General features: G+C 73.5%; 53 protein-coding genes, 1 pseudogene and 1 riboswitch (2 of these 55 running past the window's edge). Of the genes and pseudogenes, 35 read left to right on the top strand and 19 right to left on the bottom strand.

The features are described from left to right. Window positions 1–508 carry the 5' end (the start) of a sensor histidine kinase gene (locus PV796_RS33990; RefSeq protein ID WP_274917566.1) on the bottom strand. 833 nt of this gene lie to the left of the window's left edge, so the window shows 508 of its 1,341 coding nt (coding positions 1–508); it begins with the start codon at window positions 506–508; its stop codon lies off the left edge, out of view. A 486-nt stretch (window positions 509–994) separates the two neighbouring features. On the opposite strand from PV796_RS33990, the gene PV796_RS33985 reads away from it, so the two are divergent. After that, window positions 995–1,540 carry a nucleotide triphosphate diphosphatase NUDT15 gene (locus PV796_RS33985; protein WP_274917565.1) on the top strand — a complete coding sequence of 182 codons (546 nt, stop codon included), beginning with the start codon at window positions 995–997 and terminating at the stop codon, window positions 1,538–1,540. A gap of 31 nt (window positions 1,541–1,571) precedes the next feature. Here PV796_RS33985 and pdxR read toward each other — a convergent pair whose 3' ends face one another. Next, window positions 1,572–2,903 carry a MocR-like pyridoxine biosynthesis transcription factor PdxR gene (pdxR, locus tag PV796_RS33980; protein ID WP_446750706.1) on the bottom strand — a complete coding sequence of 444 codons (1,332 nt, stop codon included), beginning with the start codon at window positions 2,901–2,903 and terminating at the stop codon, window positions 1,572–1,574. A gap of 339 nt (window positions 2,904–3,242) precedes the next feature. Here pdxR and PV796_RS33975 point away from each other — a divergent pair, with 339 nt between their 5' ends. From PV796_RS33975 to rodA, 9 genes are all read left to right on the top strand, one after another. Beyond that, window positions 3,243–3,668 (top strand): carboxymuconolactone decarboxylase family protein, encoded by a 426-nt coding sequence (locus PV796_RS33975; RefSeq protein WP_274919347.1) that lies wholly within the window; start codon window positions 3,243–3,245, stop codon window positions 3,666–3,668. Window positions 3,669–3,775: 107 nt separating this feature from the next. Continuing rightward, window positions 3,776–4,492, top strand: a complete 717-nt coding sequence (locus tag PV796_RS33970) for an N-acyl homoserine lactonase family protein (protein WP_274917564.1) — start codon at window positions 3,776–3,778, stop codon at window positions 4,490–4,492. 88 nt (window positions 4,493–4,580) lie between these two features. Next, entirely contained in the window at window positions 4,581–5,255 is a 675-nt protein-coding gene (locus PV796_RS33965) for a C39 family peptidase (RefSeq protein ID WP_274917562.1), read from the top strand. A 224-nt stretch (window positions 5,256–5,479) separates the two neighbouring features. Beyond that, entirely contained in the window at window positions 5,480–5,938 is a 459-nt protein-coding gene (locus PV796_RS33960; RefSeq protein ID WP_274917561.1) for a MarR family winged helix-turn-helix transcriptional regulator, read from the top strand. After that, window positions 5,935–6,705: a class I SAM-dependent methyltransferase gene (locus PV796_RS33955; RefSeq protein WP_274917560.1), complete on the top strand. Its 771-nt coding sequence runs from the start codon at window positions 5,935–5,937 to the stop codon at window positions 6,703–6,705. Before PV796_RS33960 ends, PV796_RS33955 begins: the two co-directional genes overlap by 4 nt. A gap of 198 nt (window positions 6,706–6,903) precedes the next feature. Beyond that, window positions 6,904–7,137: a hypothetical protein gene (locus tag PV796_RS33950; protein WP_274917558.1), complete on the top strand. Its 234-nt coding sequence runs from the start codon at window positions 6,904–6,906 to the stop codon at window positions 7,135–7,137. A 231-nt stretch (window positions 7,138–7,368) separates the two neighbouring features. Next, the gene (locus PV796_RS33945; RefSeq protein ID WP_274917556.1) at window positions 7,369–9,018 is read left to right on the top strand and encodes an APC family permease; all 1,650 of its coding nucleotides are present in this window, start codon (window positions 7,369–7,371) and stop codon (window positions 9,016–9,018) included. 379 nt (window positions 9,019–9,397) lie between these two features. After that, window positions 9,398–10,156, top strand: coding sequence for a class I SAM-dependent methyltransferase (locus tag PV796_RS33940; RefSeq protein ID WP_274919346.1), 759 nt, complete (start codon window positions 9,398–9,400; stop codon window positions 10,154–10,156). Between the two features lie 224 nt (window positions 10,157–10,380). Further along, window positions 10,381–11,577, top strand: coding sequence for a rod shape-determining protein RodA (gene rodA, locus PV796_RS33935; RefSeq protein ID WP_274917554.1), 1,197 nt, complete (start codon window positions 10,381–10,383; stop codon window positions 11,575–11,577). Between the two features lie 86 nt (window positions 11,578–11,663). Here rodA and PV796_RS33930 read toward each other — a convergent pair whose 3' ends face one another. Then, on the bottom strand, window positions 11,664–12,107 hold the full coding sequence (locus PV796_RS33930; RefSeq protein WP_274917552.1) for a hypothetical protein: 444 nt from the start codon (window positions 12,105–12,107) through the stop codon (window positions 11,664–11,666). A gap of 597 nt (window positions 12,108–12,704) precedes the next feature. Here PV796_RS33930 and PV796_RS33925 point away from each other — a divergent pair. After that, window positions 12,705–13,466, top strand: a complete 762-nt coding sequence (locus PV796_RS33925; protein ID WP_274917551.1) for a GNAT family N-acetyltransferase — start codon at window positions 12,705–12,707, stop codon at window positions 13,464–13,466. Window positions 13,467–13,497: 31 nt separating this feature from the next. Here the strand turns inward: PV796_RS33925 and PV796_RS33920 are convergent, their stop codons facing one another. Both PV796_RS33920 and PV796_RS33915 read right to left on the bottom strand, forming a co-directional pair. Next, a complete protein-coding gene (locus PV796_RS33920; protein ID WP_274917550.1) occupies window positions 13,498–14,235 on the bottom strand; it encodes a DUF4389 domain-containing protein in 738 nt (245 codons plus the stop codon). A gap of 179 nt (window positions 14,236–14,414) precedes the next feature. After that, entirely contained in the window at window positions 14,415–15,863 is a 1,449-nt protein-coding gene (locus PV796_RS33915; RefSeq protein WP_274917549.1) for a glutamate decarboxylase, read from the bottom strand. Window positions 15,864–16,376: 513 nt separating this feature from the next. Here PV796_RS33915 and PV796_RS33910 point away from each other — a divergent pair. The 4 genes from PV796_RS33910 to PV796_RS33895 all read left to right on the top strand — a co-directional run bounded on the left by PV796_RS33910 (window position 16,377) and on the right by PV796_RS33895 (window position 21,242). Next, window positions 16,377–17,417 carry an alcohol dehydrogenase catalytic domain-containing protein gene (locus tag PV796_RS33910; protein ID WP_274917548.1) on the top strand — a complete coding sequence of 347 codons (1,041 nt, stop codon included), beginning with the start codon at window positions 16,377–16,379 and terminating at the stop codon, window positions 17,415–17,417. Between the two features lie 595 nt (window positions 17,418–18,012). After that, window positions 18,013–19,065 carry an ATP-binding cassette domain-containing protein gene (locus tag PV796_RS33905; protein ID WP_274917547.1) on the top strand — a complete coding sequence of 351 codons (1,053 nt, stop codon included), beginning with the start codon at window positions 18,013–18,015 and terminating at the stop codon, window positions 19,063–19,065. Continuing rightward, complete coding sequence (locus tag PV796_RS33900; protein WP_274917546.1) at window positions 19,062–19,862, top strand: ABC transporter permease; 801 nt, start codon at window positions 19,062–19,064, stop codon at window positions 19,860–19,862. Before PV796_RS33905 ends, PV796_RS33900 begins: the two co-directional genes overlap by 4 nt. Before the next feature lie 90 nt (window positions 19,863–19,952). Further along, window positions 19,953–21,242, top strand: a complete 1,290-nt coding sequence (locus tag PV796_RS33895) for a cytochrome P450 (RefSeq protein ID WP_274917545.1) — start codon at window positions 19,953–19,955, stop codon at window positions 21,240–21,242. Window positions 21,243–21,380: 138 nt separating this feature from the next. Here the strand turns inward: PV796_RS33895 and PV796_RS33890 are convergent, their stop codons facing one another. Continuing rightward, entirely contained in the window at window positions 21,381–21,893 is a 513-nt protein-coding gene (locus PV796_RS33890) for a GNAT family N-acetyltransferase (RefSeq protein WP_274917544.1), read from the bottom strand. Window positions 21,894–22,042: 149 nt separating this feature from the next. Next, window positions 22,043–23,431 (bottom strand): DUF5685 family protein, encoded by a 1,389-nt coding sequence (locus PV796_RS33885; protein WP_274917543.1) that lies wholly within the window; start codon window positions 23,429–23,431, stop codon window positions 22,043–22,045. 258 nt (window positions 23,432–23,689) lie between these two features. On the opposite strand from PV796_RS33885, the gene PV796_RS33880 reads away from it, so the two are divergent. After that, the gene (locus PV796_RS33880; RefSeq protein WP_274917542.1) at window positions 23,690–24,112 is read left to right on the top strand and encodes a hypothetical protein; all 423 of its coding nucleotides are present in this window, start codon (window positions 23,690–23,692) and stop codon (window positions 24,110–24,112) included. Between the two features lie 7 nt (window positions 24,113–24,119). Here PV796_RS33880 and PV796_RS33875 read toward each other — a convergent pair whose 3' ends face one another. Then, on the bottom strand, window positions 24,120–24,986 hold the full coding sequence (locus PV796_RS33875) for a bifunctional 5,10-methylenetetrahydrofolate dehydrogenase/5,10-methenyltetrahydrofolate cyclohydrolase (RefSeq protein ID WP_274917541.1): 867 nt from the start codon (window positions 24,984–24,986) through the stop codon (window positions 24,120–24,122). A gap of 27 nt (window positions 24,987–25,013) precedes the next feature. Next, a riboswitch (ZMP/ZTP riboswitch) is annotated at window positions 25,014–25,101 on the bottom strand. A gap of 53 nt (window positions 25,102–25,154) precedes the next feature. After that, a complete protein-coding gene (locus PV796_RS33870; RefSeq protein ID WP_274917540.1) occupies window positions 25,155–26,153 on the bottom strand; it encodes a hypothetical protein in 999 nt (332 codons plus the stop codon). Between the two features lie 174 nt (window positions 26,154–26,327). On the opposite strand from PV796_RS33870, the gene PV796_RS33865 reads away from it, so the two are divergent. Continuing rightward, entirely contained in the window at window positions 26,328–26,726 is a 399-nt protein-coding gene (locus PV796_RS33865; RefSeq protein ID WP_274917538.1) for a hypothetical protein, read from the top strand. Window positions 26,727–26,805: 79 nt separating this feature from the next. Here the strand turns inward: PV796_RS33865 and PV796_RS33860 are convergent, their stop codons facing one another. Beyond that, window positions 26,806–27,219 carry a hypothetical protein gene (locus PV796_RS33860; protein WP_274917537.1) on the bottom strand — a complete coding sequence of 138 codons (414 nt, stop codon included), beginning with the start codon at window positions 27,217–27,219 and terminating at the stop codon, window positions 26,806–26,808. A 151-nt stretch (window positions 27,220–27,370) separates the two neighbouring features. Then, the gene (locus PV796_RS33855; RefSeq protein WP_274917535.1) at window positions 27,371–28,003 is read right to left on the bottom strand and encodes a TetR/AcrR family transcriptional regulator; all 633 of its coding nucleotides are present in this window, start codon (window positions 28,001–28,003) and stop codon (window positions 27,371–27,373) included. A gap of 143 nt (window positions 28,004–28,146) precedes the next feature. Between PV796_RS33855 and PV796_RS33850 the strand changes: the two genes are divergently transcribed. The 13 genes from PV796_RS33850 to PV796_RS33790 all read left to right on the top strand — a co-directional run bounded on the left by PV796_RS33850 (window position 28,147) and on the right by PV796_RS33790 (window position 41,054). Next, complete coding sequence (locus tag PV796_RS33850; RefSeq protein WP_274917534.1) at window positions 28,147–29,337, top strand: cytochrome P450; 1,191 nt, start codon at window positions 28,147–28,149, stop codon at window positions 29,335–29,337. Between the two features lie 4 nt (window positions 29,338–29,341). After that, window positions 29,342–29,560, top strand: coding sequence for a ferredoxin (locus PV796_RS33845; RefSeq protein ID WP_274917533.1), 219 nt, complete (start codon window positions 29,342–29,344; stop codon window positions 29,558–29,560). A 310-nt stretch (window positions 29,561–29,870) separates the two neighbouring features. After that, window positions 29,871–30,920 carry a hypothetical protein gene (locus tag PV796_RS33840; RefSeq protein WP_274917532.1) on the top strand — a complete coding sequence of 350 codons (1,050 nt, stop codon included), beginning with the start codon at window positions 29,871–29,873 and terminating at the stop codon, window positions 30,918–30,920. A 54-nt stretch (window positions 30,921–30,974) separates the two neighbouring features. Continuing rightward, entirely contained in the window at window positions 30,975–32,243 is a 1,269-nt protein-coding gene (locus PV796_RS33835; RefSeq protein ID WP_274917531.1) for an FAD-dependent oxidoreductase, read from the top strand. Window positions 32,244–32,300: 57 nt separating this feature from the next. Beyond that, entirely contained in the window at window positions 32,301–33,185 is an 885-nt protein-coding gene (locus PV796_RS33830; protein ID WP_274917530.1) for an FAD binding domain-containing protein, read from the top strand. After that, the gene (locus tag PV796_RS33825) at window positions 33,182–35,596 is read left to right on the top strand and encodes a xanthine dehydrogenase family protein molybdopterin-binding subunit (protein WP_274917528.1); all 2,415 of its coding nucleotides are present in this window, start codon (window positions 33,182–33,184) and stop codon (window positions 35,594–35,596) included. Before PV796_RS33830 ends, PV796_RS33825 begins: the two co-directional genes overlap by 4 nt. Next, complete coding sequence (locus tag PV796_RS33820; RefSeq protein WP_376564227.1) at window positions 35,593–36,273, top strand: (2Fe-2S)-binding protein; 681 nt, start codon at window positions 35,593–35,595, stop codon at window positions 36,271–36,273. The genes PV796_RS33825 and PV796_RS33820 overlap by 4 nt, the downstream gene beginning before the upstream one ends. Continuing rightward, window positions 36,273–37,019, top strand: coding sequence for an SRPBCC domain-containing protein (locus PV796_RS33815; RefSeq protein ID WP_274917527.1), 747 nt, complete (start codon window positions 36,273–36,275; stop codon window positions 37,017–37,019). Before PV796_RS33820 ends, PV796_RS33815 begins: the two co-directional genes overlap by 1 nt. Then, window positions 37,016–37,696: an isochorismatase family protein gene (locus PV796_RS33810; protein WP_274917526.1), complete on the top strand. Its 681-nt coding sequence runs from the start codon at window positions 37,016–37,018 to the stop codon at window positions 37,694–37,696. The genes PV796_RS33815 and PV796_RS33810 overlap by 4 nt, the downstream gene beginning before the upstream one ends. 111 nt (window positions 37,697–37,807) lie before the next feature. Next, window positions 37,808–38,746 carry an alpha/beta fold hydrolase gene (locus PV796_RS33805; protein ID WP_274917525.1) on the top strand — a complete coding sequence of 313 codons (939 nt, stop codon included), beginning with the start codon at window positions 37,808–37,810 and terminating at the stop codon, window positions 38,744–38,746. 62 nt (window positions 38,747–38,808) lie between these two features. After that, window positions 38,809–39,321: a MarR family winged helix-turn-helix transcriptional regulator gene (locus PV796_RS33800; RefSeq protein WP_274917524.1), complete on the top strand. Its 513-nt coding sequence runs from the start codon at window positions 38,809–38,811 to the stop codon at window positions 39,319–39,321. Window positions 39,322–39,423: 102 nt separating this feature from the next. Beyond that, a complete protein-coding gene (locus tag PV796_RS33795; RefSeq protein WP_274917523.1) occupies window positions 39,424–40,182 on the top strand; it encodes a maleate cis-trans isomerase family protein in 759 nt (252 codons plus the stop codon). A gap of 119 nt (window positions 40,183–40,301) precedes the next feature. After that, complete coding sequence (locus PV796_RS33790; protein ID WP_274917521.1) at window positions 40,302–41,054, top strand: PE-PGRS family protein; 753 nt, start codon at window positions 40,302–40,304, stop codon at window positions 41,052–41,054. Window positions 41,055–41,423: 369 nt separating this feature from the next. Here the strand turns inward: PV796_RS33790 and PV796_RS33785 are convergent, their stop codons facing one another. Beyond that, window positions 41,424–41,762 (bottom strand): zf-HC2 domain-containing protein, encoded by a 339-nt coding sequence (locus PV796_RS33785; protein WP_274917520.1) that lies wholly within the window; start codon window positions 41,760–41,762, stop codon window positions 41,424–41,426. Window positions 41,763–41,811: 49 nt separating this feature from the next. On the opposite strand from PV796_RS33785, the pseudogene PV796_RS33780 reads away from it, so the two are divergent. After that, window positions 41,812–42,354, top strand: a pseudogene (locus PV796_RS33780) (sigma-70 family RNA polymerase sigma factor); the annotation flags it as partial. 631 nt (window positions 42,355–42,985) lie between these two features. On the opposite strand, the gene PV796_RS33775 reads toward PV796_RS33780, so the two are convergent. The 4 genes from PV796_RS33775 to PV796_RS33760 are packed head-to-tail and all read right to left on the bottom strand — an operon-like array spanning window position 42,986 to window position 47,020. Continuing rightward, window positions 42,986–43,480 (bottom strand): copper chaperone PCu(A)C, encoded by a 495-nt coding sequence (locus PV796_RS33775; protein WP_274917519.1) that lies wholly within the window; start codon window positions 43,478–43,480, stop codon window positions 42,986–42,988. Beyond that, window positions 43,477–45,516, bottom strand: a complete 2,040-nt coding sequence (locus tag PV796_RS33770; protein WP_446750705.1) for a heavy metal translocating P-type ATPase — start codon at window positions 45,514–45,516, stop codon at window positions 43,477–43,479. Before PV796_RS33770 ends, PV796_RS33775 begins: the two co-directional genes overlap by 4 nt. Before the next feature lie 35 nt (window positions 45,517–45,551). Next, window positions 45,552–46,412 carry a heavy-metal-associated domain-containing protein gene (locus PV796_RS42465; RefSeq protein ID WP_446750649.1) on the bottom strand — a complete coding sequence of 287 codons (861 nt, stop codon included), beginning with the start codon at window positions 46,410–46,412 and terminating at the stop codon, window positions 45,552–45,554. Next, complete coding sequence (locus tag PV796_RS33760; protein WP_274919412.1) at window positions 46,409–47,020, bottom strand: hypothetical protein; 612 nt, start codon at window positions 47,018–47,020, stop codon at window positions 46,409–46,411. Before PV796_RS33760 ends, PV796_RS42465 begins: the two co-directional genes overlap by 4 nt. 250 nt (window positions 47,021–47,270) lie before the next feature. Here PV796_RS33760 and PV796_RS33755 point away from each other — a divergent pair, with 250 nt between their 5' ends. The 4 genes from PV796_RS33755 (at window position 47,271) to PV796_RS33740 (ending at window position 53,456) form a co-directional block, all read left to right on the top strand. Beyond that, window positions 47,271–48,632, top strand: a complete 1,362-nt coding sequence (locus tag PV796_RS33755) for an MFS transporter (protein ID WP_274917518.1) — start codon at window positions 47,271–47,273, stop codon at window positions 48,630–48,632. A gap of 254 nt (window positions 48,633–48,886) precedes the next feature. After that, complete coding sequence (gene asnB / locus PV796_RS33750; RefSeq protein WP_274917517.1) at window positions 48,887–50,761, top strand: asparagine synthase (glutamine-hydrolyzing); 1,875 nt, start codon at window positions 48,887–48,889, stop codon at window positions 50,759–50,761. 80 nt (window positions 50,762–50,841) lie between these two features. Continuing rightward, entirely contained in the window at window positions 50,842–52,425 is a 1,584-nt protein-coding gene (locus PV796_RS33745; RefSeq protein WP_274917514.1) for a cytochrome P450 family protein, read from the top strand. After that, a complete protein-coding gene (locus tag PV796_RS33740; RefSeq protein WP_274917513.1) occupies window positions 52,419–53,456 on the top strand; it encodes an isocyanide synthase family protein in 1,038 nt (345 codons plus the stop codon). Before PV796_RS33745 ends, PV796_RS33740 begins: the two co-directional genes overlap by 7 nt. A gap of 60 nt (window positions 53,457–53,516) precedes the next feature. Here the strand turns inward: PV796_RS33740 and PV796_RS33735 are convergent, their stop codons facing one another. The 3 genes in view from PV796_RS33735 to PV796_RS33725 are tightly spaced (each overlapping or abutting the next) and all read right to left on the bottom strand, a layout consistent with a single transcriptional unit that may run on beyond the window. Then, a complete protein-coding gene (locus PV796_RS33735; RefSeq protein ID WP_274917512.1) occupies window positions 53,517–54,287 on the bottom strand; it encodes an ABC transporter ATP-binding protein in 771 nt (256 codons plus the stop codon). Then, window positions 54,284–55,348 carry a FecCD family ABC transporter permease gene (locus PV796_RS33730; RefSeq protein WP_274917511.1) on the bottom strand — a complete coding sequence of 355 codons (1,065 nt, stop codon included), beginning with the start codon at window positions 55,346–55,348 and terminating at the stop codon, window positions 54,284–54,286. The genes PV796_RS33735 and PV796_RS33730 overlap by 4 nt, the downstream gene beginning before the upstream one ends. Then, window positions 55,348–55,742, bottom strand: partial view of an ABC transporter substrate-binding protein gene (locus PV796_RS33725; protein WP_274917510.1) — the 3' end only. The gene runs 694 nt beyond the window's last position; only the last 395 of its 1,089 coding nucleotides appear in the window; its start codon lies beyond the right edge, outside the window — the gene reads right to left on this strand; its stop codon occupies window positions 55,348–55,350. The genes PV796_RS33730 and PV796_RS33725 overlap by 1 nt, the downstream gene beginning before the upstream one ends.

Genomic DNA, 55,742 nt, shown 5'->3' with positions numbered 1-55,742 from the left:
GCAGGTAGACGCCCAGGCCGAGCACGGCGCCGACGGCGAGGGTGAGGACGAAGGCGTAGTTGACGAGGTCCCCGTAGTGCCGCATCCGCAGCGGGCCCCCGACGACGGCGGTGCCGAGCGCGACGCACAGGACGACGGCCGCGCGCGGCGGTTCGGCCCGCCGGGCGGTGGCCAGGAGGATGCCCAACAGCGCCGCAGTCTCCGGCAGGCCCCACGTCCCGGCCGCGCTCCGGGTGGGCAGGGCGACGAGCGCGAGGGTCACCGCCCACGAGCCGGCCGCCGCGAGCGCGGCGCGGCGCGACACCGTCAACCACCGGTCGGGCACCAACAACAGCGCCGCGAAGAACGGCGCGGTGGCGAGCGGGACGAAGTCCGCGACGGTGTGCGGGTATCCGGTCAGCGGTTGGACGCTCGCCCAGTCGGCGAGCCAGAACAGGACCAGCAGCAGGGACAGCGCGCCGGTGGCCGTCCACCGGGCGCGGCGCGGAAGGGGTGCATGAGGTTCCACTCCGGCAGGTTACGGAAGCGGCGGCCCGCGACGGCTCAGCCGAACGGCCGACCCGCGGCCGACCGGCGGACATCGCGTCCGGCCCTCCCCCGCAGGCGATTTCCGGACATGATCGCCGGATCTGGGGGTGGTCGCCGGACGGCCGGCCGCGCTCACCGGACGTGCTGACCAGGCCCACGCAGTGTCCGGAGGAACCGGCCGGACGAGACGCTCCGCACCCGCACCCCTCCCCGGCACAAGCCGGCCACGGACCGGGCACAACCCCACACAACTCCCCGCACAGCTCCGAACACGGCCGGGGCCGCACCCCCACCCCGCCCCCAATGAGCCGCGGAGGGCGGCCCGTTCCGCGCCGCCCCGGCGCCGGCCGTCGACCGAGTTCGGCCGGATCGGTGGAGGTGACCAGCAGTTATGGGCGAAGGTGGGGAGGATGGTTCCCGGCCCGGTCCGGGGTGGGCCGCTTCACGGAGTCGAAAGAGGGACGGGATGGACAGCGGGACGGGCAGGGGCACGGGCGCGGTGACCAGCCGGCAGCGCGGTGACCGACCGCCGCAGGCGCAGGCCGTGTTCGGGGTCGGCGTGATCGTGCTGGATGCGGACGGGCGGGTCCTGCTCGGCCGGCACCGGGCGGGGACGTGGGAACTGCCCGGTGGCAAGGTCGACCCGGGCGAGGGCGTACGGTCCGCCGCGGCCCGCGAGCTGCGCGAGGAGACCGGGCTGCGCGCCGAGCCGGACGACGTCCGGGTCTTCACGATGCTGCACGACGACGTCCACGGTCTGCACCGCATCACGATGGCGGCGCTCGTCACCCGCCATGAGGGCACGCCGTATGCGGCGGAGCCGGAGTTGGTGAGCGCGTGGGAGTGGCACTCCCCGACCGCGCTGCCCGGCCCGCTGTTCACGCCGTCGGCGCAGGTACTCGCCGTGTGGCGGCCGGAGTTGGCGATCGCCGCCCCCGCGGCCCACCGCCTCGACGTACTGAGCGTCGGGATGACCTGGCAAGGAGGCGGCGAGGGCCCGAGGGGAGCGTGACGGCGCGGGCGCGGCGCGCGGGCCCGCGCGGTCACCCCTTAGCCCCGGGCGCCGGCGGGAGGGCCAGGCACAGGGCCTGGAGCGCCCCGGTGAAGGCGTGCTCCGGCGGGGTCCCGTAGCCGAGCACCAGGCCGTCCCGGGCGGGCAGCGGGCCGTCGGGGTAGCGGTAGGGGGCGAGGCCGTTGACGGCCAGACCCAGGCGGGCGGCGGCCCGGAGGGTCTCCGGCTCGGTGCCGGGCGGGAGTTCGAGGACGGCGTGCAGTCCGGCCGCGATGCCGGTGACCGTGATGTGCGGGGCGTGTGCGGCGAGGGTGGCGACGAGTTGGTCGCGACGGCGCCGGTATATCTGGCGGGTGCGGCGGAGGTGCCGGTCGTAGCCGCCGCTGGCGAGGAAGTCGGCGAAGGCGAGCTGTTCCAGGGCGCCGCACCACAGTTCGCGCGGGCCCTTGGCGGCGAGGAGGGCGTCGACGAGGTGGTCGGGGACCACCATCCAGCCGAGCCGGAGCGCGGGTGACAGGCTCTTGCTGAGCGAGCCGAGGTAGACCACGCGGTCCGGGTCGAGTCCCTGGAGGGCGCCGACCGGCTCGCGGTCGTAGCGGTACTCGCCGTCGTAGTCGTCCTCCAGCACCAGTCCGCCGGTGGTGCGCGCCCAGTCGATGACGGCGGCGCGGCGCTCGGGGTGGAGCGGGCCGCCGATGGGGAACTGGTGGGCCGGGGTGAGGAGTACGGCGGCCGCGCCGGTTGCGGGCAGTGCCAAGACCTCGGCCCCGTGGTCGTCGACCGGAAGCGGGACCAGGTCCCGGCCGGCGGCGGCGAGCAGCGAGCGGTGGAAGTCCAGGCCGTAGGACTCGACGGCCACCGGGCCGGGCAGCACCGACCCGAGCAGGGACAGCGCCTGGGCGACCCCGGTGCAGATGACGACCCGGTGGGGCGCGGTGCGTACGCCCCGGGCGCGGGCGAGGTACTCGGTGAGCTGGGTGCGCAGTTCGAGCCGGCCGCGCGGATCGCCCACACCGAAGGCGTCGTTGGGGGCGGCGGCCAGGGCACGGCGGGTGGCGGCCAACCAGGCGGCGCGGGGGAATTCCGCGGCGTCCGGGGAGGTGGGGGCCAGGTCGTGGGCGGGGCGCCGGGGCGGCGGCGCGGTGCGGTGGGTGCGCTGCGGCGGGAGCGGGATGCCGCGGCGGGCCACGCGGGTGCCGGAGCCCTGCCGTGCCGTCAGCCAGCCCTCGGCGACGAGTTCGCCGTAGGCGGCGCCGACGGTGTTCGGGGCGAGGTCGAGGTCCTTGGCGAGGCTGCGGTACGGGGGCAGCCGGGTGCCGGGGGCCAGCCGGCCGGAGCCGATCGCCTCGCGCAGCGCGCGCATCAGCCGGTCCCGTTTGGAGCCGGGGCCGCTCAACTCCAAGTACAGGTCGGCGCCTAGGGGCGCGACGGTCTCCTTGAGCGGCCGCTCCACCGCGCCCCCAACTGACCCGTCACCGCCCTCGCTACCGCCCCCCGTTCCCACTCCCACTCTCGCTCCCCCACACATTGCCCCAACGATCCACCCTGGAAATGCACCATACCGTGGGGCTAATCGCCGCCTACCGTTGGTGACATGACCACGAACGAGACAGCTCAGACAAACCAGTCCCATCAGTCAAGGGGAACGACCCGGGCGACCGCGACGGCCGACCCGGCCCAGCCGGTGCGGATACCCCAGCGCATGGACTTCCCCCGGGTCGCCCCGAAGGTCTTCAAGGCCGTGCTCGCCCTGGACACCGCGGCCCGCGAGGGCCTGGACCCGGCCCTGCTCGAACTGGTGCAGATCCGCGCCTCGCAGGTCAACGGGTGCGCGTACTGCATCGATTACCACGTCGGGGACGCCCGCCGGGCCGGCGAGCGCGAGGAGCGGATCGACCAGCTCAGCGCCTGGCACGACGCCAGCCTCTACACCGCGAAGGAGCGCGCCGCGCTGGCCCTCACCGAGGCGGTGACCCGGCTCCCGGAGGGCGTGCCGGACGCGGTGTACGACGAGGCCGCCCGCCACTTCGGGGAGGAGGAGCTGGCGCAGTTGATCGCGCTGATCTTCACGGTGAACACCTGGAACCGGATGAACGTCACCACGCGCCGGACGCCGGGCGCACCCTGAGCCCGCCGGCCCGCACCACCGGGGAGGGAACCGGTGGTGCGGGCGCCCGACGGGCCACGGTCGGAAAACGGCCTGCGGCGCCCGAACGGCCCGTGAATCATGGGGACATGCAGACGACCTCGACACATCTGGCGGTGCACCGCCTGGACCTGGGGTACTTCGTCCGGCCGGCGGTGGAGACCGGCGGCCCGGAGCCCCGCGTGGAGCCGGCCCTGGCCTACCTGGTGGAGCACGACCGGGGCCTGCTCCTCTTCGACACCGGCATCGGCGCCGCGGACCCGGCGACCGAGGCCCACTACCGTCCCCAACGCCGCCCGCTCCAGGCCGCGTTGACCGCCGCCGGCGCGTCGCTCGCCGAGATCTCACTCGTCGTCAACTGTCATCTGCACTTCGACCACTGCGGCGGCAACCCGCTGCTGGCCGGAAAGCCCATCGTGGTGCAGAAGGTCGAGCTGGCCACCGCGCGCCGGGGCGACTACACCATCGACGGGCTGATCGACTTCCCCGGGGCGCGCTACGAGGAGGTCGCCGGCGAGGCCGAGATCTGGCCGGGCGTCCGGGTCGTGCCGACGCCCGGCCACACCGACGGGCACCAGTCGCTGGTCCTCCGCGGCCCCAAGGGCACGGTCGTACTGGCCGGCCAGGCGCACGACTTCGCCTCGCACCACGCCAGCGCCGACCTGACCCGCCGGGCGGCCCGCGACGGCCTGGCGCCGCCGCTCCCCGCGTACCACCCCTGGCTCGACCGGCTCGCCGCGTTCGACCCGCGCCGGGTGTACTTCGCCCATGACGCCTCGGTCTGGGAGCCGCCGCGCACCCCGTAACCACGGGCGGCCACGGACCCGGCACGGAGACGCGCCCCACCCCTCCAGCCCCACCCACCCCACTCCCCCCCCGCCGATACTCTGCACCATGCCCACCAACACCACCGACCCCATCGACCCCACTCATCCCCACCGCCCCACCCCCAGCACCCTCATCCACCCCGTCCCCTACTACTCCCAGTGGGCCTCCCCGGAACTCGTCCCCGCGATCATCGCCGGCACCGTCGAGGCCGCCGAGGACCCCCGCTGGCCGGAATACGGCGCCGACAACCCCGAGGAATACGCCTGGTGGTCCTGGCGGTTGTGCGGGATGGCCTGCCTGCGGATGGCGCTCGCCTTCTGGCGACACCCGGTCCCCACCGCCATGGACCTCGCCACCGCATGCCTGGACGCCGGCGCCTACGTGCGCCACGAGGACGGCCTGCACGGCTTGATCTACGCGCCGTTCGCCTCCTATGTGGAGCGCCACTGGGGCCTGTTGGCGCAGTCCCGCCCCGAGCTCCCCCGGGAGGAGCTCCCCGCCCTGATCGGCGCCGGCCGGCTGGTGCTGCTCTCCGTCCACCCCGCCATCCGGGACGCCGACCCCGAACCGCCGCACCGGGGCGGCCACCTGGTCCTGGCCGTCGGCGTCACCCCGGACCACGTGGTGATCCACAACCCCTCCGGATTCCCCGGCCGTTCACAGGAGTTCGCCCACGTCGACTGGCCCACGCTGGACCGCGCATACGCCGGACGCGGGGTCGTCCTGGGGCTACGGGACTAGGCACGGCGCGGACTCCTCCACCCCGTCCGCCTCACCCCAACTCCGCACCCCCACAAGGAGACTGCGCGATCCGCAGGACAACCACCGCACCCCTAGTAATTGCTTGAGCAAGCAGTTACGTTACCTCCCTGATCGAACAGCGACCCGAACGACGGCACGAGGCGATACCCGACGGCCGCCCCGCCGCCGCGCCTGCGGGCGACGCGGAGGACGAACGCTGGTGCATGGCGGTGCGGTTGCTGGGCCGGGCGGAGAAGCACCTGGACGAGACGCTACAGCGCCGGCACGGCCTGCCGCTCTCGGAGTACCGGGCGCTGTGCGCGCTCAGCCGCCCGGACAGCGGCCCCGCGCTGCGGATGGGCGAACTGGCCGACCGGATCGGGCTGAAGGACAGCACGGTGACCCGCCTGGTCGGCCGGTTGGAGACCCAGGGGCTCGCCCGGCGGACCGCCGCCCCCGGTGACGGACGCGCGGTCGCCGCCGGCATCACCGAGGCCGGCCGGCAGCGCTACGCGCAGGCCACCCCGACCTATCGGGCGGCCCTCGGCGCGTCCCTGGAAGCTTCGACGGCCAACGTCCATCTCGCCGACCTCGCGGCGTGGGTGCGCACCGGCGAATCCGCCGCAGGAGGCACGCCCCACACAGCGGAGGCATCGGAAACATCGGAAGGGGCTCCGCAGTGACGGCTGCCGTGGAGCACTACGCGCGCCTGCTCGCCGAGCACTACACCTGGATGCTGGGCGGCGACCTCGACGCCGCGGCCGCCGGCCAGCGGACGCTCCTGCGGGACCTGGGCGTGCGCGCGGGCACGGACCCGAACGCCACCCTCGCCATCGACCTCGGCTGCGGCCCCGGCACCCAGCCCCTGGCGCTGGCCGGCCTCGGCTTCGCGCCGGTCGTGGCCGTGGACACCAGCGAACCCCTCCTCGCCGAGCTGACCGCGGCCCACGCCCGTGCCGGTGGCGCCCCGAACGCGATCCGCCCCCTGTGCCGGGACATCCGCGGCGCGCTCCCGGAGGCGGCGGCCCCGGCGTCGGTGGCGGCCATCGTGTGCATGGGCGACACCCTGCCCCACCTGCCCGCCAAGAGGGACGTCAGCGAGCTGCTCCGCGACGTGGCCCGCGCGCTCCGGCCGGGCGGTCACTCCGTCGCGACCTCGCGCGATCTGACGGCGGAACTGCACGGCACCGAGCGGTTCCTGCCGGTCCGTAGCACCGACGACCGCCTGCTGACCTGCTTCCTCGAATACGTCGACGACGACACGGTGCTGGTCCACGACCTGCTGCACACCCGCGCGGCGACCGGTTGGGAGCTGCGCACCAGCAGCTATCCGAAGCTGCGGCTGGCCGCGCGCTGGGTGGCCGACCAGTGCCGGGCCGCCGGCCTGGAGGCCCGGTACGACGAGGTCGGGCCGCGGGGGCTGGGCGTGCTGCACGCCGTCAAGCCGTGAGCCGACGTCCCCGGTGCCAGCGTCCCCTTACGGGGGATGGTCAACTCCTCGTGGTGTAACGGAAGATGGGGCGAGCGCGTGACACCGGGCGCCGCCACATGGTGCGGGGCCCCGCACCTGTCGTGTCGCGCGCCGGGCCGGGCGGTCGGGCGCGCCCGCCCCGCGCACCACGGTCACGCGAGGGAGGGCGACACGGGCATGCCGGACAGCGACGGCCCGCGGCGGTGGCATCGGCGCATCCCGTTCGGGGCGATCGGCCTGACCCTCGCGTTCACCGTCAGCATCGCCGGCATCGCCTGGGCGGTCGACCTCGACGAGACCGGCGTGGAGGTGGCGCCGCCCAGCACCGACACCCACCACCCGGCCGGCTCCCCCGCCCTCCCCCTCGCGCCCCGCCCGCGCTCCATCACCCCCGCCCCGCACGGCATGTGACGCGCCGTCGGGCCCGCTCCCGACGCGTTCCCCACCCGGCATATGACGCACCCGGCGCGCCGCCCGCGGCAGTTGACGCCGTCGTGGTACACGGCCCCGGCGCCCCGGCGCGGCGTGTCGTTCTGCCCGCACCCGTCCTGAACTATTGGGGCAAAAGGTACGTAGGCCCGCCCAGGCATCGGGCCCGCCGTCAGCCGCCGCAGCCATCGCAGCAGAACGAGGGCACGCCCCATGGAGATGCACAAGCCGACCGCACCCGCCGCCCCCAAGAACCCCGGGCTGAGACGCGACATCGGGCTCATCGGGCTGATCTGGACCTCGGAGGGGTCGATCATCGGGTCCGGTTGGCTGTTCGGGGCGCTGTTCGCGGCGCAGGCGGCGGGCACCGCGGCGCTGGTCTCCTGGGGCATCGGGGCCGTCGCCATCGTCATCCTGGCGTTCGTCCACGCCGAGCTGGGCGCCATGTACCCGGTCGCGGGCGGCACCGCGCGCTTCCCGCACTACGCGTTCGGCAGCGCCGCCGGCGCGTCCTTCGGCTGGTTCTCCTGGCTGCAGGCGGTCACCGTGGCACCGATCGAGGTCATGGCGTCGCTGAACTACCTCAGCGTGCACGCCCCCTGGGTCCAGACCGGCAAGAACCATCTGACCCCGGCCGGCTACGGACTCGCCGTCGCCTTCATGGCGTTCTTCATCCTCGTCAACTTCTTCGGCATCCGATGGCTGGCCCACACCAACAGCGTGGCGACCTGGTGGAAGCTGGCCGTGCCGGCACTCACCATCGTGGTGATGGGCTCCGCCGTCTTCCACCAGGACAACTTCGGCTACCAGGGCTTCGCGCCGTTCGGCGTCCGCGGCATGCTCTCCGCGATCAGCACCAGCGGCATCATCTTCGCCCTCCTCGGCTTCGAGCAGGCCGACCAGTTGGCGGGCGAGAGCCGCGATCCGGCCCGGGACATCCCGCGCGCGGTCCTCGGCTCGATCCTCATCGGCGTGCTGGTGTACGTCGCGCTGCAGGTGGTGTTCATCGGGGCGCTGCCGCACACCGCGTTCGCGCACGGCGGCTGGGCCAACCTCTCGTTCAGCGGCAAGGCCGGCCCGTTCGCCGGCCTCGCCACCACCATCGGCCTGGGCTGGCTGGCCACGCTCCTCTACATCGACGCGGTCATCTCGCCGTCCGGGACCGGCCTGATCTATGTGACGGCCACCTCTCGGATCTCCTACGGGCTGTCCCGCAACGGCTATGTCCCGGTGGTCTTCGAGCGCACCACCCGGCGCGGTGTGCCGTGGTTCGGGCTGCTGGTCGCCTTCGTCATCGGACTCGTGGTCTTCCTGCCGTTCCCCACCTGGCAGAAGCTGGTGGGCTTCGTGACCTCCGCGAGCGTGCTGATGTACGCCGGTGCCCCGCTCGCCTTCGGTTGCCTGCGCAAGCAGGACCCGGACCGGCCGCGCCCCTACCGGCTGCCCGGTGGCCTCTTCTGGGCCCCGGTGGCCTTCATCGTCGCCAACCTGATCATCTATTGGGCGGGTTGGGACACCCTGTGGCGCCTGGGCGTGGCGATCGTCCTGGGCTATCTGCTGCTCGGCGGCTCGGCGCTGCTCGGCCTCAACCCCAAGGCCCCGCACCTGGACTGGAAGCACGCGCAGTGGCTGCCGGTGTATCTGCTGGGCATGGGCGTGATCTCCTGGCAGGGCGGCTTCTGCAGCACCGGCCCGGCGTCCAGGGTCTCCTGCGGCGCGACCGACGCCCTTCCCCTGTGGTGGGACATCGCCCTCATCGCCGCGTTCAGCCTCGTCATCTACTACTGGGCGCAGGCGGTGCGACTGCCGGACGAGGAGACGCGGGAGTACATCGGCTCGGTGGAGGTAGTGACCGGGACGTGACCACCGGGAGCCCCAACCGGACGGCAGCCTTCCGCCGTCTCCCGCCGCGCGCCCAGAAAGTGCCCCTGGCGCGGCCCGCATTGGGCCCCTGGCGGGGTGGGGCGGGGTGTGCGGGTGGCGCGCCCGGTGGCGGCGGAGAAGGGTGGCCGGCGGCACCGACTCCGGCCGGCAGACGGCCGGTGGGCCGTCGCGCGCCGCCGGGACGACCTGGGCGTACGCCCCGCCCTCCCCTATCGTCACCGGCAACGACCGGACGGGGACCGGGACGAGGACGGACACCGTCACGGGCACGGGATCGGGATCGGGAGGGCGGATGGGCACGGTCGACGAGGCCGAGGAGCCTGGGCGGAACGCCCAGTTGGAGCGGCGGGTAGACCGGGTGGAGCGCAACATCCGGACGGTGGAGGACGTACTCGGGCTGCTCGACGGCCTGTTCGCGCCGGCGGCGGATCGCTGGACGGCGGGCGGCGCCTCCTGGTGGGACGGCTTCTACGCGGACCGCGGCCGGTCGGTACCGTTCTTCGTGGCGAAGCCGGACGAGAACCTCGTCTCGTACCTCGACCGCGGGTTGCTCACCGGCGGCCGCGCCCTGGACCTGGGCTGCGGACCGGGTCGCAATGCGCTGCACCTGGCCTCGTCGGGCTTCGAGGTGGACGCCGTGGACCTCTCGCCGGCCGCCCTCGCCTGGGCCGGGGAGCGCGCCCGCACCACCGGCGTCGCGGTCCGCTTCCACTGCGGGGACGCCTTCGCCAGCCCCACCGCACCGGACGGCACCCCGGTCGGCGAACTCGTCGGCCCCTACGACCTGATCTACGACTCCGGCTGCTTCCACCACCTGCCGCCGCACCGCCGCGTCAGCTATCTCGCCCTCCTGGACCGGGCGCTGGCCCCCGGCGGCCACTTCGGCCTGAGCTGCTTCGCGGCCGGCGCGATGGGCTCCGAACTCGCGGACGCCGACCTCTACCGCGGGTCCGGCCTGCACGGCGGCCTCGCGTACAGCCCCGAGTCGCTGCGCACGCTCTTCGCCGACCTGACCGAGGTCGAGCTCCGCCGGATGCACGACGAGCCGCCGGAATCCCCCCACTTCGGGGAGCCGTTCCTTTGGACGGCCCTCTTCCGCCGGGACGTCGCACCGTAGCCGGGCCGTGGTCACCCCACGGTCGTGCCACGGTCGCGAGATGCCAACACCCTGGAATTCACCGGGATTTACCCCTCATCGAGCCCGGCTTCCCGCCGCCCCGGGGAGCGCACGACGCGGCCACCCGCCGCCGAATACACCGACACACCGCATGCTTTCGTAGTTGCGCAAATAAGCGGAGTAGTGTCTGGCTGTCGTGGCTGCGTCCGGACAGGAGGCCAAGGTTGAGCGCCATCAGCTTTCCCGTGCGCGGGACCACCCGCGCCAAGTCGGTCTGGGGCAGAATCCTCGGCCGGGGATCCCTGGTCCGCCGGCTCGACTGGATGCTGTTCGGCGCGGCGTTCGCGCTCTCCGCGATCGGCGCGCTGCTGGTCTTCTCCGCGACCCGCGGCCGGATGGAACTCAACCAGGGCGACCCGTACTTCTTCGTGCTGCGGCACCTCATCAACACCGGCATCGGCCTCGCCCTGGGGGCGCTGACCCTCTGGTACGGCCACCGCCGCCTACGGGACACCGCGGCCATCCTCTACGTGGTGACGGTGCTGCTGGTGGCGCTGGTGCTGACGCCGGTCGGGGCGACCATCAACGGCTCCCGGCGGTGGATCGTGATCGGCGGCGGGATGTCCATCCAGCCCGCCGAGTTCGTCAAGGTCGCGATCATCATCGCGATGGCGGTGGCGCTCACTTCGCGGGTGGACGCCGGCGATCTCTCCCAGCCGGACCAACGGGGCATCATCCGGGCCCTCGCGCTGGGCGGGGTCCCGGCGGCGCTGATCATGCTCACCCCGGACCTGGGGCAGGTGCTGGGCATCGCGGCGATCGTGCTGTGCATGCTGATGGCCGCGGGCGCGCCGAAGCGGTGGGTGGTGGGCCTGCTGGGGATCGGCGTGGTCGGCTGCCTGGCGGTCTGGCAGTTCCATCTGCTGGACCAGTACCAGATCAACCGGTTCGCCGCGTTCGCCGATCCCGCGCTCGACCCCTCGGGCGTCGGCTACAACACCAGCCAGGCGCGGATCGCGATCGGCGCGGGCGGACTGACCGGCTCCGGGCTCTTCCGCGGGGCCCAGACCAACGGCCAGTTCGTGCCCGAGCAGCAGACCGACTTCGTCTTCTCAGTCGCCGGTGAGGAACTGGGCTTCATCGGCGCGAGCCTGATCATCGCCCTCATCGGGGTGGTGCTGTGGCGGGCCTGCCGCATCGCACGGCAGTGCCCCGACCTGTACGGCACGGTCGTCGCCACCGGCATCGTGGGCTGGATGGCCTTCCAGGCGTTCGAGAACATCGGGATGAACCTCGGCATCATGCCGGTCACGGGGCTGCCACTGCCCTTCGTCAGCTACGGCGGATCGTCGATGTTCGCGGGCTGGGTCGCGATCGGGCTGCTGCAGTCGATAAAGGCACAGCGGGTGATGTCGGCCTGAGCCGGCGCTGCCGCCGCGCCACGGCCCCGGCGGGTGGGGAACCCGCCGGGGCCGACCCGCGCCACCCGCTCCCCCGCGGCGGACGGCTACTTGGCCGCGAACAGGGCCCGAAGGTGGCTGCCGTTGGCGACCACGAGAACGCCGAGCAGCGCGAGCCCGCAGACGCCCTGCTCCAGCTTCAGCCACAGCGGGAACGGACCGGGGACCGCGACGATGACGGCTATCGCCACCACCATCACCGCGGAGACGATCCGCAGCCTGCGGTAGGCGCCCCGGGAACCGCGGGCCGCCCGGACGACGAGGGCGAACGACAGCAGGGCGCTGGCGACGACGATGCTGACCCGGACCCAGACCGCGTCGTTGACGACGGTCGCATCGCCGTGGAGCACGAAGAGGGCCACGAGGGTGAGCACGCTGAGCGCGAGGTAGCCGCCGATCAGCAGCTTCATTCCGTGCAGGGCCTTGCGACTGCGCGGTTCCCACAGCGCTTCGGCGGGAACCGCGGCGGGGCGCGGGCTCCGGGCGTTCATGATGGTCGTCCCTTCTGCTTCCTCGGAGGGGCGACCGCGCCCCTCCGAACGGTCCCCACCAGCATCTCGGCACCCCGCCGGCCGTTCATCGACCGCTCGGACGACTCCCAACCCCCGTTGTCTCAGGGCCCGGTGAGGACCATCCCCTACGGGCGCCCCCGTCGCGTCTCGGGGTTACCTCCTAGGGGCCGAGGAGGGCCCGGCCGCCACCCGCCGGCCCTCCGACCGCGGTTCGTACCGGATCACGGCCGACCGCCCCGCCCCGGCCCGGGCCGGTCGTCCTTCCCCACCCGGGACTTTCGCCACCTCGCCCGGTGCCGTTCGGCGCTGTTGAAGCGGGCCGCGGACGAGCACGAACGGCCTGGTGGGAGCGCGTTCCGGGCGGTCCCGGGGCGGTTTCGGGGAGCAGATTTGCCCCGGGCCGGGGGCGGTGTGCGACAGTTGGCCCCTCCGGTCGACCGGGCGTTTCGCCATGGGCGGCGACGGTCGCCGGATTTCTCGATATCCCCCATCTCAGAACGACGGCTCCGGCATGTGCCCTGCGCGCATCCGGCCCGCCCACCTGCCCACCCCCGAGCGATTCCTTCCCAGAGAGCGATGCAGGCGACGACCCTTCTTCCCCGGAACCCGGATCTGTTCACCCAGGGCCTGGAGCGGCAGTCCGGCGCCGCGCTGCTGCGCTTCGGCGCCGCGCGGCCGCGGCCGGCCGGTCGGATCAATTGGTCCGGTGACGGTGCGGTGGCGTGGCTCGACGAGCCGCGCGGCCATGTGTGGAGCGTCGGCGAACCGGCCGCCGCGGCCGGCCTCGTCCTCCGCGCGGCCCATCAACTCCCCGACACGGTGCGGGAGTTCACCGGACCGCGGGGCGTCGAAGAGCTGCTCGGCCGACACCTGCCGGTGACCGACCGGATCCCCTGGGTCTTCCGGTGGACGCTCGACGAGCCGCCGGTCCACCCGGCGGAGGGGCGGGTGGTCATGCTCGACGGGACGCACCACGACGAGCTGCTCGCCTTCCTCAACGTGCACAGCCCGGACCACTCGACGGGGCCCGGCTCCGCGGACGTCAGCCTCTGGGTCGGGATCCGCGGCGCGGACGGGCGCCTGGTGGCCTGCGGCGCCCTGAGCAGCCTGCGGGACAACGGCGCCCCGTTGATGGCGTCGGTCGCCACCGACGCGGCCGAGCGCGGCCAGGGCCTCGGCGCGGCCCTGACCTCGTGGCTGACCCGGTACGCGGTCCGCCGCCACGGCTTCTGCACCCTGTGGCAGTTGGCCGACAACGCCCCCGCCGAGCGGCTCTACACCCGCCTCGGCTACCACAACGAGGACCCCTGCGTGGCCGCACGGCTCATCGGCCACTGACCACCCGTCTCACGGGGCCGTCACCGCCCGCTCAGTGGGCGGTGACCGCCGGGGTGGGTCCGCGGTGGTGCAGCCGGTGCCGGAGGCGGCCCCGCAGCCGGCCGGCGCGGCGGCCGGTGGTCTCCGGCCGGAGCGGCGGGCAGGCGTCGGTCAGGAAGAACGCGTAGGCCAGGACCTGGAGCACCCAGCGGTCGAACGCGATCAGGGTGGTGAACTGGCGCCGCGGGTAGTGCCCGGTCCACAGCAGCACGGCGGCGGGCGAGGTGAGGACCAGGACCACCACGGCGGCCAGTGCCAGCAGGGCCGACAGCCCGCCGACCCACCACACCAGCCGGAACGCGAGGCCGAAGAGCACCAGCCCGACGAGTTGCGGGAGCGCCCGCAGCCGTGACACCAGGAGCGCCGGCCCACGGGGCAGCCGTTCCGGGCGGTCGATATGGAGGCGTGCCGGGTAGTCGGGCACGGCCCCCAGGCTGAAGGGCGGGTAGCGGTCGGTGGCCAGCGCCCCGTAGGAGTAGAAGACCACCCGCCAGGCCCAGCGGAGCGCGCCGGTGGTGAAGGCGAACAGCACCCGCGGGTAGCGCCCGGTGACGAGCAGCACCGGCAGCGCCAGGGCGGTGGCGAGCAGGAAGCCGAGCGCCAAGACGGTCAGCAGGACGTGGTGCGGCGCCAGGAGCAGCCATTTCACCGCCCAGAGCCAGCGCGACAGCGGTTCGTCCAACTCCGCCTCCACGCGGACCGGACGGTACTCCGTCGTCATCGTCGCCATGGCCGTGCGTCCCTTCCGTCACGGTGCCCGGCACAGCCGGAGGCCCCGAGGGCGCTCCTCCCTCCAGCGTGACCGACCCCGGCCCATTTGGACAGGCCCTTCGGGCGGCCCGCGCACGGCGAGCGCACGACCGACCGCGCCCCGGCCCACCCCTACGGGCCGGGGGCGCGACCCGGAGGTCAGTCGCGGACCGTCTGCTCCGGGATGGCCGGGCGGACGGACTGCTTGGGCTCCGCGCCGTGGGCGAAGCCGCTCGCGTCATCGGCGTCGCGGTGCGGGTGCTGCTGGGCCTGGAGCCGCGGCAGGACCCGGCGGAGGTCTTCGAGGAACAGGTCGCCCAGGTCGTGCCCGAAGCCGTTGCGGACGACGACGCGCAGGGCGGCCAGGTCGGTGCGGTTGGCGGGGAAGGTGTAGGCCGGTACCTGCCAGCCGCGTTCCCGGAGGGCGGCGGAGACGTCGAAGACGGTGAAGTTGGTGATGTCGTCGCTGACGCGGAAGGCGAAGACGGGGAGTTCGCTGCCGTCGGTGAGGAGGGTGAACGGGCCCATCTCGGCGATCTCGGCGGCGACCCGGGTGGCCACGTCCCGGCTGGTCTGCTGGACGGCGCGGTAGCCCTCGAAGCCCAGGCGCAGGAAGTTGTAGTACTGGGCGATGACTTGGGCGCCGGGCCGGGAGAAGTTCAGCGCGAAGGTCGGCATGTCGCCGCCGAGGTAGTTGACGTGGAAGATCAGGTCCTCGGGGAGGGCGTCGGCGTCCCGCCACAGCGCCCAGCCGACACCGGGCATCACCAGGCCGTACTTGTGGCCGGAGGTGTTGATGGAGGCGACCCGCGGGAGCCGGAAGTCCCAGACCAGCTCGGGGTCGAGGAACGGGGCGATCATCGCGCCGGAGGCGCCGTCCACGTGCACCGGCACGTCGATGCCGGTCCGCTCCTGGAAGTCGTCGAGGGCCGCGGCGAGCTCGGCGACCGGCTCGTAGGCGCCGTCGAAGGTGGAGCCGAGGACCGCGACGACGCCGATGGTGTTCTCGTCGCAGAGCTTGACGGCCTCCTCCGGGGAGATGATGAAGCGGTCGCCCTCCATGGGGACGTAGCGCGGCTCGACCTCCCAGTAGTTGGCGAACTTCTCCCAGCAGATCTGGACGTTGATGCCCATGACCATGTTGGGGCGCTCGGTGGACTTGCCCTCGGCGCGCCGGCGCTGCTGCCAGCGGCGCTTGAGCGCCAGCCCGGCGAGCATCGCCGCCTCGCTGGAGCCGGTGGTGGAACAGCCCACCGCGGCATGGGAGTCGGGGGCGTGCCACAGGTCGGCGAGCATGTGCACGCAGCGCGACTCGATCTCGGCGGTCTGCGGGTACTCGTCCTTGTCGATCATGTTCTTCTCGGCGCACTCGGCCATCAGCCGCTGGGCCTGCGGCTCGGCCCAGGTGCTGACGAACGTGGCGAGGTTCAGCCGGGCGTTGCCGTCCAACATCAGCTCGTCGTGGACGATCTGGTACGCGGTGTCCGGCTCCATGCCGTCGGCCGGCAGCTCGTACCGGGGGACGTGGAGCGGCTGCCGGCTGAAGACCGGGTTGACGGTGAGATTGCGGCTGGCGTCGCGGTGCTGGTGCGGGCGCTTCAGTGGCATGGAGCGTGTCCTTCTCTGGTACGTGCCGGACCGTGCGGCGGACGGTCCGGTCGACCCTCCCGCCCGGCCGGGCCGTTCCACGCGGCGGCCAGGTTAACGGCTGTCTCTGTGCGGGGGGCGTGGGGTGGCGATATCGGGGCGCATGAGGAGGGCGCTTCCGGACGGATGCGCGTTCCGGGCGGAAACGCACCCTCACTCGCACCCGCCGTGACCGCCGCCCTACGGACCGGAATCGCGCCGTCCGGGCCAACTCCCCCGCTCGGCGCGCGTGATCGGCCCGGAACTGCTGTGCTGGTGGAAGGAGGCCGTTGCACCGTTGCCCCAGCGCGCAACAGGGCCGGCAGGTGGCCGGGCCGACGGCACGCGGCAGGCACGCAGGGAAGCCGGGGCGGCACCGCCCCGGAGCGAGAACGGCCGGAACGCGGCGCGGCGGCACGCGACGTGGGTCCACGGCACCCGGGATCCACCGCGCCGCGCGCCCGCGCCGGCAGTGGGCAGGCGGGAGAGATCCAGATGAGCAGTTACCGAGTCGCGCAGGTCGGCGCCGTCGGCGCGCCCTTCGAGATCGTCGAGCGTGAGGTGCAGCGGCCGGGACCGGGGCACGTCCGGATCGACGTGGACGCCTGCGGGATCTGTCACAGCGATGCGATGTTCGTCGGCGGCGCGCTGCCGGGCGTCCGGTTCCCGCTGGTCACCGGCCATGAGATCGCCGGGCGGATCACGGAGGTCGGCGAGCACACGGACAGCCGGTGGAAGGTCGGGGACCGGGTCGCGGTGGGCTGGTTCGGCGGTAGCTGCCACCACTGCACGCCCTGCCGGGAGGGCGACTTCGTCGTGTGCGAGCAACTGAAGGTGCCGGGCTGGGCCTACGACGGCGGGTTCGGCGCGACGGTGATCGCACCGGCCGACGCGCTGGCCCGGATACCCGACGGGCTGGCGGCGGCCGACGCCGGACCGATGGCCTGCGCGGGCGTGACCACGTACAACGGGCTGCGGCGCAGCGCGGCCCGGCCGGGCGATCTGGTCGCCGTGCTGGGCCTCGGCGGCCTGGGGCACCTCGGTGTGCAGTTCGCGGCCGCGATGGGCTTCGAGACGGTGGCGATCGCCCGCGGCGCCGACAAGGCGGACTTCGCCAAGCAACTCGGCGCGCACCACTACGTCGACAGCACCGCGGGCACCCCCGTCGCGGAGGCGCTCCAATCCCTCGGCGGCGCCCGGGTGGTGCTGGCCACGGCCGCCAACTCCGCCGCCATCTCCGCGACCGTGGACGGCCTGACGCACCGCGGCGAACTGGTGGTCATCGGCGCGGACGTCGAACCGCTGGCCATCACCCCGACCCAACTCCTCATGCAGGCCCGGGTCGTCCGCGGCCACCCGTCGGGCACCGCCCAGGACGTCCAGGACACCATGGAGTTCTGCGTTCTCCAGGGCATCCGCCCGATGATCGAGACGATGCCGCTGGACCACGCCAACGAGGCGTACGGCAAGATGCTCGCCGGGACGGCCCGGTTCCGGATGGTGCTCACGCACACGGAGGCCGGCCGCACGCGCTGAGGCGGAGAACGGCCGCGTCGGGGGCCGTGACGCGGGGGCCGCCGTGGCGAACGCGCCGGTCCGCGAGTTGTTCCCCGGCCTCGGATGGCGCGCCCCGGCGCACGACGCCCCTCAGCCCAACTCCCACCAGCCGCCGCCCGAGCTCCTGCCGCTCGGGCGGCGGCGTCATGGTCGCCCGTAGCCGCCTCTGGCCACCGCGAACGCGGCATCCGCACGACATGGCGCCACCGTTGATGCCATCTCTGGCACCACGTTTGACGCCGCAGTCGACACCACCCCTGACCGCTTCAACTAGCCGTCTCGCAAAGGCCGCACCACGCCACCGAAGCCCGCCCAGCGCCCGCCCCACCTGCCGCGGAGCCCAATCCGCGACCCCCAATCGACGCCACCGCGGCACACACATGACGCCATCCATCTCCACATGACGCCAAAGATGTGCCATCATGGCGTCACGGACCTCGCGGGGATCGGCGGCATCGGCACCCATCGCGCCTGCACCCCGTCAACTGCCGTAGTGGCGCCAGCACTTCACGAGCACCACCGCACGCACCACCACGCTCCCACCCATACCCACCCCAGGAACGGACCTGCCGTGATGACTCGTAGCAACGGGGCGACCGGGGCGACCACCGCCCCCACCGCGCCCCCCGCCGCCCCTCCCCGCCCCACGGCGATCTCGGCCACCGGACTGACCAAGACCTACGGGGACAAACTGGTCCTCGACGGCATCGACCTGGACATCCCCGAGGGCACGATCTTCGCCCTGCTCGGCCCCAACGGCGCCGGCAAGACCACCGCCGTCCAGATCCTCTCCACCCTCATCCCCGCCTCCGCCGGCCAGGTGCGCGTGGCGGGCCACGACATGGCCCGCGATCCCGATGCCGTACGCACCGCGATCGGCGTCACCGGCCAGTTCGCGGCGCTGGACAACCTCCTCAACGCCCGGGAGAACCTCCTCCTGATGGCGGACCTGCACCACCTCGACCGCCGCGAGGGCCGCCGGCGCGCCGCCGAACTGCTGCGCCGCTTCGACCTCACCGACGCGGCCGGCAAGCCCGTCGCCACCTACTCGGGCGGCATGCGGCGCAAGTTGGACCTCGCGATGACCCTGGTCGGCACCCCGCGCGTCATCTTCCTCGACGAGCCGACCACCGGACTCGATCCGCGCAGCCGGCGCACGATGTGGGAGATCATCCGCAGCCTGGTCGCCGACGACGGCGTCACCATCTTCCTGACCACGCAATATCTGGAGGAGGCCGACCAACTCGCCGACCGGATCGCCGTCCTGGACCAGGGCAGGCTGGTCGCGGAAGGCACCGCGGACGCGCTCAAGCGCCGCATTCCCGGCGGCCACATCCGCCTCCGGTTCGCCGACGCGCGGGCCCTGGAGTCGGCTGCCGCCCTCTTCGACGCGGTCACGCCGGACCATGACGCGCTCACCCTCCAGATCCCGGGCGACGACAGCCTCCCCGCCGTGCGCGCCGTGCTCGACACCCTGGACGCCGCCTCGGTCACGGCCGAGGCCCTCACCGTGCACACCCCCGACCTCGACGACGTCTTCCTCGCCCTCACCGGCCGATCCCAGCACGGACAGCGGTCACCGCACGCGCCTCACTCACCCAACGCCCCGATGGAGAACGCCCGATGAGCACCCCCACCCACGCGCTGCGCGACTCGATGACGATGCTGCGGCGCAACCTCAAGCACGCGCGGCGCTACCCCGCCATGACGATCTCGGTCGTCGCCATGCCAATCCTGATGTTGCTGCTCTTCGTCTACGTCCTCGGCGGGGCGCTCGGCCACGGCATCGGCGTACCGGGGGCGACCAACGGCCGTGCGGGGTACGTCAATTACGTCGCACCGGGGATCATCCTGATGGCCGCGACGTCCGGTGCCGTCGCCACCGCGGTGTCCGTGTGCACCGACATGACCGAGGGCATCATCAACCGCTTCCGCACCATGGCGATCTCCCGCGGCTCGATACTCACCGGGCATGTGGTCGGCAGCGTCATCCAGACCATGATCAGCCTCACCCTGGTCATCGGGGTCGCGCTGGCGGTCGGCTTCCGGCCGCACGCCACCCTCCTCGGCTGGGTCGCCGCGATCGGCCTGCTCGCCCTGCTCGCCTTCGGTCTCACCTGGCTGTCGGCCGCGATGGGTCTGGTCGCCAAGACCGTCGAATCGGCGAGCAACGCGCCGATGCCGCTCACCCTGCTGCCCTTCCTGGGCAGCGCGTTCGTCCCGCCGGAGTCGATGCCGGTCGGCATCCGCTGGTTCGCCGAGTACCAGCCCTTCACACCGATCAACGAGACCCTGCGGGGCCTGCTGATGGGGACACCGATCGGCAGCAGCGCACTGGCGGCCGCCGCCTGGTGCGTCGGCCTCGCCCTGGCCGGCTACCTCTGGGCCCGCGCGGTCTTCCGCCGCAACGCCACCCAGCGCTGACCCCAACGGTCCCCTCCACCGCACCTCTCGCACCCATCCCGACGGCCCCACAACCCAACAACCCAACGCAGCAGAGGACTTACGCATCCCATGCAGAACGATTCCTCCACACCCACCCCGTCCAGCTCACTCACACCCTCCTCAACTCCCACCACACCGACGGCCGTTGAGACCACGCGCCCCGAGCCGGAGCCGCTCGCCGGACTGCCGGTCACCCGCCCCAAGGGGTGCCCCTTCGACCCGCCGGCCGAACTGGCGGAGCTGCGCGCGGATCAACCGCTGCGCCGGATGCGTTACCCCGACGGCCACGTCGGCTGGCTGGCCACCGGCTACTCCGTCGCCCGCGCGGTCGCCGCCGACCCCCGCTTCAGCTCGCGCTACGAGCTGATGCACACACCCTTCCCCGGCACGGAGGGCCTCACCCTGCCACCGGCCCCGGTAGGTGACCTCACCGGCATCGACCCGCCCCACCACACCCGCTACCGGCGGATCCTCATGGGCAAGTTCACGGTCCGCCGGATGCGCGAACTGACCGCGCGCATGGCGAAGATCACCACCGAGCACCTCGACGCCATGGAGCGCCGGGGTCCGACGGTGGACCTGGTGACGGCGTTCGCCCACCCGCTCCCGGCGCTGATGATCTGCGAGTTGCTCGGCGTGCCCTACGCCGAGCGCGCCCGCTTCCAACGGCACGTCACCGCCTTGTCCGACACGGAGGTGACGATGGAGGACCGGTTCGCCGCCTGGGGCGCGCTCCAGGAGATCATCCGCGAGCTGGTGCTGGCCAAGCGCGCCCGACCCACCGACGACCTGCTCAGCGATCTGACCGGCAGCGCTCTCACCGACGAGGAACTCTCCGGCGTGGGCGTCTTCCTCCTGGCCGCGGGGCTGGACACCACCTCGAACATGATCGCGCTGGGCACGTTCGCCGTGTTGTCCCACCCGGAGCAGGCCGCCGCCCTGCGCGCCGAACCGGACCTCGCCGACCAGGCGGTGGAGGAGCTGATGCGGTACCTCACCATCGCCCACACCGGGGTGCGGGCGGCCTTGGAAGACGTCGAGGTGGACGGCCAGTTGATCAGGGCCGGGGAGTCGGTCACCGTCTCGCTCCAGGCCGCCAACCGCGACCCGGCCCGCTTCCCCGACCCCGACCGCCTCGACCTGCGCCGCAAGGCCACCGGCCAACTGTCCTTCGGCCACGGCATCCACCAGTGCCTGGGCCAACAACTGGCCCGCGTGGAGATGCGGGCGGCCTTCCCCGCGCTCCTCACCCGCTTCCCGACGCTGCGCCTGGCCGTCCCGCCGGAGGAGGTGCCGCTGCGCACGGACCCGACCATGCACGGGGTGCAGAGCCTCCCCATCACCTGGGACGCGGCATAGCCCCGGCCGCCCTCGGATACCGGGTGTGCCCACCGCAGCGCTACGGGCGGGGGCACACCCAGCGCCCGTCGGGCACGCTTCCGTAGCCCAACGGCCCCGCAGATGCCCGCAGTTGTCCTCAGACGCCCCCAGTTGTCCTCAGATACCGAAGGGCGCCGGGTAGCGGATCACTCCGCTCGGCACGGGGCGGGACGCGTCCAGGGCGAGGGCCATCAGCGCCTCGTCGGGGACCTCGAACGGGGCCCGGATGCCGAAGCGCGAGGCGGGCACGAAGCCGAACCGGGGGTAGTAGTCGGGGTGGCCGAGGACCACGACCAGGTGCTCGCCCTCGTCCCGGGCGGCATCGAGCGCGGCGCGGATGGCCGCCGTCCCGGCGCCCCGGCGCTGATGCGCCGGCAGCACCGCGCACGGAGCCAGGGCCAGGGCCGGCCGGTCGTCAATGTGGCAGCGGGTGAGCAGGGCATGCCCGGCGAGGCTGCCGTCGGGCGCCTGGGAAACCAACGAGAGGCCGTCGATCCAGGCGTCACGGTCCGCGCGCAGGGCGTCGACCAGATCCGCTTCCTCGGCGGTGGGGAACGCGGCGAGGTTGATCCCGCGGACCGCGGCGATGTCCTCGGGCCTCTCGGGGCGGGTGGTCCAGGTGGTGCTCATGGGGTTTCCGTTCTCACGTGGATGCGGGGAGCCGGGTGAAGAATCGACCCCGGTCAGCGCAGCAGCCGCCGACGTTAACACCCCCGCCACCGGCCCCACCAAGGGTTTTCCCGCCCGGCATCCGCCAGCCCACCCACTACGGCTCTCGCTCAGCAGCCGCAGTCACAGTCGCAGCAATCGCAGCCGTCACAACAGTTGCAACAGTCGCAGCAACCGCTGCAGTCGGCGTTGCCGCAGTCACAGCAGTCGCAGACGTGGACGCAGCCCTCGCGCTTCTTGCCCGACCAGGGCCCCTCGAACTCCGAGGCGCAGCACGCCTTGCAGGTACAGCACAGTCCGATGGCGAGCGCGCAGCCGGCCCAGAAGCCCCGGGGCTTCTTCGGCCCCTGCGGAACGTGCGGCGACTGCCAGCCCCCATCGCCGCCCGGGCCTCCCGAACCGCCCCCGTAACCGCCGCCATGCCCACCGGGCGGGACGGACCGCCCGCCGGCCGGCGCCTGCGGGGGGTTCGGGTTCTGCTGGCCCCCGTTCCCGTAAGGATTCCCGTACGGGTTCCCGGCACCGTTCCCGTAAGGGCCCTGACCGTACGGGTTGTCGCCGTACGGAGTGTTGCCATACGGACTCCCGCCCTGGCCGTCGTACGGGCCCGGCGCCCCGTGCCCGTGCCCCTGGTGGGAGCAGGTCGAGCTGCCGAAGGCGCGGTCCACCGAGCGCCGCAGCTCGTGCGCCAGCAACACGTGCACCAGGGTCGAGTCGGTGAACTCCACGTCGCGCAGGGCGAGTCGGATGCCGTGCAGCGCGTCGTCACACAGGCGGCGGGCCTCGGCCAGTCCGGCGCCGGTGGCGGTGATCGGGTTCCAGGCGCCCTCGGCGGCGTCCGCGGCCCGGTCCTCCACCGCGTCGAGGAGGTGGGCGAGCCGGCCGAAGAGCCGGCCGGCCTCGGCCAGCGGCGCGGCGTTCCCGGGCCGCCCGGCCAATACGGCGGTGTGCGCGAAGGCCGCGGCGGTGGCGGTCTCGGTCGGTTCGGTGATCGCCGTCAGCGGCGTGCCGGGCCCGGCCAACTGCTCGATACCCGCTTGGCGGTCGACCGCGTCGACGAGGACGGCGGTGTCGAAGCCGAGCATCGCGCCGGTGCGCGCGCCGGCGCGGTCCCACCCCGCTGCGACCCGGCGGGCCGCAGCGGCCATCGGACGGCGGCGCAGCACCCCGTTCCCGTCGGCGACGTGGTCACGGATCTTCGCCGAGGCGAGGACGAGGGAGACCGACGCCGCGAGCCGCGCGCCCTCCCCCTGAGCGACCGAGGCGGTGCGCATGCCGCGCAACGGGCAGGGACCGGCGGTGCGCCGCTGGAGGTCCGCCCGACCGGACTGGGCGTCGGTGAGCACCGACACGATCAACCCGTCGTAATTGGTGACGACCCGGGCGAATTGCCCGTGGTCGGCGCGCAACGCCAGGCAGAGGCCGCAGAGATGGGCCATCCACTCCGTTCTCAGCCCTCGGGACAGTCGGTGCGCGCAGGGCCTGACGATTCCGAACATGGAAGAACAACCCCCGTGCGACATGAGCATGGACAGGCAACCGCGGCTGGGAATGCTACCCACCACCCCCGTGACCTGCGCACACGGTCCGCGCGCCGGGCACCACCCCGGTCAGCTCCCCCGAACCTCCCGTTCACTCGATCTGCTGATACCGCCGCCCCATCCCCGGTGGGAACATGACCGCGCCGCGGTGCGAGCGGCCGGGGCGCGGCGGGGTCGCCAGTCAACCCGCGGTCTTTTCCGGGACTTTGGAGAGCCATGAAGGCGATGAGGTATCTGGCCGCGTTGGGGGTCGCGGGTGCGGCGCTGGGGGCCGGCGCGGTCTCGGTCGCGGCTCCGGTCGGCCCGGGTGCGGCCTCGGCGACCCATGGCGTCGTGCTTACCGGCAGGGACAACGGCCGGACGCTGACCGTGCGTTCCGGGGACGCGGTCGAGGTCCGGCTCACCGGCGAGCGCGGGTCCGACACCACGTTCGCCTGGAGCGTGCCGGCGTCGAGCACCTCCGCCGTGCTCAGGCGGACGGCGGCGGGCACGACGCCGACCGGCGGTGCCGCCGCGCGGTTCGTCGCGACCGGGCAGGGCACCGCCGCCCTCACCGCGCGGCGGACCTGTCACGCCGCCCCCGGCCACGTCTGCCCGCACGTGGTGCTGCCCTGGAGGTCCACGGTCCGGGTGGGGTGAACGGGCCTCAGACCGTGGCCAGTTGGCGCCTCGCCGCGTCCACGGTCTGGGTGAGGAGGGTGGCGATGGTCATCGGGCCCACGCCACCGGGCACGGGGGTGATCAGGTCGGCGACCGCGGCGGCCGACGCGAAGTCGACGTCGCCGACGTTGCCGGGGTTGTAGCCGGCGTCGACGACGACGGCCCCGGGCTTGAGCTGGTCGCCGCGCAGGAAGCCGGCCCGGCCCACCGCGGCGATCAGCACATCGGCCTCCCTCGTGTGGGCGGCGAGGTCGGCGGTGCGGGAGTGGCAGTAGGCGACGGTGGCGTCGCGGCCGAGCAACAGCATGCCGACCGGCTTGCCGAGGATGGCGCTGCGGCCGACGACCACGGCGTGCTTGCCGGCCAGTTCGACGCCGTAGTGGTCCAGCAGGCGGACGATGCCGCCGGGCGTGCAGGAGGCGAAGCCGTCCATGCCGAGGCTCATCGCGGCGAAGGAGTGGGCGGTGACGCCGTCGACGTCCTTCTCGGGGGCGATGGCCTCGAAGGCCGCGCGCTCGTCGATGTGCGGGCCGACCGGATGCTGGAGCAGGATGCCGTGCACGCCGGGGTCGGCGGAGAGTTCGCCGAGGGTGTCGACGAGCGCGGCGGTGGTGGTGTCGGCGGGCAGCGCAACGTGCCGCGACTCGATGCCGGCCTTGGCGCAGCGGTTGCGCTTCATCCGGACGTAGGTGACCGACGCGGGGTCGTCGCCCACGAGGACGGTGGCCAGACAAGGGGCCTGGCCGGTGCGCGCGGTGAGTTCCGCGGCGCGGGCGGCGGCCTCCTCGACCATGCGGCGGGCGAGCGCGCTGCCGTCCATCAGGCGGGCGGTGGGGAACGTGGTCTGCGACATGGCGCCTCCTGAGCGTCGTACGTCGTACGGGATCGCCCAGGCGCACGGCATTGGCCGGTCAGACCGAGCCGCTCCCCGGTGGTACTCCACCCAAGCGCCAGTCACGGCTCGCGCCCCACTGTAGGCGATGGCCCGGAGGAGGCCCATGGGTGGTGCGGCCCGCCGCGGTCATGGGGATTGCTGTCCGGGACTGGAGGTGTACGGCGCGGTGGTGGCCTCCCATTGACTGAGGATGCCGTCCCAGTCGTGCTGGGCGACGGTCATGGCGCTGGGGTCCCAGGTGGGGGCGGAGGCGAGTCCGGGTTGGGGTGACCAGGTCGCGGCGTCGGGTGGGGACCAGGAGGCGTAGGCGTCCTGTGTGGCGGCCCATGGGGTGGGGTGGGCGGCGGGCGCCCAGGTGGTGTGCGGCTCGTAGGACTGCGGGGGTACGTGGGGTTCGGCGCGGGAGAAGTGGCCGGGGTCGGAGGGGGCGGCGGGTTGGCCTTCGGTCATCCGGCGGTGCCGGCCGATGCGGTCGGTGGACGACGAACGGGAGGTGCTGGATTCCGCGGCGAGTTGGTGGGCCCGGGCGTTCAGGATGGTGACGTCCAGGCCCAGTTCACTGGCGAGCGCGGTCAAGTCGGCACCGGTGTGGTGGCTGTGCACCAGGACCGCGTCCAACGCCGGCGACCAGCCGGGCTCGCTGAGGGGTGCGCCGACCGGCGCGGACACGAGGTGGGGTGACGGGGCCGGGCGGGGCGGGACGCGGGTGGCGGCGGGTTCGGGCGGGGGCGCGGGGGCGGCGGCCGGGGGCACGGGAGCGGCGGCGCGGGGCCGGCTCGGTGGGGTCGGGATGCCGACCACGGGTGGCGAGGTGGGGCGCGCCGGTTCGGGCCGGACGGCGGCGCGGCGTTCCCGGGCGGACTCGTCGAGCAGGCTCTTGGCCACCGCCCGGGCGTCCTCCTTGCCGACCGTGCGGCGGGCCAGGCGCACCTCACGGGTGTCGAGCCCGAGCAGATCGGCGACCACCTCGTCGCTGCCCACGGTCACCGCGAAGGCCGCCAGGGTCCGCGAGCGGCGGGCCTCGGCCTCGTCGAGGAGTCCCTGCGTCCGGCGGACCTCGTCATCGCTGATGCAAAACGCCTGGGCGAGTACCGCGTGGCGCTCCCACAACTCCCTCGGTTCCATGTCTGCGACAACGCTTTTTGGCCGTTCTTGGACCGGTTCTCCCCCGGAGATCACTGTAAGAGGTGATATTCCCCGCATCACACGCAGCGCTTTGGGATGTTATGAGACGAGGCACGGGGGCCGAACGGGGGTGCGCGCAGTGACCGTTCAACGGAACGAATCGTTTCAACTGCCATGAGTGCTCCGACTTCCGTCACCGTCGCCGGCCACGGCCGGACCTCGTTCGTCCCCCGCCCCGCGGGGGACCCGCACGCTCCCTCCAGCCCGGAGGCGGTGCGCGCATCGCCGCGGATCAACGCCGAAGTCATCCGACAGACGCCGGTCTACGCGGGGTTGTTGAAGACCTGGTTGGAGCGGTCAGCGACGGTGCCCGGTGTCGCCGATCCGGAGTGGCAGCGACTGGTGTCCTACCGGGCGTTGATGGAGGAGACCGAGATCGCGCTCAATGCACTGCGGCCGCACCGGGCGCCGGACGTACTGCCGTCGCGCCGCCCGCTGCCCGTTGCACCCGGCGGTTACGGCCGCGAACTGACGTCCGCGTACGGGGCGTTGAGGCCGGTCGCCCACCCCTGAGGTCCGCCCCTTCCCCGGACATGCACGTGGGCCCGGGTACGGGACCCGGGCCCACGGAGGCGGCGATGCGACGCGGCGGTCAGAGGATCCCGAGGAATTTGAGGCCGAGGAGGCCGTCGCGGCCCAGGCCGTTGCGCTTGAGCTCCTCGTTCCCACGCTCGTCACCGTCATCGCGACGGCGGGATTCGTCCCGGCGACCGACCTCGTCATCCCGGCTACCGACCTCGTCGTCCCGGCTACCGAAGCCGTCGTCGTCGTAGCGCCGGTTCTCGCCGGTGCGGCCGAAACCGTCGTCGTAGCGCTCGCGCCCCTGCTGGCCTTGCTTCCCACGCCGGCCTTCGTGGCCGTGAGACGCATGGCACCGGCTGTGCGCGGTGCACAGGGCGGACTGCGCGTTGCTGGGAGCCGCGGTCGCGGCACCCGCCGTCGGGACCGTCAGGGCCGCCGCGGCGAGGCCGGCCACCGCGAGCCCGCGAGGGATCGAACGAAGCATTGTTCCACCTTTGCTCGGCTGGGCAAAAAGGACATTCTCCTGCAAGCGCGACAATAATTGGTTTATACGACTGCACATGACGACCCGCCGGAAGGTCACCGGAACGCACCACGAGCCGGGGCGCGCCCCGCGCGGTGGTGACCGTCCGGTCTCACTCAGCCGGCGGCAGGTCCTCCATCAGAGTCCCCAGCGCCCGCCCCACGAGTTGGACGACGACATCCGGATCGGCGCTGGCCAGCGGCTGCTTGCCGACCACCACCCGCATCAGGCCGATGCCCAGCAGCCAGGACAGCGCCAGATCGCCGCGCAGCGCGCCGTCGCCGGCGCGGGAGAGCGTGGCGAGCACCTCGGCGTACTCGTCGCCGAGCCCGCGGAGCGCCTCGGCGATCTCGTCGCTCCCGCCGATGGAGCGCAGGCAGACCTCCAACGACCGGTCGTCGCCGGGGCCGCCGCCCTCGGCGAGCATGCCGCGCAGCGCGACCTCGAAGAGCCGCTCCGCCGGGGTGGTGCGCAACTGCTCATGGCCGCCGCGCGCCATCACCTCGCCGAACAGGGCCTTCTTGGAGCCGAAGTAGCGGAACAGCAGGGCCTGGTTGACGCCGGCGCGGGAGGCGATGTCGCGCACCGTGGCGCGTTCGTAGCCGCGTTCGGCGAAGAGTTCGGAGGCGGCGTCGAGCAGCAGCAGCCGGGTGCCCCGGGCGCTCCGACGGGGTTCGACGGGGGCCGGACCCGGTGGGCTCCCCCCGGCCTCCTGCGTCGTCTCCTCCTGCATGGCCTCCCTCATGGAAACTCCCCTTTCTGTCGGTTTGCCGGTTGACCGCCGCGATCCGTCGCGACGGGCCAAGACGCCGTGCGCAATTCATCGTTGACCACCTCGTGCGCGCGTCCTACGGTATGTAAGCAGGTGCTTACACGAGGGAGGCCACCGTGACCACAGCCGACACAGCACCCCTTGCCTACCCCTTCAACATCGCCGAGAGCCTTGATCTTTCGGCGGAATACGAACACGCGCGCAGCCGCGAGGGCCTGCTGAAGGTCCAGATGACATACGGCGAGCCGGCCTGGCTCGTCACGCGGTACGCCGAGGCCCGGTTCGTCCTCGGCGACCAGCGGTTCAGTCGGGCCGAGAGCGAACGGCACGACGAACCCCGGCAGTCCGAGGGGACCCGCAACGGCGGGATCCTGAGCATGGACCCACCGGACCACACCCGACTGCGGACCCTGGTGGCGAAGGCGTTCACCGTCCGCCAGGTGGAGAAGCTCCGGCCGCAGGTCAAGGAGTTAACCCGGGAGCTGCTCGACGAGTTGGAGGCCGCCGGGCCGCCGGTGGACCTCGTCGACCGGTACGCGCTGCCGATCCCGGTGGCCGTCATCTGCCGGCTGCTCGGGGTGCCGACCGAGGACCGGCCGCAGTTCAGGGTGTGGAGCGACGCCGCGCTGTCGACGAGTTCGCTGACCGCCGCGGAGTTCGAGGCCAACCGCGAGGAACTCCGCGCCTATATGCGGAAGTTGATCGAGCAGCACCGGAAGGACCCGCAGGACGACCTGATGACCGCGCTGATCGACGCGCGGGACGTCAACGACCGGCTCTCCGAGCTGGAACTGATCGATCTGTGCGTGGGCATCCTGGTCGCCGGGCACGAGACCACCGCCACCCAGATCCCCAACTTCGTACTGGCGCTGCTGGACCACCCCGAGCAACTGGCCCTGTTGCGGGAGCAGCCCGAACTGGTCGGGGGCGCCGTCGAGGAGCTGCTGCGGTTCGTCCCGTTGGGCAGCGGGGCGGGGCAGCCCCGCTATGCCCTGGAGGACATCGAGGTCGGGGGCACGCTGGTGCGGGCCGGCGAACCGGTCCTGGTGGCGGTGGGCTCCGCCAACCGCGATGCGCTGCGGTTCGACGGACCGGGGAAGTTGGACATCCGGCGCACCGGGAACCAACACCTCGGTTTCGGCCATGGTGTTCACCACTGCCTGGGCGCGCCGCTGGCCCGGTTGGAGCTCCAGGAGGCGATCTCGGCACTGATCACCCGGTTCCCCGGGCTGCACGTGGCCGGGGACGTGGAGTGGAAGACCGAGATGCTGGTGCGCGGTCCGCGCGTCCTGCCGGTGGGGTGGTGACGCGATGGCGTGGAAGGTCGAGATCGATCCGGGGCTGTGCATCGCCTCCGGCTCCTGCCCGGCGATCGCCCCGGACCTGTTCACCCTGGACGGGCCGCACGCCAGGGCGGTGCGGGACGAGGTCGCGGAGGACGAGCGGGCGCTCGACGCGGCCGATGTGTGTCCGGCGATGGCGATCACGGTGCGGGACGGTTCCGGGCGGGTGATCGGGCCTCGACCGTAGGAGTACGAGGGCAGTTGGCGGGGCGCGGCCGGGGGGCCGCGCCCCGTTGCGTGCGCCCGGGCGCCATTCGGCGGTGCGGGCGGGCGCACTGAGGGTCGATCAGGGAAGAGCTCGGCCAACTCGGCGCGCGCCTCTTGCCAAGCCGAGATCGTACGTGTTCGGATTATCTCTGCGGGGATGCCCGGGCGCCACCGCGTCACCGCAGATCAACACATGTCCGCAAGGCCCGCGGCGAGGGGCCACAGCGCCCCGCCGGGTGCCGCGCCGACACCGACCACCCAGCCCCCGACGCGCTCCCTGGAGGGTCCTCGTGTTCGCTCTCTCGTCCGTCGATCTGCTCGATTCCTTCACCCGCGAGCTGCGGTTGTGCAAACTGCGCCGCGACGAGCACGTGGTGGTGCTGGCCGAGCCGGACAGCCGCGGCGACTACGTCGCGGCCGCGTTCGGCGCCGCCAAGGCGTGCGGCGCGCACGTCATCGCGGCGACCGTCCCCGGCGGCACCCCCGCGCCGATGCCCAGCACCCACACCGGCGCCGGCCCCGGCCTGACCTCCGTCCTCAACGACACCACCGCCCAGGACCTGCTCAAGTCCGCCGACCTGGTGGTCGATCTGACCCGCGAGGGCTTCATCCACGCCCCGGTCCAACAGGAGATCCTGCGGGCCGGCACCCGCATCCTCTTCGTCTGCGACGCGCCCGAGGTGCTGATCCGCAACCTCCCCAAGGAGGAGGACAAGGCCGAGGTGCTGCGCGGCGTCGAACTGCTCAAGCGGTCCTCGCAGATGCGGGTGCGCTCCGCGGCCGGCACCGACCTGACCGTCCAACTGAGCGGCTCCAAGCCGGAGTTCCAGTGCGGCTTCGCCGACGATCCGGGGCGCTGGGACCACTGGCCGAGCACCATGGTGCTGTGCTGGCCGGAGCTCTCCGACGGACAGCTCGTGCTGGCGCCGGGCGACATCCTGCTGCCGTTCAAGGAGTACGTCCGGGAACCGGTGACCCTGCAGATCGCCAGCGGGCACATCGAGAAGGTCAGCGGCGGCGCCGAGGCCGACCTGCTCAGCACGTTCTTCGAGGACTCCCGGGACACCTGGGCGCGCAGCCTGTCGCACATGGGCTGGGGGCTGATGCGGACCGCCGACTGGTTCGCCACCGCGATGTACGGCAAGGACCAGCTGATGGGCATGGACGCCCGGGCGTTCGCCGGCAACTTCCTGTGGTCCACCGGCCCGCACCCGGTGTTGGGCCGCGAGTCCTACGCCCACCTCGACATCGCGATGCGCGGCTGCTCGGTGACGGTCGACGGGACGACGGTGGTCGCGGCCGGCCGGCTCGTCGAGGACGGGCGGTGCGCCGACGGCTGAGCGGCCGCCCCGCCCCCGTCCCGTCGTGAGCGAGCGGAACCTCCTGGAGGAAGAGTGACGCCCAGTCAGTGCTACGAAGTCACCATCGTCGGCGGCGGTCTCGGCGGCCTGACCGCCGCGCTGGCCCTGCGCCAGCGCGGACTGCGGGTCACCGTCCTGGAGCAGGCGCCCCAGCTCGGCGAGATCGGCGCCGGCATCCAGACCGCGCCCAACGCCAGCCGGATCCTGCTCGGGCTCGGCCTGCGACGCCAACTCGAAGCCATCCGCACCGAACCGCTGGACCAGGTGCGGCGGCGCTGGCAGGACGGCAGCGTGGTCGCCCTCACCCCGCTCGGCCAGTTCTGCAAGGACCGCTTCAACGCCCCCTATTGGCACTACCACCGGGCCGATCTGCACCGCGTGCTCATGGACGCCTGCCTCGACCCGCACGGCCCGGGACCGGTGGTGGCCCTCCACACCGCGAGCCGGGTCGTCGCACTGGACCGCACCCGGCCCGAGCGGCCGGTGGCGCTCCTCGACGACGGGCGGCGCTTCGTCGGCGATGTGCTCCTCGGCGCCGACGGCGTCCGCTCACGGGTGCGGGAGCTGATGGGCGCGCCCGACACCCTGCTGTTCTCCGGCGAGATGGCCTACCGGGCGCTCATCCCGGGGGAGTTGATCGCGGCCGACCCGGCCACCCGTTGGCTGGTGGACCGCTATCAGAGCACCATCTGGTACGGGCCGGGGCGACACCTCGTGCACTACCTGATCCGTGGCGGCGCGTACCTGAACGTGGTGGCGTGCGTCCCGTGCACCGACGAGGTCGCCGAGAAGTGGACGGTGACCGCCACCCCGCAGGACCTGGCGGACGCGTTCCCCGGCTGGGACGACCGGGTGCCGGCGATGCTCTCCAAGGCGAAGGAGAACGTCAGTTGCTTCGCCCTCTACCACCGGCGCCGCGATCCGATCTGGACGGACGGCAACGTGGCGCTGCTCGGCGACGCCTGTCACGCCATGCTGCCCTACCAGGCCCAGGGCGCCTCGCAGGCCATGGAGGACGCCGCGGTGCTGGCCGAGGAGTTGGGGGCGGTGACGGTATCGGGGGTGCCGGAGGCGCTGCGCCGGTACGTCGACCGGCGGGCCAAGCACGCGGGGATGGTGCAGGAGGCGTCCTGGCAGAACAAGACCTTCTACCACTTCCCCGACGGCCCCGAACAGCGGGCGCGCGACGAGCAACTGCGCCGCTTCGACGGGGAGTCGGACCTGTCCTACGAGTGGCTGTGGCGGGGGACGCCGCTCAACGACCCGGATCAGACCGCGTTCTCCTATCCGTTCGCGCGCTGAGCGCCGAGCGTCCTCGGCCCGTCCGCCCCACCACCGCCAGAGACGAACAGGAACCGCATGAAACCCGCCCCCTTCCGCTACCACCGGGCCCGCGACGTCCAGGGCACCACCGCCTTACTCGCCGAGCTGGGTGAACAGGGCGACGACGCCAAGATCATCGCCGGCGGCCAGAGCCTGGTCGCGATGATGAACTTCCGGCTCGCCCGGCCCGGCCACCTGGTCGACATCGGCGCCCTGCGCGAACTCGACCACCTGGGGGTCGGGCCGGACGGCGCCCTGCACATCGGGGCGCTGACCACCCATCACACCGTCGAGACCGCCCCCGCCGGGGCGTTGGGGCCGGGGTTCGCGGTGCTGCGCCGGGCCATGGAGTGGATCGGTCACCTGCCGATCCGGACCCGGGGCACCGTCGGCGGCAGCCTCGCGCACGCCGACGCCTCCGCCGAGTGGTGCCTGCTGGCCCACACCCTCGGCGCCGAGCTGCACGCCACCGGCCCACAGGGCGGCCGCCGGCTGCCCGCCGCCGAGTTCTTCCTCGGCCCGTACACCAGCCTGCTGGAACCGGACGAGCTGCTCACCGAAGTGGTCTTCCCGCGGCCCGCACCGCACGCCGCGCTCACCGAATTCGCCGAGCGCAGGGGCGACTTCGCGCTCGTCTCGGCGGTGGTGGACCTCGACGTCGAGGCCGGGCGGGTACGCGGCGGCCGGGTCGGGCTCGGCGGGGTCGCACCGGTGCCGGTGCGGGTGCCGGAGGCGGAGGCGGTGCTGGCCGGCGGCGGCTCGTTCGCCGAGTGCGCCGACGCGGCGGCCGCGGCCGTCGATCCACCGGACGACGCGGGCGGCAGCGCGGCCTACCGCCGGCGGCTCGTCCGCGCGCTGGTCGAACGGGCGGCGACGGGGGCCCTGGCCACTACGCAGACGGGGGAGGCGGGGTCCCGGTGAGGGGCACGGAGAACAGCGCGGAGACCGGCGCCGGGAACGGCCCGCGGGACGGCGGACGGCTCATCGGGCGGTCAGTGCCGCGCCGCGAGGACCCCCGACTGCTGACCGGACGCGGCCGGTTCGTCGACGACATCGCGCTGCCGGGCATGCTGCACGCCCAGTTCGTCCGCAGCACCGTCGCGCACGGCGAGATCACCTCGATCGACCTGGACGCGGTGCGGGCGGTGCCGGGCGTGCTCGCCGCGTACACCGCCGACGACCTCCGCCTCGGCGACATCACCGCCGAACTCGACCGCCCCCGGACCGAGTTCGTGCCGACCGCGATGCCGGTGCTGGCCCGCGACCGGGTGCGCTACGTCGGCGAGCCGATCGCCCTCGTCGTCGCCGAGAACGCCTACGCCGCCGAGGACGGGCTGGAGGCCGCCCGAGTCCGCTACGCCGTCCACCCGCCGATCACCGGCGAGGCGGCGGCCCTGGCCGACGGCGCACCGCTCCTGCACGCCGCGGCGGCCCGCAACACCCTGGTGGACGTCGAACTGTTCGCCACCGACGGCATTGACGAGGTGTTCGCCACCGCCGACCGCGTCGTCCGGATCGAGGCCCGCACCGGCCGGCAGAACGCGCTCCCGTTGGAGACCCGGGGCGTGCTGGCCCACTGGGACGACCGGGAGGAGCAGCTCGTCCTCCAGACGTGCAGCCAAGTCCCGCACCAGGTACGGACGGTGGCCTCGCGCTGCCTGGGGCTGGCCGAGCGCTCGGTGCGGGTCGTGGTGCCCGATATGGGCGGCGGGTTCGGGCTCAAGTGCGTGGTGGGGCGGGAGGAGATCGCCGCGGCGGCGGCCGCGCTCCGGCTGCGCCGCCCGGTGAAGTGGATCGAGGACCGCAAGGACGCCCTGACCGCGTCCTTCCTGGCCCGCGAGCAACACTACGACGTACGGGCCGCGTTCGACGCGACCGGCCGCATCCTGGCGCTCGACGCCGACGTGGTCTGCGACATGGGCGCCTACTCCTGCTATCCGTTCACCGCCGGCATCGAACCGCTCATGGCGGCGGCCGAGATGCCCGGCGTCTACAAGATGCCCGCCTACCGGGTGCGCGGCCGGGCGATCGCCACCAACAAGGCGCCCTCCGCGCCGTATCGCGGGGTCAGCCGCCCGCAGTACGTGATGGTCGTGGAGCGGCTGTTCGAGCGCGCCGCCCGCGAACTGGACCTCGACCCGCTGGAGGTCCGCCGCCGCAACCTGATCACCGACTTCCCGTACACCGGCGTCAACGGCATCACCTACGACCCCGGCTCCTACCGCGAGTCGCTGGACCTGTGCGAGCGGACGCTGCGCGCCGAGGGCTGGTACGAGCGGGCCCGCGCGGCCCGCGCCGAGGGCCGGTACCTGGGCATCGGCTACTCCTGCTTCAGCGAACGCACCGGCTACGGCACCACCGCGTTCGCCCAGCGCAAGATGGCCGTCGTCCCCGGCTACGACCTCTCCGAGGTTCGGATGGACCCCGGCGGGGCGGTGACCGTCACCACCGGGACGATGAGCCACGGGCAGAGCCACGAGACGACCATGGCTCAGATCGTCGCCGACGAACTCGGCCTGGAACTGGACCAGGTGAAGCTCCGCCAAGGGGACACGGACCGGGTCGCCTACGGCTGGGGCACCTTCGCCAGCCGGTCGATCGCGGTCGGTGGCAGCGCCGTGCGGCTGGCCGCCGGACGGCTCGGCGGGAAGCTGCGCGCGCTCGCGGCGGCCCGCTGGGACGTCCCCGTGGAGGACACCGTCCTCGGCCCCGGAAAGGTGCTCCGCCGCGACGACCCCGACACCGCGCTCGGCTACCCCCAACTCGCCGAAATCGCCCATCTCCGCGCCGACCTGCTCCCCAAGGGCACCGAGCCGGGCCTCACCGCGACCGCCTCGTTCGACGTCTTCAATGACGGGACCTTCTCCAACGCCACCCACGGCACCGTCGTCGAACTCGCCCCCGACACCGGCCGGGTGGAGATCCTGCGCTACGTCTGCGTCGAGGACTGCGGGGTGGCGATCAACCCGCAGGTGGTGGACGGCCAGTGCCGGGGCGGGATCGCCCAGGGCATCGCCGGGGCGCTGTTCGAACAGGTCACCTACGACGCGCAGGGCGAGCCGTCGGCGACCAGCTTCATGGACTACAAGGTGCCCACCGCGCACGAAATTCCCGAGGTGGCGATCCACCACTTGGAGACGCCGTGCGCCTTCACCGAGACCGGGGCCAAGGGCGCGGGCGAGGGCGGCACGATCGGCGCACCCGCCGCGGTGCTCAACGCCGTCAACGACGCCCTGCGCCCCACCGGCGTGGAACTGGACGACACCCCGATCACCCCCGAGACGGTGCACCGCGCCCTGCACCGCGAGCACTACCAGGAGAGCACCCGATGACCACGCCCCCACAACTACCCGGCACCGCAACACCGGACGCCGTCGCTCCGCCCGACACCTCGCCGCTCGCCGAGCGGGAGCTCCAGCTCATGGCCCTCGACGTGAACGGGGTCCGCCACGAGGTGATCACCGAACCGCGCCGCACGCTCGTCGACGTGCTCCGCCACGACCTGCGGCTGACCGGCACCCACGTCGGCTGCGAACACGGCATCTGCGGGGCCTGCACGGTGTTGCTGGACGACCGCCCGGTGCGGGCCTGCCTGATCTTCGCGGCGCAGGCGGAGGGGGCACGGATCCGGACGGTGGAGTCGGTGGGGGCGGGGTGTTCCCCGGGGAGTGCGGGGGCCGCGGGGGCTAGCGCGGAAGTGGATGTTCCGGATGGTGGGTCGGACGGCGGGTCGCCGGATGCGTCCGGCCAACTCAGCGATCTGCAGCGCGCGTTCCGGGATCGGCATGCCCTCCAGTGCGGCTTCTGCACGCCCGGATTCCTGATGCTGGCCGAGGGGTTCCTCGCCGAGCGGCCGGACCCGTCCCGCGAGGAGATCCGCGAGGTGGTGGCCGCCAACCTGTGCCGGTGCACCGGCTACCAGCCCATCGTCGAGGCGATCGAGGACTGCGCCGCGGCCCGGCGCGCCGCTCGCGCGACCACCCGCCCCGAACCCCGCAAGGAGAAGTGATGCAGCTCAGCAACACGGTGCCGGTGAACGCGGCGCCCGATGCGGTGTTCGCGCTGATCAACGACGTGGAGCGGGTGGCGTCCTGCATGCCGGGGGCGGTGCTCGACGGCCGGGACGGCGACGCCTGGCAGGGCCGGGTCCGGGTGAAGGTCGGGCCGATCACCGCCGCGTACGCGGGCACGGTGCGGTTCCTGGAGACCGACGCCGACCGCCGGCGACTGCGGGTGCAGGCGCGCGGGGCGGACGCCCACGGCAACGGGGACGCGGAGGCGGAGGTGACGCTCACCGTCGCCGAGGCGCCGGAGGGCGCACGGCTGGAGCTGGTCACGGACCTGGTGATCCGCGGCAAGCTGGCCCAGTTCGGGAAGGGCGCGATCGGAACGGTCTCGACGCGGATCCTGGAGCAATTCGCCCGGAATCTGGGCGGGTTGCTGGACGGGCAGCGCGGCGGCGCGAGCGGAGGCCGGGCCGAACCGGCCGGTGGGGCTGCTGTGACGCCCTCGGCTGCTTCGGGTGGGGCGACGGGCGTCAGCGCGACGCCTGTTGCCGCCGGCAGCGGCGAACTCGACGGCCTGTCGGCACTCCTCGGGCCCGCTGCCGGGCCGTTGCTCGCCAAGTACGGGCCACTGGCCGCCGCGTTCACCGTAGGGGTCGTCGAGGGCTGGCTGTTGGGGCGGCTCGCGGGGATGCGGCGGGAGCTCAAGACGCTGCGGAGGCCCGGGGCGCCGCGGCGGGGGCGCGCATGAGCCACTACGGGACGGCCACCGACCGTACGTATGCGCGCGCCGGGCTCGGCGCGCCGGTGCGCCGCGGTCGGCGGCCCGCGCTCATCGTCGTCGATCTGACCCGGGGGTTCACCGAGGACCGCTTTCCGACCGGGGCCGACCTGAGCGAGGTGGTGGCGGCCACCGCCCGCCTGATCGAGGCCGGCCGCCCGGCCGGCGTGCCGGTGGTCTTCACCGCGATCGCCTACGCACCCGCCGAGGTGTCCGGCGACCGGATCGCCTGGCTGCGCAAGGTGCCCGGACTGGCCGCCCTGGTGGAGGGCAGCGAGACGGTCGCGCTCGATCCTCGACTGCCGCGGCGGGAGACGGACACGTTGGTGGTGAAGAAGGGCGCATCGGCCTTCTTCGGCACCTCGTTGGCCGCCTCCCTGACCGCGCTGGGCTGCGACACCGCGGTGGTGTGCGGCGCGACCACCAGCGGCTGCGTGCGCGCCACAGCGGTCGACGCGGTGCAGTCCGGCTTCCCCGTATTGGTCCCCCGGGAATGCGTCGGCGACCGGGCGGCGGGCCCGCACACCGCGGCCCTCTTCGACATCCAGGCCAAGTACGGCGATGTCGTGGGGGTGGCCGACGCGGTCGACTATCTGGGCGGCCTGGCGGGCGACTTGGGCGATGCCGCGCGCAACTCGCCGCCGTAATCCGGCCCTTATCCGATCCCTTTTCCGCCCTCGTTCCCCGTCCTCCTTCCTCGCCCTCGTTCCCCTCCCGTTCTCGCCCTCGCCCTCGTCCTCCTCCGGAAGGATTCCGCCATGTTGGAGAGCCCGCGGTCCGGCTCGGCATCCCGATCCGTCCTCCAGTCCGCCCTCGCGGATCTGGCCGACCTGCCCGCCACCAGCCGGTGGGTGCGTTCGGGGCCGACCCGGTTGCACGTCCTGGACTACGGGGGTGACGGGCCCGCGTTGGTGGTGCTGCCGGGGATCACCAGCCCTGCCGTGACCATGGACTTCGTCGCCCGTGAACTCACCGACCTGGTACGTCCGGTGGTGGTCGACGTGCGCGGCCGCGGGCTGTCGGACAGTGGCCCGGATGGTGCGTCGGGCGGCCAACGGGACGGCGGCGGATCGGACGGCCCCGGGGGCGGTGGCGGGGACGTTGGTGCCTACGGGCTGGAGGCGTACGCCGCGGACACCGAGGCGGTGATCGAAGGGCTTGGCCTGGAGCGGCCGCTGCTTTTCGGGCATTCCATGGGCGCACGGATCGCGGCGGCGGTCGCGGCCCGCGGCACGGTGGCGATCGGCGGCAGCGTGCTGGCCGATCCGCCGATGAGCGGGCCGCGGCGCGGCCCGTATCCCACCACGTTGGAGGCGTTCCTCGGGCAGTTGGCGCAGGCCGAACGCGGCACGGACGCCGAGGAGGTGGGCCGGTCGTGGCCCCGGTGGCCGCGCCGGGAGAGGGAGTTGCGGGCGCGCTGGCTGTCCAGTTGCGACCGTGACGCCGTCGTCGCCACCCACCGCGGCTTCGAGACCGAGGACTTCTTCGACTGGTGGCCCGCCGTCACCGGCCCCGCTGCGCTGCTGTACGGCGCGGAGAGTCCGGTGGTCACGGCGGCGGGGGCCTCGGAGGCGCGGGCCCTGCTGCCGTCGGCCGCGGTCTCCGCGGTGCCGGACGCGGGCCACATGGTCTTCTGGGACAACCCGTCGGCGGCTCTGGACGCCCTGCGCGCGGCGCTGCGCCCCATGCTGGTGTGAGGGGTGTGAGCATCATGACGGTCCGCGACTGCCGCCCGCGCGCACCGTGATTGAGTGGCCCCATGGCTGACGAGACCACGACCTCCACAACTGAATCCCCCGCGGCGTCCCCGACTGCCGGCACCGGGGCGGCGATCCCAGCGGCCCTGGCGGCCGCGCCCGGTTACCAGGTGCGCCGGCTCTACCAGGCATACCTGGCCGTGTGGGTGCGGGCGGTCGATCCGACGCTCACCGGGCCGCAGTTCGCGGTGCTGACCGCGGTGGAGGCGACGCCGGGGCGGGACCAGCGGTCGATGGCTTCGGCGGTGGCGCTGGACACCTCCACGATGGCGGACGTGGCCCGGCGGTTGGAGGGCCGGGGCCTGATAGTCCGCCGCGCCGACGCCGCCGACGGGCGCCGCAAGCTGCTGTTCCTGACCGAGGAGGGGCAGCGGACGCTGCGGGCCGCCCGCGACCGGGCCCGGCAGTTGGACGACCGGCTGCTGGCGCCCTACGACGCCGCACAGCGCGGCGACGTCATGCAGTTGCTGACGTCCCTGGCCGACCGCTGGGAGGGCCTGGCCGGGGAGTCCTGACCGGGCGCCCGGCCCGCACCGCCACGGCGCCCCTGGATACGCGCATACGACCGCCGTACACCCCGTACGCGCGGTATGCCCGGTACGTCCCTAGGAGAACCCGTGACGGAACACCACATCGGCCTGATCGTGCCCAGTTCGAACCTCACCATGGAGACCGAGCTCCCCCGGATGCTGCGGGCCCGGGAGGCCGAACTGCCCGACGACCGCTTCGTCTTCCACAGCAGCCGGATGCGGATGCGACACGTCTCGCCCGAGCAACTGCGGGAGATGAACGCCCAAACTGAGCGGGCCGCGCTGGAACTCGCCGACGCCCGCCCCGATGTCGTCGCCTCCGCCTGCCTGGTCGCCATCATGGCGCAGGGTCCCGGCCATCACTGCGCGGCGGAGGCGGAGATCGCGGAGGTGCTGCGCGGGCAGGGCGCGCCGACGCCGGTGGTCTCCAGCGCGGGTGCGCTACTGGACGGCCTCGCGGCCCTGGGCGCGCGCCGGATCGCGGTGGTCACGCCGTACGTCAGGGAGTTGACCGCGCTCGTCTGCGCGTACATCGAGGACGCCGGGGTGGAGGTGGTGGACGCGCTGAGCCTGGAGGTGCCGGACAACCTGGCGGTCGCCCGGCTCGATCCGGGCGCGCTGCTGGACCACTGGCGACGGCTGGACCTGCGGCGGGCGGACGCCCTGGTGCTCTCGGCGTGCGTGCAGATGCCGTCGCTGGCCGCGATCCGGCCGGTCGAGGAGGCGTCCGGGTTGCCCGTGTTGTCGGCGGCGACCGCGACCGCCTACCGGGTGCTGGGCGAACTGGGGCTGGCGACCCGCGTGCCGGGGGCCGGGCGGCTGCTGAGCGGTGAACTGGCCGGGTAGCGGCCGGTCCTGGTAGTGAGGTGGCGACGGGACGTGTCGCTGACTCCCCGGTGGCTCGCGCGCGGTAGCCGCCCCTCCCGGTTCCTTTCCGGGGGCGGGGTGCGACGATGGGGCCTGTCATGGATGCGGGGCACGTTCTCAGGGGGCTGCGCGCCGCGGTGTTCGCGGCGGTCTGCGTGCTCCTGGCTGCGCTCGGGCACGCGGTGATGTCGGATGCCGCGGTGCCCGGCTGGATGCTGCTCGCGGCCGGTCTGGCGACCGCGGCCGGGGCCTGGTGCTTCGCCGCGCGTGAACGCGGTCCCGTATTGGTCGGGTTGCTGACCCTGGTCACCCAGGCCGTGCTGCACAGCGCGTTCTCCTTTGGGCAGGCGGTTTCCGGCGCCGGCGCGGACCCTGCGGCCCTCACCCGCGAGTGGGCGCGTACCTGGCTCTGCGGCGCTCAAGGACTGTCGCTCGCGGACCTGGAGGCGGCGCGGGCCCTGTCCCCCTTGGGGCAGGCGGGCACGGGCGCGATGAACACGTCCGACTCGGCCATGGCCCACATGGGCGGGTCCTCTATGGACATGTCCTCCACCGGCATGTCCTCCATGGGCATGCACGGCAGCGCCTTGGGGATGCTCGCCGCGCACCTGCTCGTCGCCCTGCTCAGCGCGTGGTGGCTGTGGGGCGGGGAGCGGGCGGCGTTCCGGTTGGTGCGGAGCGTCTCCGCCTGGTTGTTCGCGCCCCTGTTGCTGGTGCTGCGGGCGGTGCTCCCGGATACCCGCCCGGGCCCGCGTCCCGCCCGACAGGAGCCGCGGTGTGCGGCGCGGCAGTTGCTGCTGGCGCACGCCATGTCCCTGCGGGGTCCCCCGCGTGAGCCGGCTGTCTCCTGACAGCACGGTCGAATTCCCGAGCCGGACCGCCACCGGAGCGTACGGGCCACTGCCCCGCGCCCGGTGTCCCGGCTCCTACTTCACCGGTCGCCCGCGCCGTCGCGCGGCCAACCGGATCACGCGAAGGACTCCAGAGGACTCCACATGATGATTCCTGTCCGAACGCCGGTGGTGACACGGCCGCTTGCGCCCACCCCCGGTCACCGGGAGCCGGCGGGCCGCGGCGAGCGCCCGGCACTCCCCGGTTACTCAGCTCTGTCTCTGGCGCTCCCGATTTGCTCAGCGCGACGCGCGGCGCTCCACAGTTACTCGATCCGGCGGTCGGCGCTCCGGGGCTCCGCAACCGAGCGGCCGACGCTCCCCCGTTGCTCAGCCCGCCCGACGGCCCGAACGGAGGCGGGCGAGCAGCGCCTCGACGGACGCCGACGTCGACTCGAAGGGCTCCGGGGCCGGTTCGAGGGACGCTTGGGTCGGCTCGACGGACGCTTGGGGCGGTCCGCCGCCGGCGACCGGCGGTGCGGCCATCTCGTCGTCGTGCCCGGCGGCGCTGCCGACGACCACGGTGAGCGCTCGCGCGCGGGCGTCCCATTGGCGGCAGCCCCGGCAGCCCGACAGGTGGTCGTCGAGACGGCGGGCGGTGAGCCCAGGGGGCAGCGCCTCGCCGTCGAGGCGGGCCGACAGTGCCGTACGGATGCGCGAGCAGAGCATGCCCCCATCCTCCCCGAATTGGTCCGGACCGGCGAGGGGCGGTTGCGGCATGCGTGACGACGAGACGGTGACGGGCTGGGCGCTGGCCGCCCGGGACGGTAATGAGCACGCCGTCGAGCAGTTCGTGCGGGCCACCCAGCTCGATGTGCGGCGCTACGTCACACACCTCAGCGGGGAGCCGCAGGCGGCCGACGACCTGGTGCAGGACACCTATGTGCGGGCGCTGCGCGGCCTGCCCCGGTTCGAGGGCCGGTCGTCGGCGCGGACTTGGCTGCTGACGATCGCCCGGCGGGTGGTGGCGGACCGGATCCGCACCCATGCGGTGCGGCCCCGGCTGTCGGCGACCGACGACTGGCAGTCCGCCGCCGAGCGGGTCCAGCCGCGCGGCGTGCCGGGCTTCGAAGAGGGCATCGCGCTGGCCGAGTTGTTGACGGCCCTGACGGCACAGCGGCGGGAGGCGTTCGTGCTGACGCAGTTGCTCGGACTGCCGTATGCGGCGGCGGCCGGGGTGATGGGCTGCCCCGTGGGGACGGTGCGCTCACGGGTGGCCCGCGCCCGGGAGACGCTGATCGCGCTCTTGGCGGAGGCGGAGGCGGATACGGAGAGGGAGATGACGGCTGGGGCTAGGGCTGGGGGCGTGACCGCGGAGAGGAGCGGAACTAGGGCCCCAGGAACCCCTGTTGCTCCCGCTGCCCCTACTGCCCCCACGGCCCCCACGGCCGCTGGCGCCCCATTCGTCGCCTCTACTCCCTCCATCACACCCGCAGCCTCGGTTGTGGCTCCCGCAGCGGCTGGTGCCACGCAGCGGAGACCGCTGCCGGGCGACCGGCAACCGCGCCGGCTCGCCGCCGCCCTGGCCTGACAGGTCGGGCACGACGAGCAACGGGGGCTCAGGGGCGGGTCTCAACTCGCCCCTGAGCCCCCGACGGCGGCATCAGGGTTCCCTGATCGCGTTTTCCGGGATTTCCCCGATCCCCAACGGCCGCCGTTCTCCGTACGGTTGAGTCATGAACCGAGACACCCGCACCCAGAATGTTCCGGCCGAGGCAGACCGGCGGCGAACCCTTGCTCGCCGGGCCGCCTCCGCCGATCCGTCCCTCACGACGGCCGCGCGCTCCATACCCACACCCGCGACCGCCTGATTCGCCTCACCCAGCTCCGTTTTCCCCTCTCACCCACCTGCTCCCGCCACTTCACCGCGCATCACCATGAATGACCCCGCATCACCCCACCGCGCCCTCCGCCCGCTCTTCGCCGGGGCGTACCGCTCGGGCGTGGACGGTGAGGGGTGGGCTGTCGCGGAAGTGCAGGGTGAAGGTGAGGCGGTCGCCGGGGGCGAGCCGGGGCGGCGGACTGATCATGATGTCGAGGGTGGTGGGCGTCATGACCAGTGAGCCCCCGGCGGGAACGGTGGCGCCCTGAACCATCGCCATGGACCGGGCGTTGCGCCCGACGGCAACATCGCGACTGAGCATGGCGCGGTGGCCGGGCGGGCCGGTGACGGCGGTGAGGACGTCGTCCGCGGCGCCGGTGTTGCGCAGGGTGAAGAAGGCGGCGGTGGCGTCGTTCCCGGCGGGGATCAGGACGCGGCCCTCGGCAGCGGTCAGGCGGGCGGGGGCGCCCGCGTTCCCGGTGGCGGCCCAGGCAGTAAGGGTGCCCAGGGTCGCCAGGCAGGTGACGACCGGCACGGCGACGGCAGCGAGGTGAGAGCGATTCATACGGTCTCCCGAGTTCCCCTCTTGCGGGGCGCGTTGCTGAGGTCGCCGCCCGAAGAGGAGGTGGCGAGGTGACGGGCTGAGTCCGAGCGGGCGGGGCGACGGCGGGCCGTGCGCGCAGCGGCCGATGGCTGCCAGGCGCGCAGGCGCAGGCTGTTGCCGACGACGAGAAGGGAGCTGGCGGACATGGCGGCCGCCGCGAGCATCGGGTTGAGCAGCCCGACGGCGGCGAGCGGCACGGTGACGAGGTTGTATCCGAACGCCCAGAGGAGGTTGATACGGATGGTGGCGAGTGTGCGACGCGCGAGGCGCACGGCGTCGGCGATGGCTTGGAGGTCCTCGCGGACGAGGGTGACATCGGCGGCCCCGATCGCGGCGTCGGTGCCGCTGCCCATGGCGATGCCGAGGTCGGCGAGGGCGAGCGCCGCCGCGTCATTGACCCCGTCGCCCACGACGGCGACCCGACTCCCCTGTTCCTTCAGGGTGGTGACCAGCGCGGCCTTGTCGTGGGGACGGGCCTCGGCGTGGACCTCGGTGATGGCGAGTTGCCTGGCGATCGCCTGGGCGGTGGCCGCGCGGTCCCCGGTGGCCAGCACCGGTCGCAGGCCCAGTCGACGCAGGTGGTCTACGGCGCGGTATCCGTCGGGGCGGAGCGAGTCGCCAAGGGTGAGAACGGCTTCCGGAGTGTCGTCGACGGTGACGAGGACCGCGGTACGGCCGGTGGATTCGGCGGCGCGGACCGCGTCCGGTAGCGGGGCCGGGAGTCGGGTGAGGTCGTCCGGCGGCCGGACGACGGTCACCGTGCGCCCGCCGATCACGCCGCGGACGCCGTATCCGGGCGTGGCCGTGAAGTCGCGGACGGCGGCGGCCGGTTCGAGGGTGCGCTCGGTCCCGAGGCACTCGCCGGCGTGCGCGATGACGGCGCGGGCCACGGGGTGCTCGGAGCCCTGCTCCACGGTCGCGGCGAGCCGCAGCACATCATCCGGGTCGAGACCATCGGCCCGCGGCGTGAAGTGGCTGACGGCCATCCGGCCGGTGGTGAGGGTACCGGTCTTGTCAAGGACGACGGTGTCGATGCGGCGCAGGCGTTCCAGTGCCGCCGGACCACTGACCAGGATGCCGAGTTGGGCGCCCCGGCCGGTGGCGGCCAGCAGCGCGGTCGGGGTCGCCAGACCCAGGGCGCACGGGCACGCGACGACGAGCACGGCGACCGCTGCGGTGACCGCGGCCTGGGCGTCGGCGCCCGCACCGAGCCAGAATCCCAGGACGGTGACCGCGATGGTCAGCACGGCGGGGACGAAGACCGCGGCCACCGCGTCCGCGAGCCGCTGGGCCTGGGTCTTGCCGGTCTGGGCGTCCTCGACGAGCCGGGTGATCCGGGCCAGTTGGGTGTCGCCACCCACCGCATCGGCCCGCACCTCCAGCAGGCCGCCGGAGTTGACCGCGCCACCGACCACCTCATCGCCCGGTCCGACCTCGACGGGATGGCTCTCGCCACTGATCAGGGAGAGATCCAGGGCCGAACTGCCGCTGACGACGGTGCCGTCGGTGGCCACCCGCTCGCCCGGCCGCACCAGGAACCGGTCACCGACCCTCAACGACCCGATAGGGATACGGCGTTCGGAGCCGCCCGTCCCCCGCACCGAGACCTCCTTGGTGGCCAGTTCCGCCAGGGAGCGGAGCGCGGCGCCGGTGCCGCGCCGGGCCCGGGCCTCCATCCGCCGTCCGGCCAGCACGAACAACGGGACGCCGACGGCGGCTTCCAGATAGAGGTGGGCGGTGCCGTCGCCTGCCGTGGGCAGCAGGCTGAACGGCATGGTCATCCCCGGCGCGCCGGCGCCCCCGAGGAAGAGCGCGTAGGTGGACCAGCCGAACGACGCGACGACGCCGAGGGACACCAGGGTGTCCATGGTCGCGGCACCGTGCCGGAGGCCGCGCAGCGCACGGACGTGGAAGGGAGCCGCGCCCCACACGGCAACGGGGGCAGCCAACATGAAGCAGAGCCACTGCCAGTTCCGGAACTGCCAACCGGGCACCATCGACAGGAACAGGACGGGGAGCGAGAGGAGAGCGGTCACCAAGAGCCGGCGATGCTCAGCCCGGACGGCGACACGGGCGGCGGCATCGGCATCGGTATCGGCATCGGTACCGATGTTGACTTCGGCGCCGGGATTGGTGCGGGTGTCCACACCAGTGGCGACCCGGGAGCCGGTGCGGGAGCCGGAGCGGGAGCCGGAGCGGGAGCCGGAGCGAGTGTCTGCGTCGGCGCTGGGGTAGGCGGCGGCGTGGGCGTTGCCGTGGGGCTGGTCGCCATGGCGGGCGTCGGCGTGACGCTGGCCGCCGGGGCCGTCGCCGTTACGACAACTGGCGCCGGAGCCATCGTCGTTGTTGCGGTCGGCACCGGGGCCGTCGTTGCTGTGGCGATCGGCGCCGGGACGGTCGCTGTGGTGGCGGTCGGCATCGAGACGATCGTCGTTACGGGCAGTGCTGTGGCAGGTAGTGCTGCCTTGGGAGGCGCTGCTGCTGCGGAGGGAGCGTCGTGGCCGTACGCGGCGGATGACGGGGGCGGCGGGTCCGGGAGGGGGGTGGGCGGGGCGGGGGCGGGGACGGGGAGCCGGGCGGTAAAGCCGGCGGCCTCGATGGTGGCGATGAGTGCGTCAATGGAGACCGATGCGGGGTGGCTGACCCGAGCCCGTTCGGTGGCCAGGTTCACGGTCGCGATGACGCCGTCCAGTCGGCCCAGTTTCCGCTCGACTCGGCCCACGCAGGCGGCGCAGGTCATCCCGCCGATGGCGAGGGTGGTGGTACGGCCCGGGTCCACCGCCGGGGGCTCGACGGGGTCTTGGGCAAGGGGATGTGCGGGGGCGGCGTCGCCGCCGGACGAGGTCGGGCGGGGCCTCTGGAGGTGCGGCCTCGGGCGGGGTTGTGGGGTCATCGCCGTGCCCCCGTTGCCGTGTGGGTCGGGGAGGAGAGGGGCGGCGCGGTTGCGGTAATGCCCCTCGACGGCACCGCCCGTAGGGCGCCTCGTGCGTCAGGCACACCCCGCGCACCCAATCCACCCCGCGCGCCCAGTACATCCCGTGCGCCCAACGCATCCCGAGCGGCCAGCACATCCCCCATGGCCCCTACGTCCCGCGTGGCCCGCGCGCCCAATCCGCCCCGTGCGCCCAGTACATCCCGCGCGCCCAGCGCATCCCGTACGGTCAGCACGTCCCGAGCGCCGCGGGGCCTCTCTGCACTCTTGGCCGACATTCCGCGCATCCCCGGCATGTTGGGGGTTCCGTCGCGGTCGTTGCCGGAGGGGTCGGTGGTGCCCGGGCGGGTGCGGTCGGCGGGGTGGAGGCCGGGGGCCACCGGTCCGGCGGCGCTGCCCACCGCGTATGAGAGGGCGCCCAGCAGCGCCAGGAGCGCCACGAAGCCGAGCACCGCGGGGGCCGGCAGCAGCAGCCGGAAGGGCAGGGGGCGGGGCGAGGGCCGGGGGCGCCGGGCGCGGCCGGGTGACGGGGAGTCGGGTGCGGAGGCCCGGAGTGCTGGGGTGGTCATCGCGTCATCGTGGCAGCTCGCGGCGGCGACGGACGGACGATCGGGGGTCGATCGGCGCGTGAGGTTTGTCCCGTTCGCGGGGCGGAACTCGGGGCCGTTCCGGGGCGACTAACTGGGTTTGCCCGCATCCCCTTTCGATGGCCTGGTTCCGGAATTGCCCGCGTTGTGCTGGGAACTGGGAGCGTTCCGCGCCCGACCTCTCAGACGCCGCGCCGAACCGGTGCGGCGAACCGAAGGAGAGGACGGGCCGATGCCACGGGACGCGGCGGGGGGACAGAAGGAGCGGTGGGGGCTGGTCGCCGTCGCCGGGATCTGCTCGTTCCTGGCCATGTTCGACATGGGCGTGATGACGGTGGCGGTGCCGGACATCGCCGGCGGCTTCGACGTTCCGGTCGCCATCGCCCAATGGGCGGTGCTGGGTTATCAACTCCCGGTGGTGGCCCTGCTGTTGCCGGCCGGGCGGTGGCTCGATCGGGCGCCGTTGCGGCCCGTGGCGCTCGGCGCGCTGGCCGGCTTCGGCCTGTGCGGCGCGGCGGCGGCCGCCGCACCGGCCGTCGCGGTGCTGATCGGGGCGCGACTGCTCCAAGGGGCGTGCGGCGCCGTGCTGTTCGTGCTGATGCCGCTGTTGGCGATCCGCGCGGTACGACCGGAGCTGCGCGGGCGGGCGATGAGCGTGCCGGCCACGCTCGGGCCGCTCGGGGCCGTCGTCGGGCCGGCGTTGGGCGGGGTGCTGCTGGACCACTGGGGCTGGCGCGCCGTCCTGTTGGTGAAGTTGCCGCTGTGCGCGCTCGCCTGGTGGGTGGCCCGCCGCGGGCTCCCGCCGGGCGGACGGCCGGCCGCGCCGGGGCGGGCCGAGTGCCGGGACGCCGCGCTGGCCGGTACCGCCGTCGGGGCGCTGCTGCTCGGGCTGACGTTCACCGAGGGGTGGGTCGGGCCGGTGCTGTGCGGGTTCGCACTGGTGCCGGGTGTGCTGTGGGCCCGGGGTGACGGTGGGCGACGCGTGCGCGGTGCGCTGCGGGCGGCCCGTACGGGCGGGATCCACGGTGCCGTGCTGGCCCTCGCGATGGCCTTCGCTGCGGTGCACTTCCTGCTGGCGGTGCACCTCCAACGCGCGGAGGGCGTCTCGGCGTTCGACACCGGGCTGACGCTGCTCGCGTTCCCGGCCGCGATGGCGGTGGCGGGGCCGGTGGGCGGTCGACTCGCGGACCGTTACGGGGCCCGGCCGGTGGCGGTGACCGGGGCGGCGCTGGTCGCCGCCGGGTTCGGCCTGCTCGCCGCGGCCGGGGACTGGCCGCCGCTCCAGGTGGGCTGGCGGCTGGCGCTGGCGGGGTTCGGCATGGGGCTGTACGGCGGGCCGGCCCAGTTGATGGTGCTCGATGCGGCGGGGCCGGAGCGGATGGCCACGGCCGGTTCGACCGTCCAACTCGCCCGTAGCGCGGGCTTCGCGTTCGGTCCGGCGGCGGCCACCGCCTTGGGAAGCCTGGCCGGGGCGCGCACCGGTCCGGTACTGGCCACGGCGGCGGCGCTGTTGGCGGCGGCACTCCTGGTGAGGCCGGCGGGGCGGGCCACGACGGCCGCATCGGTGGGCTCGACCCCCGCGCCGCCGCCGTAGTCGCGGTCCACGCCCCTCGTTCCGCCACTCACGTCGCCAGGCCGCACACCGCCAGCCGCCAGCCGCCAGCCGCCAGCCGCCAGCCCGAACGCCGTTGCCACATCGGACCGGACGGCGCCGACGCCACCGAGCGCCCCGACCCACGCCCCCGAACGCGGATGCCACCACACGCCACACGCCACACCCCACCCCGCCCCTCCCCACACTCCCCCTCCCCACTTCACCCCCCTCTCCACCCCAAAGAAAGGCACCCCATGTGCGGCATTACCGGTTGGGTTTCGTTCGGCGAAGAGCCCGGGGGGCGGCCCCGCGTCATCGAGCGGATGACCGCCGCGCTCGCTCCCCGTGGGCCCGACGGTTCGGGTACCTGGGTCGGTCCGCATGCCGCACTCGGGCACCGGAGGCTGGCCGTGCTCGACATCGAGGGCGGCGCGCAGCCCATGACGGCGAGCGCCACCGGCGCCCCACGGGCCAGCGGGAGTCCCACCCCCGACACGGTCGTCCTCAGCTACAGCGGCGAGGTCTACAACCACCACGAGCTGCGCGCCGAACTCCGCTCCGCCGGACGGGAGTTCGCGACACGGAGCGATACCGAGGTGGTGTTGCGCGGCTACCAGGAGTGGGGTGCGGGGCTGGCCGAGCGGCTGGTGGGCATGTACGCGTTCGCCGTGTGGGACGCGGGGGCGCGCCGGCTGTTGCTGGTGCGGGACCAGATGGGCGTCAAGCCGCTGTACTACGCCCGGACGCCCGACGGCGGCCTGGTCTTCGGCTCCGAGCCCAAGTCACTGTTCGCGCACCCCGATTGCGTACCGCGGGTGGATGCGCAGGGGCTCCGGGAGGCGTACGGCCTGGTGTTCGGGACGGGGGCGACGCTGTGGGCGGGGGTGCGGGAGGTGCCGCCCGGCGGCCTGGTGGCGTTCGACCGCGACGGGCTGACCGAGCGGCTCTACTGGCAGTTGACCGCGCGGCCGCACGGTGACCCGGACCTCGCGGCCACCACCGCCGGGGTCCGCGAGCGCCTGGAGCACGCGGTGCGTTCCCAGTTGGAGGCCGATGTGCCGCGGTGCAGTCTGCTGTCCGGCGGGCTGGACTCGACGGTCGTCACGGCGCTGCTCGCCGACGAACTGCGGCTCCGGGAGGGCCCTAAGGCGCGGTTGCGCTCGTACGCCGTCGACTACAGCGACCAGGCGGAGCGCTTCACCGGCGATGTGCTGCGCACCGGGCACGACGCGCCGTACGCCGTCGAGGCGGGCGCGTTCATCGGCACCGAGCACCAGACCGTGGTGCTGGACCCGCAGGCGCTGTTGGACCCCGGGCACCGCACGGCCGTGGTCGCGGCCCGCGATTCGCCCATCGGCGTCGGCGACATGGACACCTCGCTGTACCTGCTCTTCGGCCGGATCAGGGAGCACTCGACGGTGGCGGTGTCGGGCGAGGCCGCGGACGAGGTGTTCGGCGGCTACCCGTGGTTCCACGATCCGGCGGCGCTGGCCGCGCCCACGTTCCCGTGGCTGCGGGTCACCAGCGACGAGGCGGCGATGCCGCTCCACCCGGAGCTGGCCCGGGAGTTGCGCATCGGGGAGTTCCAGCGCGACACCTACCGCGCGGCGCTGGCAGCGGTGCCGCACCTCGACGGCGAGAGCGCGGCGCAACACCGGCAACGCGAGCTCCAGCACCTGTCGCTGACCCGCTGGCTGCGCCAGCTCCTGCACCGCAAGGACCGGCTCAGCATGGCGCGGGGTCTGGAGGTGCGGGTGCCGTACTGCGACCACCGGCTGGTCGAGTACGCCTTCAACGCGCCCTGGGAGCTGCACCGGCACGACGGCCGGGAGAAGAGCCTGCTGCGCGCCGTGGGCGCCGGGCTCGCCCCGCGGTCCGTGCTGTGGCGGGCCAAGAACCACTATCCGGCCACCCACCACCCCGACTACAACCGCGGGCTTCAGCGGCTCGCCCGCGAGGCGTTGGACGCGGCCGGCGGGCGGGTGCGCGACCTGGTCGACGAGCGGGTCCTCGCCGCCAACCTGACGACCGCGCCGGAACGGCTGGAGTGGGGGCACCGGCTGCGGCTGGAACGCGTGGTGGACCTCGCGCTGTGGCTCGACCTCTACCGGCCGGAGATCGCCGTGTGAGCCGCCCGGCGCCCGTACGGGCCGGTCCACCCACCTGCCCTCGCCCGCCCTCCCCCCATCTCCCACCGAAGGAAGACCAGATGAAACCCACCGACCCCAACTCACCGGACACCATCGGCCCGATGGACACCGCGGCCCCCGCCACCCCGGGAGACTCGACGACGAGCCCACCGATGAACGCGACGACGAACCCGACGACGAACGCGACCGAGAAGGCGACCACAGCCCATCCGGTAGAGCCGGCAGGGCCGGCAGAGCCGAGAGGGCTGACAGAGCCGAGAGGGCTGACAGAGCCGAGAGGGCTGGTAGAGCTCTACGGTCCCGCCTACAAGCGCGACCCCTATCCCCTCTACGCGGAGTTGCGGGAGCGCGGCCCCGTTCACCGCGTCCGCTTCCCCAGCGGGGTGTGCGCCTGGCTGGTCACCGGGTACGAGGCGGCGCAACGGGCCCTGACCGACCCGCGGTTGGGCAAGCACCACTCGCGCGGCAACGCGGCCTGGCGGGCGCGCGCCTCGATCATGCCGGAGCCGCAGCACTCGCAACTCCAGGTGCATCTGCTGCACCAGGATCCGCCGCGGCACACCGCGATGCGGCGGATGATCACCGATGCGTTCGCACCGCAGCGGGTGGAAGCGCTCCGTCCGCGCTTCCAGGAGTTGGCCGATGGGCTGCTGGACCGGTTCGCGGGCGTCGGCCGGGCCGACCTGGTCACGGAGTTCGCGGCGCACTTCCCGTTCCGGGTGCTGGCCGAAGTGATCGGCCTGCCCGAGGAGTTCGCGGTCCGCTTCGACCGGGACTGGGGGAAGGTGGTGCAGCCGGTCGGGCCCGCGGACCCGGGCCGTCCGGCGTACGAGGCGCGGCTGCGCGGGCTCCAGCAGTACATCGCCGATCTGGTCGGGCACAAGCGGCGCACACCGGGGGCGGACCTGCTGTCCCGTCTGGTGGCCGGTCGCGACGCGGGCGAGCTGACCCAGGAGGAACTGGGCTCGATGGTCTTCCAGTTGCTGGTCGCGGGCCAGGAACCGGTCACCAACCAGATCACCACCGCGCTGGTCACCCTGCTCCGCCACCCCGAACACCTCGCCGCGTTGGCCGCCCGGCCCGAGCTGTTGCCCCGGGCCGTCGAGGAACTGCTGCGCCACGACGCCGCGTTCGAGCTGACGACCTGGCGGTTCTTCGCCGAGGACAGCGAGTTGCACGGGGCCCGGATTCCGGCCGGCGACTCGGTGATCGTCTCGCTGTGCGCGGCCAACCGCGACCCGCGTCGCTTCGCCGACCCCGACACCCTCGACTTCGACCGCTCGCCCAACCCGCACCTCGCCTTCGGCCACGGCATCCACTTCTGCCCGGGGGCCGCACTCGCCCGCGCCGAGTTGCAGATCGCGCTGGGCACCCTGCTCCGCCGGCTGCCGGGCCTCCGCCTGGCCGTCCCGGAGGACCAACTGCCGTGGATCCCGGCGGTCCTGGCCCGCGGGGTGAACCAACTCCCGGTGACGTACGAACACGCACCGGAGCGGGCCCCTGACCAGGCCCCCGGTCCCGGCACGTACGCCACCGGCTGCCCGATCACCGCGGCCCGCTCCACCAGCGCGACGGACGCACCAGGCAGGCCGAGCTCGCGGAACGCACCGCACACACCGGCTCCCCGGGACAACGCATGCTGACGCCCCACACCCTCGGCACCGACCGCCCCATACCCGCCACCCGCACCACCACCCTCACCACGTCCGCCGCCTCCACCGCCTCCACCTGCGAGGCGATCCTCCGCGTCCTCCTCCCCTACCGGCGCACGCTGGACGACGCCCCCGGCGGCGACACCCCGGGCGCCTTCCCGGTCCAACTGCGCCAGTTGGCCCCCTGGGTCGCAGCGGGGCGGCCGATCCCCCTCACCCTGCCGGGCTTCCCCTGCAAGTCCCCCAACCCCGCGAAGGTGCTCGGCCCGCTCCCCGACGAGGGCGAGCGGCTCGCGCTGCGCTTCCTGGACGGGCTGTGCACCCGTATTGCGGCCGTGTACCCACCGGGCGCCCGGGTGGTGATCTGCTCGGACGGGCACGTCTTCAGCGACCTCATCAGGGTGCCGGACGCCGACATCGATGCGTACGGGGACGGGCTGCGGGCGCTGCTCCAGGAGGAGGGGCTGGCGCCCCGGTTGAGCGTCTTCGATCTGCGGGGCGCGTACGGGGACCTGCCCTATGACGCCAAGCGGGCCCGTATCGAGGCGGAGCACGCGCCGTCGCTGGCGGCACTGCGGGCCGAGACGCGGGCCGATGAGACCGCCCGGCGGCTGTACTTGGGCATCACCCGGTTCCTCTTCGAGGACACCGACCTCGACGGCTACCCCGGCACCCGTTCGGCGTTGCAGCGGGAGTGCCGGGCGCGCGCCTACGGGGTGATCCGTCGGAGCCGGGCCTGGGGCGAGCTGATCGCCGGGTACCACCCGGGGGCGGTGCGGCTGTCGATCCACCCGCAGCCGCGGGGGTCGGCCAAGTTCGGGATCCGCCTGCTGGACGCGCCGGACGTGTGGACGACGCCGTGGCACGCGTGCGTGCTGGAACACGGCGATGGGCGGCGGGAGTTGCTGCGCCGGGCGGACGCCGAGCGGCGGGGCCGTCTGGTCCTGCGGCACGGGCGCCCCAGCCACTTCGCGACAGCAACAGCAACAGCAACGCCGGACGTCGACCCTCCAGCGGCATGAACGCGGCCGTGCCCGCAGTCCCCCGGCTCCCCGGAGGACTGCGGGCACCCCCTCAGCCCGCTACCCGCCCCGGTGATCAAACGCGATCAACGGATCCCCCGTCAGCGGATGTTCCGTCACCGCTGCCCGCACCCCGAAGACCTCCGCCAGCAGCTCCGGCGTCAGTACCGTCCGCGGCGGCCCGGAGGCCACCAGCCGGCCGTCGTGCAGGACGTGCAGGCGGTCGCAGAGCGACGCCGCGGCGTTCAGGTCGTGCAGGGAGATCAGGGTGGTGCGGGCCCGGTCGCGGAGCAGCGTCAGCAGCTCGACCTGGTGGCGGACGTCGAGGTGGTTGGTGGGTTCGTCCAGCACCAGCACGTCCGTGTCCTGGGCGAACGCCCGGGCCAACAGGACGCGTTGCCGCTCGCCACCGGAGAGCGCGGTGAACCGCCGGGCCTCCGTGCCGGACATGCCGACGGCGGCGAGCGCGTCGGCCACCGACGCCCGGTCGGTGTCGTCCTCGCCGGCGAAGGCCCGTTTGTAGGGCGTGCGCCCCATCGCCACCACCTCGCGCACCGTCAGCTCGAAGTCGACGGCGCGCTCTTGCGGGAGGGCCGCGATGTGGCGGGCGGTGCGGCCGGGGGACAGGGTGGCGAGGTCGGTTCCGGCGAGCAGGACCCGGCCGGCGGTGGGGCGCAGATGCCGGTAGACGGTCCGCAGCACGGTGGACTTGCCGCTGCCGTTGGGGCCGACCAGCCCGACGATCTCGCCGGCGGCCGCCATCAGATGCACCCCGGCGACCACGTCCCGTCCGGAGTAGCTGACCCGCAGCTCCTCGATGTCGATCCTCATCGTTCGGCCCCCAACCGCCGGTCCAGCACGAACAGCAGGGCCGGCGCGCCGATCATCGCCGTGACGACCCCGACCGGAAGCTCCTGACCGTCCAGGGCCGTTCGGCAGACCACGTCGACCACCACCAGCAGCAGCGCCCCGGTGAGGGCGGACAGCGGCAGCAGCCGGCGGTGGTCGCCGCCGACGACGAGCCGGCACAGGTGCGGCACCATCAGGCCGACGAAGGCGATGGCTCCGGAGACCGCGACCAGGACGCCGGTCAACAGGCTGGTCACCACGAACAGTTCGCGGCGCAGCCTGGTCACGTCCACGCCGAGCCCGGCCGCCGTCTCGTCACCCATCAGCAGGGCGTTCATCGCGCGGGCCCGGGCCTGGAGCAGCAGCAGGCCGGCCGCGACCGCGAGTGCCGGCAGCCACAGCGCGCCCCAAGTGGCCCCGCCCAGGCTGCCCATCAGCCAGAACAGCACCCCACGGGTCTGTTGTTCGTCGCCGGCCTGGAGGACGAGGTAACTGGTGAAGCCGGACAGGAACTGGCCGATGCCCACGCCCGCCAACACCAGCCGCAGCGGCGAGAATCCGCCGCCGCGCCGCGCCATCGCCCACACCAGCGCGAACGCGGCGAGCGCCCCGGCGAAGGCGGCCGCCGACATGCCGAGCCCCAGCGCCCCGCCGGCCCCGGCGCCCAGCACGATCGCGGCGACCGCGCCGAGCGATGCGCCGTTGGAGATGCCGAGGAGGTACGGGTCGGCGAGCGGGTTGCGCACCAGGGCCTGGGTCGCGGTGCCGACCAGCCCGAGGCCGGCGCCGACGCAGGCCGCCAACAGGGCTCTGGGGACGCGGAGTTGCCACACGATCAGTTCGTCCGTGCCGGGGTGCGGCGCGGCCCCGCCGAGCCGGCGCAGCACCACCGACCAGACGTGTCCGGGCGGCAGGTCGGTGGCGCCCAGCGACACCGCGGCGGTCAGCGCGCCGGCCAGTGCCACGGCCAGGACGAGGGCGAGCGGCCCGGTGCGCGGCAGGCGCGTCCGCTCGCGTACCGGGGCGAGCGGCCGCGCCCCCACTACCGGCCTCCCTTGAACCGTGCCGGGTACAGGGTGTGCGCGATCTCCTCGACGGTGTCGGCGTTGCGGGTGCCGGCGATGGTGGTGGGCTCCGAACCGATCCGCAGGAACCGCTCGTTGCGGACCGCGGCCAGGCCCTTGGTGGCGGGGAAGGACGTCAGGAACTGCGCGGCCTGGTCGAACGCCTTGGCGTTGGCGGCCGCGTCGCCGCGGTCGCGGACGGCGAGTTGGATCCAGTCGGGGTTCTTGGCGACCACGTCCTCCCAGGAGACCGGCGTGAAGTCCCCGTCGCAGTCGCCGAAGACGTTGCGGGCGCCGGCCTGGGTGATCACGGCGTTGGCGACCTGCTTGCCGCAGACGGCCATCGGCTGCTTGGTGCCGGCGTCGAAGTCGA

It is taken from the genome of Streptomyces sp. WZ-12 (assembly GCF_028898845.1).
Classification (GTDB): Bacteria; Actinomycetota; Actinomycetes; order Streptomycetales; family Streptomycetaceae; genus Streptomyces.
The sequence above is the reverse complement of the archived record's forward strand: the minus strand, read 5'-3'. Positions and strand labels throughout refer to the sequence as shown.

Bases quoted from the DNA above. Each gene is read 5' to 3' on its own strand.
- PV796_RS33985 (WP_274917565.1), top strand. From the start codon at position 995: ATGGACAGCGGGACGGGCAGGGGCACGGGCGCGGTGACCAGCCGGCAG.
- pdxR (WP_446750706.1), bottom strand. From the start codon at position 2,903: ATGCGCGCGCTGCGCGAGGCGATCGGCTCCGGCCGGCTGGCCCCCGGC.
- PV796_RS33975 (WP_274919347.1), top strand. From the start codon at position 3,243: ATGGACTTCCCCCGGGTCGCCCCGAAGGTCTTCAAGGCCGTGCTCGCC.
- PV796_RS33970 (WP_274917564.1), top strand. From the start codon at position 3,776: ATGCAGACGACCTCGACACATCTGGCGGTGCACCGCCTGGACCTGGGG.
- PV796_RS33965 (WP_274917562.1), top strand. From the start codon at position 4,581: ATGCCCACCAACACCACCGACCCCATCGACCCCACTCATCCCCACCGC.
- PV796_RS33960 (WP_274917561.1), top strand. From the start codon at position 5,480: ATGGCGGTGCGGTTGCTGGGCCGGGCGGAGAAGCACCTGGACGAGACG.
- PV796_RS33950 (WP_274917558.1), top strand. From the start codon at position 6,904: ATGCCGGACAGCGACGGCCCGCGGCGGTGGCATCGGCGCATCCCGTTC.
- PV796_RS33945 (WP_274917556.1), top strand. From the start codon at position 7,369: ATGGAGATGCACAAGCCGACCGCACCCGCCGCCCCCAAGAACCCCGGG.
- PV796_RS33930 (WP_274917552.1), bottom strand. From the start codon at position 12,107: ATGAACGCCCGGAGCCCGCGCCCCGCCGCGGTTCCCGCCGAAGCGCTG.
- PV796_RS33925 (WP_274917551.1), top strand. From the start codon at position 12,705: ATGCAGGCGACGACCCTTCTTCCCCGGAACCCGGATCTGTTCACCCAG.
- PV796_RS33920 (WP_274917550.1), bottom strand. From the start codon at position 14,235: ATGGCGACGATGACGACGGAGTACCGTCCGGTCCGCGTGGAGGCGGAG.
- PV796_RS33915 (WP_274917549.1), bottom strand. From the start codon at position 15,863: ATGCCACTGAAGCGCCCGCACCAGCACCGCGACGCCAGCCGCAATCTC.
- PV796_RS33910 (WP_274917548.1), top strand. From the start codon at position 16,377: ATGAGCAGTTACCGAGTCGCGCAGGTCGGCGCCGTCGGCGCGCCCTTC.
- PV796_RS33905 (WP_274917547.1), top strand. From the start codon at position 18,013: ATGACTCGTAGCAACGGGGCGACCGGGGCGACCACCGCCCCCACCGCG.
- PV796_RS33900 (WP_274917546.1), top strand. From the start codon at position 19,062: ATGAGCACCCCCACCCACGCGCTGCGCGACTCGATGACGATGCTGCGG.
- PV796_RS33895 (WP_274917545.1), top strand. From the start codon at position 19,953: ATGCAGAACGATTCCTCCACACCCACCCCGTCCAGCTCACTCACACCC.
- PV796_RS33890 (WP_274917544.1), bottom strand. From the start codon at position 21,893: ATGAGCACCACCTGGACCACCCGCCCCGAGAGGCCCGAGGACATCGCC.
- PV796_RS33885 (WP_274917543.1), bottom strand. From the start codon at position 23,431: ATGTTCGGAATCGTCAGGCCCTGCGCGCACCGACTGTCCCGAGGGCTG.
- PV796_RS33880 (WP_274917542.1), top strand. From the start codon at position 23,690: ATGAAGGCGATGAGGTATCTGGCCGCGTTGGGGGTCGCGGGTGCGGCG.
- PV796_RS33875 (WP_274917541.1), bottom strand. From the start codon at position 24,986: ATGTCGCAGACCACGTTCCCCACCGCCCGCCTGATGGACGGCAGCGCG.
- PV796_RS33870 (WP_274917540.1), bottom strand. From the start codon at position 26,153: ATGGAACCGAGGGAGTTGTGGGAGCGCCACGCGGTACTCGCCCAGGCG.
- PV796_RS33865 (WP_274917538.1), top strand. From the start codon at position 26,328: ATGAGTGCTCCGACTTCCGTCACCGTCGCCGGCCACGGCCGGACCTCG.
- PV796_RS33860 (WP_274917537.1), bottom strand. From the start codon at position 27,219: ATGCTTCGTTCGATCCCTCGCGGGCTCGCGGTGGCCGGCCTCGCCGCG.
- PV796_RS33855 (WP_274917535.1), bottom strand. From the start codon at position 28,003: ATGAGGGAGGCCATGCAGGAGGAGACGACGCAGGAGGCCGGGGGGAGC.
- PV796_RS33845 (WP_274917533.1), top strand. From the start codon at position 29,342: ATGGCGTGGAAGGTCGAGATCGATCCGGGGCTGTGCATCGCCTCCGGC.
- PV796_RS33830 (WP_274917530.1), top strand. From the start codon at position 32,301: ATGAAACCCGCCCCCTTCCGCTACCACCGGGCCCGCGACGTCCAGGGC.
- PV796_RS33820 (WP_376564227.1), top strand. From the start codon at position 35,593: ATGACCACGCCCCCACAACTACCCGGCACCGCAACACCGGACGCCGTC.
- PV796_RS33815 (WP_274917527.1), top strand. From the start codon at position 36,273: ATGCAGCTCAGCAACACGGTGCCGGTGAACGCGGCGCCCGATGCGGTG.
- PV796_RS33810 (WP_274917526.1), top strand. From the start codon at position 37,016: ATGAGCCACTACGGGACGGCCACCGACCGTACGTATGCGCGCGCCGGG.
- PV796_RS33805 (WP_274917525.1), top strand. From the start codon at position 37,808: ATGTTGGAGAGCCCGCGGTCCGGCTCGGCATCCCGATCCGTCCTCCAG.
- PV796_RS33800 (WP_274917524.1), top strand. From the start codon at position 38,809: ATGGCTGACGAGACCACGACCTCCACAACTGAATCCCCCGCGGCGTCC.
- PV796_RS33790 (WP_274917521.1), top strand. From the start codon at position 40,302: ATGGATGCGGGGCACGTTCTCAGGGGGCTGCGCGCCGCGGTGTTCGCG.
- PV796_RS33785 (WP_274917520.1), bottom strand. From the start codon at position 41,762: ATGCTCTGCTCGCGCATCCGTACGGCACTGTCGGCCCGCCTCGACGGC.
- PV796_RS33775 (WP_274917519.1), bottom strand. From the start codon at position 43,480: ATGAATCGCTCTCACCTCGCTGCCGTCGCCGTGCCGGTCGTCACCTGC.
- PV796_RS33770 (WP_446750705.1), bottom strand. From the start codon at position 45,516: ATGGTGCCCGGTTGGCAGTTCCGGAACTGGCAGTGGCTCTGCTTCATG.
- PV796_RS42465 (WP_446750649.1), bottom strand. From the start codon at position 46,412: ATGACCCCACAACCCCGCCCGAGGCCGCACCTCCAGAGGCCCCGCCCG.
- PV796_RS33760 (WP_274919412.1), bottom strand. From the start codon at position 47,020: ATGACCACCCCAGCACTCCGGGCCTCCGCACCCGACTCCCCGTCACCC.
- PV796_RS33755 (WP_274917518.1), top strand. From the start codon at position 47,271: ATGCCACGGGACGCGGCGGGGGGACAGAAGGAGCGGTGGGGGCTGGTC.
- asnB (WP_274917517.1), top strand. From the start codon at position 48,887: ATGTGCGGCATTACCGGTTGGGTTTCGTTCGGCGAAGAGCCCGGGGGG.
- PV796_RS33745 (WP_274917514.1), top strand. From the start codon at position 50,842: ATGAAACCCACCGACCCCAACTCACCGGACACCATCGGCCCGATGGAC.
- PV796_RS33740 (WP_274917513.1), top strand. From the start codon at position 52,419: ATGCTGACGCCCCACACCCTCGGCACCGACCGCCCCATACCCGCCACC.
- PV796_RS33735 (WP_274917512.1), bottom strand. From the start codon at position 54,287: ATGAGGATCGACATCGAGGAGCTGCGGGTCAGCTACTCCGGACGGGAC.